This is a genomic window from Aeromonas schubertii (assembly GCF_000820105.1).
GTDB classification, from domain to species: Bacteria; Pseudomonadota; Gammaproteobacteria; order Enterobacterales; family Aeromonadaceae; genus Aeromonas; species Aeromonas schubertii.
On the sequence record NZ_CDDB01000087.1, the window covers coordinates 1 to 57,456 of the forward strand.

Sequence of the window (57,456 nt, forward strand, 5' to 3'; positions counted from 1 at the left end):
GACGGTGCTGGATGACGTGCCTGGTGTGGGCAGCAATGCCTTGGTGCAGCTCGATGACGATGCCCTGGCCGGCGGCAATGCCGGTGGGGTGGGTGACGATGCGGATGCGGCCAACGTGAGCGGTACCCTGAGCCACAGCTTAGGGGCCGATAGGGCAGGCAGCATCGCCTGGCTGACCTCGGGGGCCCCGGCCGGGTTTAGCTACGAGCTGTCGGGCAGTTCGCTGCTGGTGAAGCAGGGAGTGGTGACGGTGCTGACGGTGACGGTCAACAGCGCAACCGGCGCCTACAGCGTGACCCAGAACGCGCCGATCCAGCATGCGGCGGGCAGTGACGAAAACAACGCCGTGTTCAACCTGACCTACCGGGTCACGGATGCAGACAGCGACACGGCCGATGGTGTACTGACCATCAACGTGGATGACGACACCCCGACCGTGATCAGGCCCGATACGGCGGTGATGATGAACGCTGCAGGCAGCGCCTCTTTCCTGCTCGATCTGGATGGCTCTGTGGCCAACAACTATGGTGCTGATGGTGCCACATTGCGCTTTAGCTCGGCCCTCAATGGTGTCAACAGTGGGCTGACATCCGGTGGTTTGCCCATTACCTATGCTCTATCGGTCGATGGGCTGACGCTGACTGGGTCAACGGGGGTCGGAACCGTCTTTACCGTCGTACTGAATCCGGCCAACGGCACCTATGCCGTCAACATGGTTGGATCGGTGGATGGGGGGCATACCTCAGTCGATTTCAGTAATGCCGGGTATGACTTCGTCGGTGGTAACACGGCCTGGGCGGGTTTTGTCACTGCTGCAAACGATGACAGCAAAGACCTGCTGCTGACCCCTATGGGTGATGGCACCGTCAATACCACGGCAACGACAGGCGGGATCGGCGGTGGTGCCTCGGTCGGCAGTGGTGAGGCGATGCGCGTAGACTTCGTGATCGATTTGGCGGGTTCGCCCAGTAGTGGTGGCAGTGGCTATCTGGACTCCTCGACCCACAATCATAGTTTCGACGGTCACTATGATGTCAACGGTGGTTCTGCCCTCTTCACGGCGATCAAGGGGGCGGGCAGCACGGTCAAGGTGATCGCCCGCCAGGATAGTGATTCGTCCAGTTCGGTGGACAATGTGATTGGCGATGGGGTCATGGAATCACTGACCGCAATCGCAATCGCTTATGGCGGCGTTACACGCATCGTTAGCCTGGCCGCAGGTCTGACCCAGACTGTCTCTGTCGGAGGCCATAGCTTTACCGTGAGCTTTGTTGATGGAGACCCGGGCCCCGGAGTGACCTACGTGGCCACTGTGGCCGGGGTGGTGGATAACACCCGGCTCTCGGCCTATACGGCCGATGGCTACAACAGCCTGGAGTTTCACTATGCCAGTGGTAGTGACTTCAAGATCGGTGATTTTGGCGTCTCGGTCCCGACTCCCGGGGTTCCGGTTAACGTTGATCTCGGTGTGACATTGACTGACGGGGATGGTGATACGGCTAATTCCAGCCTCAATATCAACCTGATGCCTGATGCTCCTTTTACCGTCGATATGCACGCAGCGGCCAGTGATACTGTGATTACTCTGGGGGGAAGCCAGCTCGACGCGATAGGCTCTGCCCATCATGACACCATCACAGGCAACAGCCTTGACAACATACTGTTTGGGGGGGATGGCAACGATATCCTCAGTGGTATGGGCGGTGTTGACAAGCTGATTGGCGGTACAGGAAACGACACGCTGATCGGTGGTCTTGGGGCTGACATTCTGGTTGGTGACAGCGGCAGCGACACCTTCAAGTGGGGCAGCGGTGATGCCAGTGCCGGAGTGGATGTAATTAAGGACTTCCAGGTGGGGGTCGGTGGTGATGTGCTGGATCTGAGCGAGCTGCTCAGTGGTGAGCACGCCAATGCCACCTCACTGGATCAATTCCTGACCTTCAGCTCTGGGCCTGGTAGCGGTAAAACGACCCTGGTGATCGACCTGGATGGTAGCGGTGCCGGTACCACTACCCAGACGATTCAGTTCGATAACATCGACCTGACCATGGGGGGCACCCGTAGTGACCAGCAGATCATCGATGAGATGCTGCTTAACGGCAATCTCAAGGTTGATCCATAAATGGGGTGGCCATCTTCTGATGGCCGCCACATCTGGTAATATGACGCCACTATTGAGATGAGGAGTGAGGTATGGCTGCATTATCGTGGGTGGACATCGATGGGGTTCGTTACAGTTGTAGCGGTGACCAGATCGATTGCCATGGCCAGTTTGGCTACCATACCCGATTCGATGGTCATACCCTCTCACAGCTCGAGATTGAGAACCGTGAAGGTGAGCCGGCCGGTTGTCTGAATGTGGATTTTTCCACTGGGCAGCTCACCTTTACCCCCCTTCCCGGTGCCGACATTGAAGGGCTTAGCCTGCTGATCGGTGGGGAGGAGGGACAAAGTGAGCTCAGCCTCTTTTCTCTGATGAGCAACGAGTGGGGCGACTTGTTGGCGCAGGGAGATGAGGCACTACTCTGGGAGCAACCCCTTGAACCGGGCCAGGAGAGCCTCTCTGCCGAGACGGGTCAGATCCTGACGTGGGACTCTTTTGCCTTCCAGGATGATCAACCCGAATGGTTGGGTACTTCGGAAGGAACGGTGACGCCCCTGCCCGGGTTGGATGAGGGGCTGCTCTTTAGCGAGGTCGATATCCACAGCGTGCTCGATATTCCGCCCCATCACCCCATCTAGTTCGTTCCCCGCTTCGTGGCATAATCCCTCGTGTGTTCGTATCCCCATGAGGTGAGTGTGATGTTCAAATCGATTCTTCCCCTTTCCGTATTGTTCCTGCTCTCGCCAGCCTGGGCCATCGAGGCGCCGACGGCGGCGCATGTGAGCGTCAGCGGAGTGGCCGAGCGCAAGGTGGAGCCCGATATGGCGACCCTTTCTGTCTCGGTGACGGCCCTGCAAAAGGATGGTCTCAAGGCCAAACAACAGGTGGATGCCAAGGTGGCCGCCTTTTTCGGCAAGCTTGAGGGGTTGGGGATCAAGCGCAGCGATGTGGACGCGGGCAATCTGGTGGTCTCTCCCGAGTATCAATATGCCCCCGAGAAGAAGCCGCAGCTGCTGGGTTATCGTGCCCAACGCCAGCTCTCGGTCAGGCTCTATCAGCTTGAAAAGCTTAGCCAGTTGATGGAAACGGCACTGGGGGCAGGCCTTGAGACCGTCTCCCAGATCGAGTACGGGCTTAAAGATGCCAAAGAGGAGAAGGAGAAGGTTCGCCTCGCCGCCGTGGAGGATGCCAAGGCCAAGGCCCAAAGCCTGGCAAACGGCTTTGGCGCCAAGCTGGGCAAGATCTATGCGGTGGAGTATGACGCGCAGCAGCCCGCCCCGGTCTATGGGCGCAACTACAAGATGATGGCGATGGCGGCGCCCGATGCCCAGGAAAACACCTATCAGCAGCAGAGCATAGTGCTCAGCGACAGGGTTGAGGCCGTTTTCCTTCTGGAGTAAATGCCGGGGGCAGCCTGGCTGCCCCGCTTTGCTTCGGGCCTGTGTTAACCGGCCAGCAGAACCTCATGGCGTCTACCCTGATGGTACCTGCGAGCCTGCACCGCCTCTGCCAGCACGCCGACAAGCGCCACGGACGCTTCCCAGCCGAGGCAGGCATCGGTCACTGACTGGCCATAGTGCAGACTTGCCAGTGGGGCGGGGGCTTGGCTCCCCTCTTTTAAAAAACTCTCGACCATGACGGCGGCGACATACTCGCTCCCGTTACCCATCTGTCTTGCCAGTTCGGCCGCCACCCGGCTCTGATTGCTGTGCTGTTTCTGGCTGTTACCGTGACTACAGTCGACCATCAGCCGCGCGGCCAGCCCTTCCCGTTGTAACCGTGCGGCTGCCGCCTCCACATCATTCTGGTGATAATTGGGGGTCTGGCCGCCACGCAAGATGATATGAGCGCTCTCGTTGCCCTCGCTGCTCACCACCATCATGCCCCCCTGATGACCCGGGGCGGTGAAGAGGTGAGGGGCCTGGCTCGCCAGAATGGCGTCGATAGCGACTCTGATATTGCCGTCGGTGCCATTCTTGAAGCCTACCGGGCAGGGGAGCGCCGAGGCGAGTTGACGGTGTACCTGGGATTCGGTAGTGCGTGCACCGATGGCGCCCCAGCTGACCAGGTCGGCCAGGTAGAGGAAACTGGTGGTGTCGAGAAACTCGGTAGCCGTCGCCAGCCCTATCTCATTGATCGCAAGCAGCAGTTCCCGAGCCAGTTGCAGCCCATGATTGATATCGTGGCTGCCATCGAGATGAGGGTCAAAAATGAGTCCCTTCCACCCTATGGTGGTGCGTGGTTTCTCGAAATAGGCGCGCATGACAATGCACAGATCCTCTTGATGTTCATCGGCCAGCCCTTTAAGGCGCCGCGCATATTCCAGCGCTGCCTTGGGATCGTGCAGGGAGCAGGGGCCTATCACCACCAGCAGGCGGTCGTCCTGACCACTCAGGATCTGCCGGATCTGATGGCGAGCACCCTGGATCATCCCGTGAGTGGTGGCAGGACAGGGGAGTCGAGCCAGCAGTTGGGCCGGAGTAGGGAGGGCCTCTACGGGGAGGGCGCGCATGACCGAGTTGTGCAGTGACATCCGTATTACCTTGTGAAGCGTGGCATCACGAGCGCTGCCTGGGGGCATGCTCGCTTAGCAATAAATGATAGTGATTCGCATTATCGATCTTTGGCTCCCATATGCAACCCCTGCTAATGGGGGGATATTTTATTGATTTCAAAGTCAATTAAGTGAGTTGCTCCGGGATCACTCCCTTGAGCCTCATGCCTCGCTCTCCATGGCCTCATGGCGATCCTGATGATAGGCATCCTCGCTCTTGCCAAGTCGCCAATAGGGCACAGCGTAAACTTGCCGGCGATCCACATCCAGGATGCGCCGCGTGTGCCGTCGTAGTGGCAGCACCAGCCCCTCCTCGCCCCCAAACCAGAAATAGCTCTTCTCGCGCTCCATGGGGAGTGCGGTGAGATGCGCGATCAGGGCCTGAGCCTGCTCGGCTCCACCGACAAACCAGCTTAGATTGACCCCGGATGGCAGCGCCAGGGGGTGGATCTCCTCTTCATCCGGTACCAGCAAGGCGATCTCCCCCCTGGCCCCGGGTCTCATCACCTCGGCCATGGCACAAATGGCGGGCAGGGCGGTGAGATCGCCGGCCATGTAGTAGAAGTCGGCCTCCTGCAGCATGGGGTTTGGGCCGCCAGGTCCAGAGATGGCCAGTCTGTCGCCGGGGACGGCATGCAGGGCAAAGTGGCTGGCAGGGCCCAGCTCCCCGTGCAGGGCGAAGTCGATATCGAGCTCCAGCCGTTCACGGCGAAAGGCGCGAAGGGTGAAGGTGCGGATGATGGGGCGCGTCGCCGGATCGTCCCAGCGAGGCCCCTGGGGAGTGGGTATCGGCAGCACTATCTCGCTCTGCCCGGGGCGCGGCAGCATGATCTTGATATGGGCCCCACCACAGGTGAAGGGGTAGTCGGCCAGATCGGGGCTGCTCAGGGTGAGGCGGCGTAGCCCCTTGGAGAGGTCGGTGATGCGTTTGACCGTGAGCAGTCGTGGACGGTTGACTGGCAGGGAGTGAGGCATGGGGAGGGCTCCATCAGAAAGTGGGGCCCATTCTTGTTTAAATGAAAATAATTATCAATATACGACGCCCAGTTGGGTAGAAAGTGAGCGCCAATGGTTGATGTTGTCAATAAGCGGAGCCTTATTGAGAGGACAAATTCCATTGACCGGGCGATTTCAGTGCGAGTATTTTAGCGACCCTAATCTGATATCAATAATCATTATCATTAGTGTTTATGTTGATTGGGTCTGATATGGATACTCACATGATGGAAACCCGTACCCCGGAGCAGGCACTCATGCCCGATCTGCTCTTCTCATCCGAGCAGGGGGAGATCCGGGCCTACGAGCTCGGCGAGCCTATGGTGACGCCGGCGGGGGAGTGGGCTCGTTTAGAGCGCCAGATTGCCGATGCGCTGGAGCAGGCCCGGCGTGCCGGTCAGGAGAACCCCCTGCTGATGGGAGCCTTTGCCTTCGATCCGGCCGAGGCGTCTTGCCTCTATGTGCCGGGCAGGACCGAGCGGGGGCCGAGGCCGCAGCCCAGGGCAAGCGAGCCCCTCACCAATCAGGCTATCTCGGTGCAGAGCCTGCCTGCAGCCGGGGAGTTCAAGGCCTCGGTGAGCGCGGCCCTCGACTCGTTTGCTTCTGGCACCCTGGCCAAGGTGGTGCTGTCGAGAAAGCTTGCCCTCGAGCTGCGCCAGCCCGTCGAGCCTGCGCGCGTGCTCGAGCGTCTGGTCAGCCAAAACCCTCACGCGTTTCACTTCTCCCTTCCCCTGGGCGGCGGTCGCTGCCTGCTTGGGGCCAGCCCCGAGCTGCTGCTGCGGGTGCGCGACGGCGAGATCTTTACCCATCCCCTGGCCGGCTCGGCCAAGCGGGGCAGCGCCCCCGAGCAAGACCGTGCGGTGGCCAGCGCGCTGCTCGCCTCGGGTAAGGATCAGCATGAGCACCGGCTGGTGATCGACGAGATCCGCCGCGTGCTTGCCCCTCACTGCCGGGCGCTGGCGATCCCGGCGAGCCCCACCCTGATGAGCACCGACACCCTCTGGCACCTGGGCACCCCGATCCGGGGCGAGCTTCATTCTGATGAGGTGGGCGTGCTGCCCCTGGCCTGTCGCCTTCATCCCACACCGGCCCTGTGCGGTTATCCCACCGAGCTGGCGCGCCAGTTTATCCGGGAGCGAGAGCCATTTCGTCGTGCCCTCTTTAGCGGCATCGTCGGCTGGTGTGACAGCCGGGGCAACGGCGAGTGGGCCGTGGTGATCCGCTGCGGCGTGCTCGATGGCCACAGGGTCGAGCTCTTTGCTGGGGCCGGCATAGTCGCAGGCTCCGATCCCGCCATGGAGTGGGCCGAGACCGGCACCAAGCTCGGCACCATGTTAAGAGCCCTGGGCGTGGACTGTGAGGTGGCCCTGTGAGTCGCCCCATTCCCTACAGCCGCTGGCCCGATGATCTGGCCGAGCATTACCGCCGCCTGGGGTACTGGCGCGGTGAGCCGCTCACGGCGATCCTGCGCCGTCAATGGGAGCGCGACCCGAGTGCACCGGCCATCTTCTGCGGCGAGCGCGTCTTTACCTACCGTGAGCTCGATGCCGCCTCGAGTCTGCTGGCAGGCAAGCTGGCCCGGCGGGGGCTGGGGCACGGTGACACCGCCCTGGTGCAGCTACCCAACGTGGCCGAGTTTTACATCGTCCTCTTCGCCCTGCTCAAAGTCGGGGTGGCGCCGGTCAACGCCCTCTTCAGCCACAGTCGCCTCGAGCTGCTGGCCTATGCCGGGCAGATTCATCCACGCCTCTTCATCGGTGCCGTTGCTCATCCCCTCTTTGCCGGCAGTGACGGGGGAGAGGCGCTGCTGGCCGACATCGGGGCCGAGCTGACCCTGCTCGACGGCGTCGAAGGGAGCCAGGGTCTCGCCCACTGGCTGGCGCCAGGGGAGGTGAGCGGTTTTGCCCCGACGCCGGCCGACGAGGTGGCCTTCTTCCAGCTCTCCGGGGGGAGCACGGGCACCCCCAAGCTCATTCCGCGCACCCACGACGACTACTACTACAGCGTCCGGCGCAGTGCGGAGATCTGCCGGCTGAGTCCGAAAACCCGTTATCTGTGCGCCCTGCCGGCCCCGCACAACTTCCCCTTGAGCTCCCCCGGGGCTCTGGGGGTGTTCGAGGCTGGCGGGGCCCTGGTATTGGCCCCCAACCCGAGCCCCGATGGCTGCTTCCCCCTCATCGAGCGTCACGGCGTCACCATGACGGCCCTGGTGCCACCGGCGCTCTCTCTCTGGCTCGAGGCGGCGGCATTGGACTCGGCCGCCCGGGCCAGACTCTCGTCGCTCACCCTGCTGCAGGTCGGCGGCGCCAAGCTGCCCGAGGCGGTGGCCAGGCGGGTGGAGCCCGAGCTCGGCTGCGCCCTGCAGCAGGTGTTTGGCATGGCCGAAGGCCTGGTCAACTACACCCGGCTGGGGGATCCCGAGGCAAAAGTACTGCACACCCAGGGGCGCCCCATGTGCCCGGATGACGAGATCCGCATCCTTGATGACGCCGGGCTGCCGGTTCCCCCCGGTCAGAGCGGCGCCCTCCACACCCGGGGGCCCTACACCTTTCGCGGCTACTTCCAGAGCCCCGAGCACAACGCCCGGGTCTTCGATGCCGAGGGCTTCTACTGCTCCGGGGATCTGGTGGTGCAGGACGCCGACGGCTACCTCACCGTGGTCGGCCGTCTCAAGGATCAGATCAACCGGGGCGGGGAGAAGATCGCCGCCGAAGAGGTCGAGAACCAGCTGCTCCACCACCCGGCCATCAGCCAGGCGGCCCTGGTCTCCATGCCCGACAGCGTCATGGGGGAGAAAAGCTGCGCCTTCATCGTCACCTCTGACCCCTCCCTCAAGCCCCTGGCCCTGCGCAAGTTCCTGCGCGGGCGCGGCGTGGCCGAATTCAAGCTGCCCGATCGCGTCGAGCGGCTCGATGCCCTGCCCATGACGGCGGTGGGCAAGATTGACAAACAGGGGCTGCGCGCCCGCATCGCGCGGCTTCTCGACACGAACTGATACAAGGAATCGATATTCATGGCTATCCCAACCCTGACCTCCTACCCCATGCCGACCCAGTGGAAGAGCAACAAGGTGAGCTGGCGCCTCGACCCCAAGCGCGCCGCCCTGCTCATTCACGACATGCAGGAGTACTTCACCGCCTTCTACGGCGAGCAGAGCCCCATGGTCGTGGCCCTCATCGAGCGTCTGGCCACAGTGCGCCGCCACTGCAAGGCCCTCGGCATCCCGGTCTACTACACGGCCCAGCCCAAGGCGCAGAGCGCCGAGGAGAGAGCGCTGCTCAATGATATGTGGGGTGCCGGGCTCACCAAGCGCCCCGAGCAGCAGGCCATCGTCGCGGCGCTCACCCCCGAGGACGACGACACTGTGCTGGTCAAGTGGCGCTACAGCGCCTTTCATCGCTCTCCCCTCGAGGAGATGCTGCGTGAGCAGGGGCGCGATCAGCTCATCATCGGCGGCATCTATGGCCACATCGGCTGCATGATGACCGCCTGTGATGCCTTCATGCGCGACATTCAGCCCTTCTTCCTGGCCGACGGCATCGCCGACTTCTCTCAAGAAGAGCATCAAATGGCCCTCGATTACGTGGCGACCCGCTGCGGCAAGGTGATCCCCTGCGCCGAGGCGCTGGCCATGGAGCCTGCCGCCATGCCTCTGCTCACCTATGAGGGGCTCAAGACGCGCCTGCTCAGCCACATCGATGATGAGGAGGAGGCGTTCGACCCCGACGAGAGCCTGATCGACTATGGTCTCGACTCGGTGCGCATCATGGGGCTGCTCACCGAGTGGCGCGCCGCCGGGGTGGAGCTGAGCTTTGTGGATCTGGCGCGCGTGCCCACCCTCAACGCCTGGTGGCGCCTGGTCGAGCAAAGACGCAGCGCCCTGGAGGTGACAGCGTGAGCCGTTTCCCCCTCACCATTCCCCAGCAGGGGCTCTGGTCTGCCCATCTGCTCAACGACGACAAGGCCATGTTTAACACGGCCGAGTGCATCGCCTTCGACGGCCGGGTAGACGCTGTCCTGCTGCAGCAGGCGCTGTGGCAAGCGGTGCGCGAGTGTCAGGCGCTGCAGGGACATGTCGAGACCGATGGGGACGCCGTCTGCTTCGTGGCCGACGAGGCCCCCCTGGCCTGGCAGGTGCTCACCCTGAGTGGTGGCGAAGAGGCTGTCCGCGCCTGGGCCTGGGGCGATCTGCGCCGTCCGTTCGATCTCACCGGCGAGCCTCCCTGCCGCTTTGCCCTGCTGCGCGCAGAGGCCTGGGATTACCTCTACAGCTGCGTGCACCATATCGCCCTCGATGGCTTTGGCACCACCTTGCTGTTCCAGCGCGTCGCCGCCCTCTATGAGGCGGCCCTGGCGGGGGAGGAGGGGCCTGCCTCGCCCTTCGGCCGCCTCGATGAGGTGCTGGCCGAGGAGCGCCAGCGTGAAGAGAGTGGCAAGAACGCCGCCGCCCGCGACTTCTGGCTGAGCCAGTTGCAAGCCTGGCCTGCGGTGCGCAGCTTCAGTGCTACCCGCGCCCCCATCGCCGCCGAGTTTATTCGCGAGAGTCGCGCCTTCCCCCCGGCCCTGTGGCAGGCCTTGGTGCGGGTGGCCGACCAGCATCGCCTCGGCTGGCCCGATCTGCTGCTGGCCACCCTGGCCGGCCAGCTCTCCCTCGGAAGTCGCGAGCCCCATGCCCTGCTTGGCCTGATGATGATGAACCGCATCGGCTCGGCGTCGCTGACCGTGCCCTGCATGCAGATGAACATCACCCCCCTGGCGCTGACTTTGGAGGAGACGGGCGATCTGCCCGGCACCGCTCGCCAGGTGGCCGCCGCCAAGCGCGCGGTGCGCAAGCACCAGCACTACCGTTACGAGAGCCTGCGCCGGGATCTGGGGTTGGTGGGGGGGGATAAGCGCCTGTTCGGCCCCCTGGTCAATATCATGCCCTTCGATCATGCCCGCCGCTTCGGCCCCCTGAGCGCCCGTACCCTCAGCATCAGTGCCGGACCGGTCGAGGATCTCACCATCGAGGTGCAGATGGGGGCTGACGGGGTGCCGACGCTGGATCTCGACGCCAACCCTGCCTGCTACTCCACCGCCGCGCTGGCCACCATCGCCGACACCCTGCTGACGCTGCTGGGGCGCTGGCTGGCACAGCCCGAGTTGAGCCTTGCGGCCCTCAAGGGCGCCTGGCTGGCCGAGGCGCGCGCGCATGCCCTCATCGCGGGGCCTGCAGAGGAGGCGCTCGTGGTGCGCCCTGTGCTCGATGCCCTGGCCCAGGTTGCCCGGGAGCACCCCGAGCGGGTGGCCCTCGAGCAGGGGGAGCGGCGCATCGGTTACGGGGCGCTGCAGCGCCGCTGCGAGCAGATGGCGGCCGCCCTGCAAGAGGTCGGGGTCCTGCCCGGTGAGCGGGTGGGGGTCATGCTCTCGCGCAGCCCCGAGGCGGTCATGGTCCAGCTCGCCATCCTGATGGCCGGCGCCGTCTATGTACCCCTCGACCCCGATCAGCCCGGCGAGCGCCAGGGGCACATAGTGCGTCTGGGGGAGATCGCCACCCTCATCACCGAAGAGGCCTATCGCCATACCCTGGCGCCCATCTTTGGCGGCCGTGTGCTGCCGGTGAGCGAACTGGTGAGCGAAGACCGCCTCTGGCTGGCACCGAGTGAGGCGACGCCCGCCTACCTGATGTTTACCTCGGGCAGCACGGGCCTGCCCAAGGGGGTGGCGGTGGGGCACGGGGCCCTCAACCACTTCGCGGCGGCGGCGCGGTGCCGCTATCGACTGCAGGCGGGGGCGCGGGTGCTGCAGTTTGCCCCCTTCAACTTCGACGCCAGCATCGAGGAGGTGTTTGCCACCCTGAGTGCCGGCGCCACCCTGGTACTGCGCACCGACGCCCTGCTCGACTCCATACCTGCCTTCGCCCAGGGGATTGAGACCCTGGCCATCAGCCACCTGGATCTTCCCACCGCCTTCTGGAACGAGTGGGTGGTTGCTCTGGGGGCCGGGCTGGTCGGGATTCCGGCTCCGCTCGAGGTGGTGATCATCGGGGGGGAGGCCGTCTATCCGGAGCAACTCGCCCAGTGGCAACGCCAGGGGCGGCGCGACGTGCGCCTCATCAACACCTATGGCCCCACCGAGACGACCGTGGTGGTGACCAGCCAGGATCTGCAAGAGGAAGATCCCGCCCAGGTCCAGCTGCCCATCGGTCTGCCCCTGCCGGGGATGCAGGCCCTGATCCTGAGTGAGGGGGATCTCCCCGCCGAGGAGGGGGAGCTGGTGCTGCTCGGCCCCCAACTGGCCGACGGCTATGTGGGCGGAGTCAGCGGCAGCTTCGACTCGCTTCGGGTCGGCAATGAGGAGCGCCGCGTCTATCGCACCGGGGATCGGGTGCGTTGGGAGGGGCGCCTCGTCTATCTGGGACGGCGCGACAACGAGTTCAAAATAAGCGGTTATCGCATCCAGCCCGGCGAGGTGGAGGCGAGGCTGCTGGCCCTGCCCGGCATCGATGAGGCCTGTGTGCAGGGGGTGAGCGAGGGGAGCGTACGCCGTTTGGTGGCCTTCGTGGCCGGCAGCGAGCGAGACAGCCGCGCCATCAAGGGGCAGCTGGCCCGGGTGCTGCCCGCCGCCATGATCCCGACCGACTATCGCCACTACGACAGGTTGCCGCGCACCGGCTCGAACAAGATTGACCGCAAGGGGCTGCTGGCCGACTACCTGAGTAGCGAGACCCGGGTGACGATGGAGAGCGAGACCCAGGGGAAGGTGGCGGCCATCTGGCAGCAGATCCTGGGCATTGGCGCCATCACCCCCACCGACAACTTCTTCGAGCTGGGGGGGCAATCCCTGCAGACCATTCAGATAGTGAACCGCTTGGCGGCCGAGTTTGGCCTGCAGGTCAAGGTGTCGGATCTCTTCGATCACCCCTGTCTAGACGATTTTTGTCGTTTCCTCGACGGCCAGCAGGTCGCAAAGGAGGAGAGTGTGGAGATGGTGTGGTGAGGGAGCACAGCGAGATGAGATGGCACTTTGACGGCAAGCGGGTCTGGGTGACGGGAGCGGGGCGCGGCATAGGTCGCGCCGTGGCCGAACAGTTTGTGGCGGCGGGGGCCACTGTGGTGGGGCTCGATCTCCACTTCCCCGAGCCCCCTTACGCCTACGGGGTGCGCGAGCTCGATCTGCGTGACGGGGCTGCGGTCAGCCGCTGCGCCGCCGAGCTCCTCGAGGAGGGGCTCGATGTGCTGGTTAACGCCGCCGGCGTGCTGCGCCTGGGGAGTCTCGAGCACCTCAGCGATGAGGATTGGCACGACTGCATGGGGGTCAATGCGGGGGCGGTATTCTCCCTGCTGCGCGCCGTCACCCCTCACTTCAAGGGGCAGGGGCGGGGCAGCATAGTGACGGTGAGCTCCAACGCGGCCCATGTGCCGCGCATGCAGATGGCCGCCTACTGCGCCTCCAAGGCGGCGGTAAGCAGCCTGACCCGGACCGCCGGGCTGGAGCTCGCCCCCTTCGGGGTGCGGGTCAACCTGGTCTCACCGGGGTCGACCGATACCCCCATGCTGCGGGGCATGCTGCCCGATGAGGGGGCGCTGAGCCGCACCATCGCCGGCTTGCCGGAGCAGTTCAAGCTGGGGATCCCCTTGGCCAAGCTGGCGAACACGGCGGAAGTCGCCGCCGCCGTCCTCTTCCTGGCCTCGGATCTGGCCAGCCATATCACACTACAAGACCTGGTGGTCGACGGTGGCGCCACCCTCGGCGCCTGACCCCGGAGAGACACGATGAACAACATGATAGGGCTGCTCAAGCAGCTGGAACGTCAGGGGGTGAAGCTGGCCCTCAACGAGAAGGGGCAACTGGTCTCCCAGTCGAGCAAGGAGGCACTCACCCCTGCCATCGGCGCCCTCATCCGCGAGCACAAGGAGGCGCTGGTGCGCTGCCTGAGTGCCCGTGCGGCCTTTGAGGCCCCCATCGAGGCGCAGGGGTTGGCGGTGGGGCCGCTCTCCTCCTCCCAGAGCGGGCTCTGGTTTATCGAGCAGTACGAGGAGAGCTCGCACCTTTACAACATGCCGGTCTACTTCCGGGTGCGCGGTGAGCTCGACACGGCGGCGCTGGAGTTTGCCTTCGACAGCCTGTTTGCCCGTCACCCCAGCCTGCGTACCCGCTTCGTGCGTGACGAGGCGGGGCGGGGCCGTCAGGAGATCCTGCCCCACACCCCCTTCACCCTGACCATAGAGGAGGTGAGCGAGCGTCCCGTGGCCGAGCGCGAGGCCTATGTGGCGCGGCGGGTGCGCGAGGAGATAGAGCGTCCCTTCTCCCTCACCCGGGGGGATCTGACCCGGGTGCACCTGATCCGGGTGCAGCCCCGGGAGCATGTGCTGCTTATCACCCAGCATCACATCATCTCCGACGGCTGGTCGGTCAAAAACCTCTTTGCCGACCTCAAGCCGGCCTTCCTCGCCTTCCAGGCCGGGCAGGCCCATGCCCCGGCGCCGCTGGCCCTCAACTACCTCGATTATGCCCACTGGTTTAACTCCCCCCGCTTTCTCGACTACCACGCCGAGTTTCGCCCCTTCTGGGTCGAGCGGCTGCAGGGAAGCCCCGAGGTGCACGGGCTGCCTCTGGATAAGCCCAGGCCCGCCCATCAGGAGAGCGGCGGCGAGCTGGTCTTCTCGACCATAGACAACGGGCTCTGGGCCCGCTTCAAGCGTCTGTGTCAGCGTCACAACACCTCCAGCTTCATCGGCCTGCACGCCCTCTTCGCCCTGCTGATGGTGCGCCAGAGCGCCGAGCGGGAGCTGGTGATCGGCACCCCGCTCGCCTATCGGGAGCGCCACGAGATAGAGTCTCTGGTGGGCTTTTTCGTCAACACCCTGGTGCTGCGGACCCGCATCGAGGGGAACCCGAGCTTTATCGACTACCTGCAGCAGTGCCGGGAGGAGGATCTGGCGGCCTTCGATCACCAGCTCTACCGCTTCGAGGCGCTGGCCGAGGCGATCGGCGCCGATCGCACCACCGCTATCAACCCCATCTTCCAGATCATGCTGGTCTATCAGGCCAAGGTGGATTTTGACGATCTCATCCCGGGCTGCCGCATGGTGGAGGAGACCTCCCCCGTGCTCCCCGCCAAGACCGACATCTCGGTCAAGGTGACCGAGCTGATGGAGTCGGTCAGGGTGGACTGGCTGTTTGCCACCGCCCTGTTCGAGCGCGAGACCATAGAGGCCTATGCCGACCGCCTGCTGCACCTGATGGGGGCGGTGCTCGAGGCGCCGGAGTGCCCGGTGTGGCAGTTACCGCTGGAGGAGGGGCTAGAGGCGCGCGTTGGCGCCGAGCTGGCCACCCTGCCCACGGAATACCCGAGCCGCGACACCCTGCTCTGCCACATAGAGCAGGGGGCGCGCCGGCGACCCCTGGGGGTGGCGGTGTGCGATAACGATGGCGCCCTGACCTATGCCGAGCTGGAGCACAGGGCCAACCGGCTGGCCCACTGGCTGCAAGCCCACGGGGTGAACACGGGGGCGGCCGTCGGCATTCAGGCCCGGCGCGAGTCGGCCTTCGTGGTGGCCCTGCTCGCCTGCTGGAAGGCCGGCGCCGCCTATGTGCCGCTCGATCCCGCCTATCCTGCCGAGCGCCTCGCCCATCTCATCTCGGATGCGGCCATTCCCCTGGTGCTGGGGGGCGCTCCCGACCCGCGCCTTGGCGCGGCGTGCGAGCGTCGGGGCATCGCCTACCAGCCGCTGGGCGAGCTGGCGTTGCACGAGCCGAGCCCGCAGGGTGCCGAGCCCCCGCACTGCCCCCGCGACGCTGGCATGCTGGCCCAGATCATCTACACCTCGGGCACCACTGGCCTGCCCAAGGGGGTCATGGTGGAGCAGGGGGCCCTGCTCAATCTGATGAGGGATCACCAGGCGCGCCTCGAGTTGGCGCCGGAGGGGGCCATGCTCAACTGCATGTCTCTCTCGTTCGATGCGGGCAACATGACCACCCTGCTTCCCCTCTATTGCGGCGCCGCCCTGCACTTCGCCGAGCCCGGTGAAGGGGTGATCGAAGAGGCCATTGCCCGGGGCGTCAGCCACCTGATCCTGCCCACGGCCCTGCTGGCCAACCTGGCTCCCCCCGCGAGTCTCGGCGCTGTCCGTGCCATTGGTGTGGGGGGCGAGGCGTGCCCCGAGCGCCTGGTCGAGCGCTGGGGCGACCGGGTGGCCCTGCACAACATGTATGGTCCGACCGAGTGCACGGTGACGGCCCTCTCGACCCGGCTTCGCCCCGGTGAACCCATCACCATAGGGCGTCCGGTGCAGGGGATCCGGGCTGTGGTCCTCGATGAAACGGGCCACCCCGTGCCTGCCGGCGTGCCGGGAGAGCTCTGTCTGGCGGGCCTTGGGCTGGCCCGGGGCTACCTCAACCTGCCCGAGCGCACTAAGGAGGCCTTCATCACCAGCACCCTGGCGGGGAGCGAGGTGCGCCTCTATCGCACCGGGGATCGGGCGCGGCTGCGCCGGGATGGGCAGTATGAGTACCTGGGGCGCCTCGATGAGCAGATCAAGCTAAGAGGCTATCGCATCGAGCCCGGCGAGATAGAGAGTCGTCTGGCCGAGCTCTGCCCGGCCATCGGCCAGATCAAGGTGGTGGTGATGCAGGGGCGCCTGGTGGCCTATGCCACGCAGCAAGGGGGCGAGAGCCCCGACCCCGAGGCCCTGCTGCAACAGGCGGGCACTTTGCTGCCCGAGTACATGGTGCCGGCGCGTCTGTGTTGGCTGGAGAGCATGCCTCTGACCCCCAACGGCAAGCTGGATCTGCGCCGCCTGCCCCCCATCGAGTGGCAAGAGAGCCGCGCCGAGCCGGACTCGGCGCTCGAGCGTCAGGTGCTCGGGATCTGGCAGGCGGTGCTCAAGCAACCGCTCGGGGTGGAGGATGACTTCTTCCGCCTGGGGGGCGACTCCATCCTGAGCATTGCCCTTACCACCCGGCTGCGGGAGGCGGGGCTGCACTGCAGCGTCAAGGAGGTGTTCGAGGCCAAGACGGTGCGCCGCCTCTGCCGCCTGCTCGGTACCTCCCGGGCCCAGGCTCGCAGCGAGCAGGGGCTGCTCGAGGGGGCCTTCCCCCTGCATCCGATTCAGCACTGGTTCTTCGAGCAGGGGTATGAGCGCGCCGAGCACTGGAACCAGGGGGTGATAGTGCGCCTGCCGGCCGGCATCGAGGATGACCGGCTCATGGGGCTGCTTCGTGCCCTGCGCGATCACCACGATGCCCTGCGCCTGGCGGTGACGCCCCGGGGGCAGAACTACCTCAAGGTGCTGCCCCTGCCACCCCTGCACCGCATCGATGCCGCCGGGCTCGATGACGCGGCCCTGCAGGGACGGCTCACCGCCCTGCAACAGGGGTTCGATCCCGCCAGCGGTCACACCCTGGCCTGGGCGCGCGTGCACAACCTGCTCGTGGAAGGAGAGCGGGTCGAGGGGCTCTTCATGGCCCTGCACCACCTGGTGACTGACGCCGTCTCCTGGCGCATCCTGGTCGACGATCTGGCCCGCCTCGGCCGTGACGAGCCGCTGGGGGAGAAGGGGAGCAGCTATCGCCAGTGGGGCGAGGGGCTTACCGCCTACACGGCGCAGGCGGCAGAGCAGCTCCCCTTCTGGCGTGCCCAGCTGCTGCCCGCCTCGGCCCCCCTGTTGGCGGCGCGCGCCGTGGACGGGCGAGCGGCCGCCGCCTTGCTGCGGCTGGACAGGCAGACCACGGCTCGTCTCATCGACGAGGCAAATCGCCCCTTCGAGAGCCGGGTGGCCGAGCTGCTGCTCGCCGCCCTGATGCGCACCCTGCGCGAGCTGGGATACGGGGAGCGCCACACCCTGATGCTCGAGGGGCACGGGCGTGAGGCGATCGCCCCGGATCTCGATGTCAGCCGCACCGTGGGCTGGTTTACCAGCACCTATCCCCTGGCCTTGCAGGATAGGTGCGACTGGGGGGCGTCGCTGCAGGCCATCAAGGGGCTGCTAAGGTCGGTGCCAGACAAGGGGGTGGGCTTTAACGTGCTGCGAAGCCACCATCCCGAAGGGAAAATGCTGCCCCTGGCCCCCATCCTCTTTAACTACCTGGGGGTCTCCCATCGGGAGGCGGCCAGCCCCTGGCAGCCGTTGCCGGTGGCGCCGGGTCGCCCGTCCGATCCCGATAACCTGCCCCCCGAGCTCATCAGCCTGCACGGCGGCGTCTTCGATGGCGAGCTGACCCTGCGTCAGGTGGGCTCGCTCAACGGGGCCGCGAGCGAGGCGCTGATGGCGCGCTTCGAGGGCAACCTCAGGGCCCTGGTAGCCTATTGCTGCGAGCAGGCCCAGAGCCCGGTAGAGGTGATGGCATGAGCGCCGTGAGCGGGGCCCAGGCCTCTGCCGATCTGGCCGGCAGCCTGCGGGCTCGCCTCGCGGCAAACCCCGACGCCCCGGCCATCACCATGGGAGGGCAAACCCTGAGCTATGGGGCGCTCATTGAGCGGGTCGGCCAGATAGCGGGGCTGCTCGAGGGGCTGGCGGTCGGCGAGCGGGTGGGCCTCTATCTCACCCGCTCACCGGATCTGGTGGCAAGCCTTCTTGCCTGTTTGCGCCTGGGGCTGACCTTTGTGCCTCTGGATCCCGCCTTCCCGGCGGCGCGTCTCGAGACGATTGCCCGGCGGGCCCGTCTCTCGGCCCTGTTGTGCGACGGCGAGGGGGGGCCGGATGTGGGTCTCCCCAGGCTGGCGCTAAGTGGCGCCGGCTTGGGCAGTGCGGATCACTGGCCCCGGGTCGACGACGGGGTGGCGGCCTACATGATGTTCACCTCGGGCTCCACCGGCGAGCCCAAGGGGGTGGTGATAAGCCGCCGGGCCCTGCACCGTTTCCTGAGTGCGATTGCCGAGCGCCTCGGTCTCACCCCTGAGTGTCACTGGCTCTTTATCACCACGTCGGCCTTTGATATCTCCCTGCTCGAGATGCTGGGCCCCCTCTGGGGCGGGGGGCGACTGACGGTGGCCAGCGGCGAGGAGCACAAGGATCCCACGAAGATCCTGGCCCTGCTCGAGGGGGACGCCAGTCTCAACTGGCTGCAGGCGACCCCCGCCAGTTGGCGCATGCTGCTCAAGGCGGGTTGGCAAGGCACTGAGAACCTCACCGCCCTGTGTGGAGGGGAGGCTCTGGACCCCGGGCTTGCCGCCGAGCTGTGCCGGCGCACCCGGCGCCTGTGGCACTGCTACGGTCCGACCGAGGCCACCGTCTGGTCGATGGTCGGTGAGGTGACGAGCGCCGCGGGAGAGGTGACCCTGACCAATAGCCTGTCCGGCTATCGCCACTGGGTCATCGACGAAAGCGGGGCGGCTATCGAGCGGGGGGAGGGGGAGCTCTGTATCGAGAGCGAGGCCCTCTTCGACGGCTACTGGGAGCGGCCCGACCTTGGGGAGGCGGCCCAGCTGACCCACGCCGGCCGTCGCCTCTATCGCACCGGGGACCGGGTCCGCCGGCTGGGGGCGGATCGTTTTCTCTATCTCGGACGCCGTGACGATCAGGTCAAGCTGCGCGGCTTTCGTATCGAGCTGGGAGAGGTAGAGGCGGCCCTGCGGCGCCAGAGCGGGGTGCAGGAGGCGGCGGTGCGTCTCTGGGGGGAGGGGGACGAGGCCATGTTGGTGGGGTATGTGGAGGCCAAAGCCGGCGTCTCGTTGAGCCGCCCCGCCTTGCGCCGGGGGCTGCAGGCCATCTTGCCCTACTACATGGTGCCGGCCCGCCTCATGCTGCTGCCTACCCTGCCCAAGGGCGGCAGCGGCAAGATAGACAGAAAGGCCCTGCCCCTTCCTTAAAACAAAAAAGCCCGCGGCAGCGGGCTTTCTCTTTTGGGGGCGGGCTTAGCGGGTGAGGGGGGCTGCATCGGGTTTGGTCAGCAGTCGCTCCACGTCTTCTATCACCCGCAGGGCTGCCTGAGGGCCACCGACCGAGGTCCACAGGGAGCCATCGACCGCCGTGAAGCGCTTGCTGCGGATGGCGGTCAGCTGCTGGAAGGCGGGGGTCTGCTCGGCCTGACGCATGGCATCGACCGCATCGCCACTGGTGCTCAGGGTGCCGATCACCAGCCAGTCACCGTCGAGCAGGTTGAGGGACTCGAGGCTCAGGGCTGCAGAGTGAGGCGTCCTGTCACCTATCTGGTGGGGAGGACGGGTCAGCCCCATCTCGGTGACCACGCTGCTGGCAAAGGTCGAGCCGTGCATATAGCTCGGCCCCTTGGGGTTCCAGCGCACTATGCTCAGGCGCTCACCCTGGTGGGCGGCGAGGCGGGTATGGGACTCCTGGAGGCGCTCGGCATAGCGTTTGAGGAAGGCTTCAGCCTCGGCCTCGCGGCCCAGGGCCCTGGCGCCGCGCGCGAACACCGTTTTCCAGGGCTCGCCCCACTTGCCGGTGACCACGGTCGGGGCGATCTCGTTGAGCAGCTGCAGCAGCTCTGGCTTGGTCTGGCCGGTCAGGATCAGATCCGGCTCCAGATCGATGAGGCGCTCCAGATTGGGGTTATCCAGATCCCCGACGATGGCGATCCCCGTGCCCGCTTTGGGGAGCAGATAGCGGGGCAAGGTGTTCTGTCCGCGACCGTTGCTGGTGCCGACCGGCTGCACGCCCAGGGTGAGCGCCGTGTCGAGATCGATCTCGCTCAGGACCACCACCCGGGTCGGGTGAGCGGGTACGCTCAGGGTGTTGCCATCGGCATCGGTAACCCGGCGGCTGTCGGTTGCCTGGGTCGGCAGGGCACACAGGAGCATCACCAGGGCTGCCAGAGGGGGGGGAAACTTCATCGCTATGTCCTTATGGTGGCAAAACAGGGGTCAAACGGGCGGCTCACTATAGCACAAACGCAAATGGTAATGGTTTGTATTTGTGGTGGCGCCTGTACCAGGCTGTTACACTCCTCTCCCCAGACTCAGGAGCCCCGGGAGCAGGAGAGAGTGACAGTGCAGAGGCAGGCGGTGAGTGGCTTTATCGGTGAGCGAGACCGGGTATTGCTGGCCCCCGGGGTGTGGGGCCACAGGGTCTGCTTCGATCCCTCACGCTTTACCCAGTCGGTCTGGGACCAGGTCAGAATGACGTCGCCCGAGGCACTGCGTCGGGCCACCCCCAAGCGGCAGGGGGAGTTTCTGGCGGGCCGGCTCGCGGCGCATCAGGCCCTGCTCGAGCAAGGGGTCGTGGGCCATGAGGTAGGGATCGGTGCGGATCGCGCCCCCGTCTGGCCTGTTGGGTTTGAGGGGAGCATCAGCCACACCGTGCTCGGCTCGGTCGGCGTAGCCCTGTGCGCGGTACGCCCGGGGGCGGCCGGCATTGGCCTCGACATGGAGGCCTGGCTCGATGAGGGAGAGGCCCCGCGCCTGTGGCCGGTGATCGCCGATGAGGGCGAGTGGGGGCGCCTGGCGCGCTCATCCCTGGGGGAGGCCCGCGCCCTGACCCTGCTCTTCTCGGCCAAGGAGAGCCTCTTCAAGGCCCTCTACCCCAGGGTGGGGCGCTACTTCGACTTTCTCGATGCCAGTTGCCTTTGCCTGAGGGAGGGGGAGATCACCCTCGCTCTGAATACCCCCCTCAGCGGCAGCCTGCCCGCCGGTTGGCATTGCACCTTGCGCTGGCGCCCCCTGGAGGGGGGCGTGCTCACCTGGTTGCTGCTCTCGGAATAAGAAACCGCCATCACGGCGGTGTCTTATTACCCGGCCTGACGCCGGGGGGATGCATCCCGGCGGCGCGGCACTATGACGGGGGCGCCGTCTCCCGGGGCATGCAGTATATCCACATCGGTTTGGTAGAGGCGGTCGACAAGGCCCTTGGTGATCACCTCACGGGCGGGGCCCATGGCCTGAATCGTCCCGCCCCCCAGAGCAATCAACTCGTCGCAGTAGCGGGCGGCGGTGGCCAGATCGTGAATGACGATGAGCACCGTCTTGCCCTCGGCGGTGATCCGGGCGATCGCCTCCATCACCTCGGTCTGATGGCCGATGTCCAGGGCGCTGGTGGGCTCGTCGAGCAAGATGAGATCTGCATTCTGCGCCAATACCATGGCGAGCCATACCCGCTGGGCCTGGCCGCCGGAGAGGGAGGCGACGCTCTGGCGCAAGATGGGCGCCAGCTGCATCTGATTGCAGGCCCAGCGTACCCTGCGCGCATCCTCCTCGCTCCATTGATTGAACCACCCCTGGTGGGGGTGGCGGCCATATTGCACCAGCTGCTCCACCTCGATACCGGCGGGCACCAGGGGGCGTTGGGGCAGGTAGGCGAGCTCCCTGGCCAGGGCCTTGCTGCCGTAGTGGGCCAGGGATTTACCCTTGAGGGTCACCTCTCCGGCATCGGGACGGATCTGGCCGGCCAGCAGTTTGAGCAGGGTGGATTTCCCTCCTCCGTTGGGGCCGACCACCCCCACCAGCTTGCCCCGGGGCAGGGTGAAGGAGAGATCGCGGAACAGGGGGGTCTTCTCATAACCAAAGTGAAGGTGAGTCGCGGAGAGGGTCATCAGTCGGCCCCTTGTCGGTCTTTAAGCAAGGTGATCAGCAGCAGCAGGCCGCCGAGAATACGGGTCATGATGCCGGTGGCGACCTCATGGGGGTCGGCCAGCACCCGCACCAGGGTGTCGCTGGCGAGCAGCAGCAGGGCGCCACACAGGGCGGCAATCCAGAGGGGAACCACGCGATCGCGGGTCAGCCAGGAGGCGAGAATGGGGGCCGCCATGGCGATGAAGACCACAGGGCCCCCGATGGCGGTGCCGAGCGCCGCCACCATGATGGCTTGCACCAGCACGGCCAGCTGGACCCGGTTCACCCGCACCCCCAGGCTTCGGGCCGTGACGGGGCCAAGGCGCAGCACCGCCAGATCCCGGGAGAGGGCAAGGATCCAGGGACAGAAGATGAGGATCAGCAGGGCCACCGGCACTACTGTGCTATAGCCCTGCCCCACGAAGCTCCCCATGTTCCACAGATAGAGGCTGGTGAGGTGCACCAGGGGCTGGGTGGACATGATAAATTCGCCCAGGGCGTTCATCAGCTCGGAGACACCGATGCCGATCACCACAAACAGATAAGCCTGCTCCCCCGGCTTGTTGCACAGGGCATAGAGCACCAGGGCGGCAAACAGGGCGCCGAGGGGGGCGGCCCACCAGGGCCAGCTGCCCAGGGTGAGGTAGAGAGAGAAGATGATGATGGCCAGCGACGCCCCCTCGTTGACCCCGATCATGTCCGGGGTGGCGAGACGGTTGCGCACCAGGGTCTGCACCAGGCAGCCGGAGAGCCCCATCGCCATGCCTGCCACCAGCACCGCCAGGATGCGCGGCAGGCGGATCTTGAAGACGGTGATCTCATCGAGGCGGCTACCCTGACCCAGCAGGGTCTGAACGACCCCTCCCATGGTGAGTCGCCCCGAGCCCAGGCTCAGTGCCAGGGCGCAGAGCAGGACGAGCAGCAGCAAGAGGCCGAGGGTGACAAGCCAGGCGCGGCGGTTGAGCAGGAGTGAGCCGGTGCCAAGGCGCAGCCGCAGGGTGCCGGCAGGGGAAACGGTGTGCATGAGTGCGCCCTTATTTCACTGTCATCATGGAGCGAAAGCCGCCGCTGCGCACCACCAGGATGAGCACGGGGGCGCCGATAAGGGCCAGGATCACCCCACTCGGCAGCTCGAAGGGTTGAACAAGCCAGCGCGCCAGAATGTCGGCCGAGAGCAGAAACAGCACGCCGAACAGGGCCGAGAAGCGGATCTGCAGCGCCAGGTGCACCGGCGCCGCCCGGCGTGCACAGTAGGCGGCCAGAAAACCGATAAAGCCGATGGGTCCGGCGATGGCGATGGCGCAGGCGGTGAAGAGGGTGGTGGCCAGCAGCACCCCAAGGCGTACCCGGGTTGGCCGTATGCCCAGTGCCTGGGCCTGGCCATCCCCCATCTGCATCAGGGTGAGGGGCCGGCACAATAGCAGGGTCAGCAGCAAGGCGGCGAGAGCGAAGGGGGCGACGGTGAGCACCCCCTCCAGGGTCGAGGCGCTGAGCGAGCCCAGATTCCAGAAGCGAAACTGCTCCAGCACGACCTTGCTGGAGAGCAGCAGATAGTTGGAGAGGCCGCCGAAGGTGGCCGAGAGGGCCACCCCGACCAGAATAAGCTTGAGGGGGTGGGCGCGACCCACCATGAGGCCCAGACCCAACACAATCAGGTTGCCCGCGAGGGCCCCCATGCCGGACCAGAGCAGGTAGCCATAGGCTGATTCGACCCCAAACCAGGTGAGGCCGATGACCAGCGCGAGAACGGCACCGGCATTGACCCCGAGCAGGCCGGGCTCGGCCAGGGGGTTGCGGGTGGCGCTTTGTAGCAAAGAGGCGGCCAGCGCGAGGCACAGCCCCACCACCAGGGCGCTGAGGGTCCGCGGCAGGCGCAGGGTGTCGATGATCATGGCCAGCTTCTCGTCGGCCACGAAGAGAGGGTCTCCCAGCAGATAGCCGGCGACCTCACGGGGACCATAGAGGCCGGCACCGGTGGCCAGGGAGAGGCCACAGAGCAGCAGAGCGAGCGCCAGTCCCAGCCAGAGCAGGCGAGCGTGATGGCTAAGCACCCGAAGACTCCTTCATTTGTCGATAGCAAGAGAGGGGCCCGGTTGCCCGGGCCCTCGGGGTTACAGCTTGTAGTCGATGCCGGCGTAGACGGTACGGCCTTCCAGGATGAAGTCCGCATCGGTGGCCACCTGATCCCGCTTGGTGTTGGTCAGGTTGGTGATGCCGAGTTTGAAGTCCAGCGCCTTGGTGACCTTCCAGTTGGTGTTGACGTCCACCGTCTGATAGCTGTCGGACTTGAAGGACTGGGCGTTGCGCATGGGCACCTTGATGTACTGGCTACCCACGTACTGCCAGGCCAGCTGGGTGCTGACCACATCGCTCGCCTGCCACGCCAGGATGAGGTTGCCTGTGTAGTCCGGAGTCTTGATGAGATCCTGACCCGTGCTGCGATCCTCGGAGTCGAGCAGGGTCCAGTTGGTGCTGACCTTGACACTCTCGACGGGATCAAACCAGCCGTTGAGCTCCAGGCCCTTGATGCGGGCCTTCTTCACGTTGAGGTAGGTCATCACGGAGGGGCGGTAGCCCGGGCCCCACTGATCGCTCTGGATCAGATCCTCGATCTCGTTGTGGAAGGCGGTGACACCGGCACCGAAGCGATCCGCCTCATAGGCGGTACCCAGTTCATAGCTGACGGCCGTCTCGGGCTTGAGGTTGGGGTTGCCCACCACCTTGCAGGCGCCACGACAGGCGGTGGTGGCAAAGCCTTCACTGGACTGGGCCAGGGTCGGTGCCTTGAACGCCTTGCCGGCGCCCCCCTTGATCACCCACTGATCGTTCAGGCTGTAGAGGGCATAGGCTCGGGGGCTGAACTCGGTGCCATAGGTGTCGTGATGGTCGAGGCGACCGCTCAGGGTCAGGGCCAGATCGCCCAGGGCGAACTCATCTTGCAGATAGATGGCGCTCTGGCTGGCATCGACGCTGCCGCTGGTGATGTTACGGCTATGCTCGAGCTCGGTCTTGCGCAGTTCGGCACCGCCGGTGAGCAGGTGATCACCCAGATAGCCACTCAGTTGTCCGTCGACCGTGTTGTTGCTCTGGGTAATGTCGGCGGCACCCCCGTTGAGCTGGGAGTCGTCCATCAGATCGGTCTGCTCGACGTAGTAGCGCAGGCGGCTGTCAAACTGCTCCCAGCGACCCGTGTGGGAGAGGCCCAGGCTCAGGCGATCGAGCTTTTGAACGTTGTGGGGAGTGGCCGGCGCCGTCGGGGCCCGCGGCACGTTGTTGAAGTAGCTGTCCATGTCGTTCTTGTTGTAACCAAGATCCAGGTCGATGTCCTGGTTGGGGGTCACCAGCCACTTCAGGTTGGAGAGCAGGTTGACCACCTCGCGCTTCTCCAGGGCATCCGCATCCGGGTTATTGGATTGATCGCTGTGCCAGCGATCCCGCTGGTACCCTTCCACCACCAGGTTGCCGAGCAGTTTGTCCTCGATGAGAGCACCGGATACATAAGCGCTACCGCGATTGCCGTTGCCGCCATCACCCTTGGTCGGCATGGTGTGGGTGTAACCGAGGGCGGCCTCGGGCGTCTCTTTGGCCTGACGCAGGATGACGTTGACCACGCCACCCAGGGCATCGGCACCATAGAGGGAGGAGACGGGGCCACGGATCACCTCGATACGTTCGATGGCGGCCATGGGGATGGAGCTCAAATCGAAGTCGTTACCATAGGCGCTGCCCAGCGTCTCGCGGGCATTGACCCGCTTGCCGTTGACCAGCAGCAGGGTGTAGTCGCCTCCCATGCCGCGGATCTTGATCTCGTTGCGGCCGGTGGGGTTGGTCGCGACCACGTTCACCCCGGTCACGTGCTTGAGGGCATCCCCTATGGTGTTGGCATTCATCTGATCCAGATCGGCGCGGGTGATCACAGAGACGCTGGCCGGAGCGGAGAGCTCGGTATGCTTGGTCTGGGTCGCGGTGATAATCATGGTTTCATCGCTGTTTTGCTGCGCTGCCATGGCGGGCAGGGAGGCGAGTCCAAAGGCGATAAGGATCGGATTGAGACGGAAAATGGCTGGCTGCATTGTCAAAAACTCCATGAACAAAAGGGGTGGCCGAGTCGGCCAATGGCTCACTGACTTCCTTGTCTGGCACGGCCAGACTCGGGTTTGTTGTTATCTTGGGTGGGTGTCAGCCCCCGAATGAGGAGCCAGACACCGCTGCAGGCCATGAGGCCGCAGGCAATATTGATCCAGGCCAGCTCGGCAAAGCCTTGCAGGGTGCCATCGGGTTGCGAGACCAGATAGCGGGCCGAGAGCAGGCTGCCCAGAGCGGCCGCCACATTGGTGACCGTCCCCTGCAGGGAGAGGAAGGCGGCGCGCTGATGGGGGGCCGGAATGGCCGCCGTGATGGCCAGGGTGGTGCTCGAGCGTGCCGAGCTCAGCGCCATGAAGAGGGTAAAGAGCAGGATCACCGGCACGCCTACCGGCGCGGCAAATCCAGCCCAGGTCAGGGTGAGCAGCAGCAGGCTGGTGACAAGGCTGGTGGCCAGGGCCTGGCCTTTGTCTATCCAGCGGCCGCACAGGCGCATGGTGGCCATGCTGGCCAGCCCGCCGCAGAGATAGAGGGTCGGGATCCCGGTGCGGGGGAAGGCAAGATTGAACTGGAAATAGGCGGCAAAGTGGGGGATCAGCAGGAAGTGACCAAACATCTGCAGACTCAGCACCAGCAATGTTCCTTGACAGAGCGGGGCCTTGAGCAGATCACCGATCCGATTTCCGGCAACTTGCTTGACCGGCAGGGAGGGAAAGCAGAGGGCCGCGAGCAGGGCGAGCAGGAGGCCGCAGCCCCCCAGCAGCAGGAACGGGCTCTGCCAGCCCCACCACTGGGCCAGGGTCAGGGCCACGGGCACGATCAAGATTGCGGCCAGGGAGAAGGCCATGGCCACATAGGCCAGGCGGCGACCCCGTTCGGCGGGGGGGACCAAGTCCAGCACGGCGGCCATCACCACGGCACCGAGGGGGCCGGCGACGCAGCCGGAGAGAACAAAGAGAGGCAGCAGCCAGTCACGGCTCGAGGTCAGTGCGCAGGCCATCAGCAGGGTGAAGCGCAGGCTCAGTAGCAGCAGCAGGGCGCTGCGCCGGTTGAAGCGATCCAGCCAGGGCGCGGCCACGAGCCCTGTCAGGGCGGCCCCCAGGGTGGCTCCACCACTGAAGTAACCGGTCTGCTCAGCCGGCATTCCCAGCGCCGTGGCCAGGTCTGGCCCAAGCGGCATCACCATCATCATGCTACCCATGGATAACATATTGATTAATAAAGCCAGGTGAATGGGAGCCGCCGGGTTGACGCGGGTATGGGCTGGGATCACAAGAGTCTTCTCGAAGCAAAGAGCCGGCATTGTAGCCGAGCCTTTTTTTTATGACAACAAATGATAATTGTTTTCATTGTTGTTTGTGTTGCTTTGTTTTTCCCCATATTGGGCATCATCGAGCGGATCGTTTGGCCCTATCGCCCGGGGGCGGTTGGTGTGTGAACGGGGGGAAGGCATAATGGCGGCGCAATAAGGAGAGATCATGAAATATATCGGAGCCCACGTCAGCGCCGCCGGCGGCGTGGAGAACACCCTAGCCCGCGCCGAGGCCATCGGCGCCAACGCCTTCGCCCTCTTTACCAAGAATCAGCGTCAGTGGCAGGCCGCGCCGCTCACGACCAAGTCTATCGATGCCTTCAAGCGCGGCATGGAGCGGGCCGGTTTCCTGCCCGAGCAGGTGCTGCCCCACGACAGCTACCTCATCAATTTGGGCCACCCCGAGCCCGAGGGACTGGCCAAGTCCCGGGATGCCTTTTTGGACGAGATGCGCCGCTGTGAGCAGCTGGGGCTCTGTTACCTCAACTTCCACCCCGGCAGCCACCTCGGCAAGTTACCCGAGTCGGTCAGCCTCAAGCTGGTGAGCGAGTCCATCAACTGGACCCTGGAGCAGACCCAGGGCGTCACGGCCGTGATCGAGAACACGGCGGGCCAGGGAACCAATCTCGGCTGGTCGTTCGAGCAGTTGGCGGCCATCATCGAGGGCGTCGAGGACAAGTCGCGGGTCGGCATCTGCTTTGACACCTGCCACGCCTTCGCCGCTGGCTATGACCTGCGCACTCCCGAGGGGTGCGAGCAGGTGTTTGGCGACTTCGAGCGCATGGTGGGCTTTTCGTACCTTAAGGGGATGCACATCAACGGCGCCAAGTGCACCTTCGGCAGCCGGGTCGATCGCCACCACAGCCTGCGCGAGGGAAATCTCGGTGAGGCGGTGTTCCACTATGTGATGAACGACGCCCGCTTCGATCGCATTCCCCTCATCCTCGAGACCATCGACGAGACCATCTGGGGCGAAGAGATCGCCTGGCTGCGTAGCCTGGCGGTTTGAGGGCGGGTTCGCCTGGCGATAGCAAGAGGGCAGCCATCCGGCTGCCCTCTTGCTATCGACTCACGCCATCTTGTGGCGGGAGAGTTCGGCGAGCAGATCGCCGACCACCCTCAGGCGGCTCTCGCGATCGCCGGTCACCACGTTAAAGCGCAGCCGGCTCGGCCCCTCCATCTTGTAGATGCGTGGCTGCTCGGTGAGCAGGCGCACCAGGAAGGTGGGGTCGACCGTGGTCTTCTCGGAAAAGTCCAGATAGCCGCCGCGCTCGCTCATCTCCAGGCGCTTGATCCCGAGGCGGGTTGCCCCAAGGCGCATGGCCGCGATCTCGAGCAGGGTCTTGGTCGCCTCGGGCAGCAGGCCGAAGCGATCGATAAGCTCCACTTTCAGCTCATCGAGCTCCTCTTGCGAGGTACAGCTGGCGATCCGCTTGTAGGTGGACAGACGCATGTTAACGTCCGGCAGGTAGTCGTCGGGCAACAGGGCCGGCAGGCGCAGCTCCACCTCGGTGTGATCCGAGAGCAGGGTGTCGAGGGAGGGCTCCTTGCCACTCTTGAGCGCCTCGACCGCCTGCTCCAGCATCTCCATGTAGAGGGTGAAGCCCACCGACTCGATCTGACCGCTCTGATCGTCGCCGAGTAGCTCACCGGCGCCGCGGATCTCCAGATCGTGGGTGGCCAGGGCAAAGCCCGCACCGAGATCTTCGAGCGACGCGATCGCCTCGAGCCGCTTGGCCGCATCCTTGGTCATCAGCTTGGGATGAGGGGTGAGCAGATAGGCATAGGCCTGGTGGTGGGAGCGCCCGACCCGACCGCGCAGCTGGTGCAACTGGGCCAACCCCAGATGATCGGCCCGGTCCATGATGATGGTGTTGGCGCTCGGCACGTCGATGCCGGTCTCTATGATAGTGGTGCACACCAGCAGGTTGAAACGCTGGTGGTAGAAATCCGACATGATCCGCTCGAGCTCACGCTCGCGCATCTGGCCGTGGGCCACCGAGATACGGGCCTCGGGGATCAGCTCGGCCAGATCGCCGGCGCACTTGTCGATGCTCTCCACGTCGTTGTGCAGGTAGTAGACCTGACCGCCACGCTTCAACTCCCGCAGCACCGCCTCGCGCACCACGGCCGGGTCGTGCTGGCGCACGAAGGTCTTGATGGCCAGTCGCTTGGCGGGTGGTGTGGCGATGATGGAGAGATCGCGCATCCCCGACATGGCCATGTTGAGGGTGCGCGGGATCGGGGTGGCGGTCAGGGTCAAGATGTCCACATCGGCCCGCAGGGCCTTGATTTTCTCCTTCTGGCGCACCCCGAACCTGTGCTCCTCATCGACGATGAGCAGGCCCAGATCCTTGAAGGTGAGATCCGAGCCCAAGAGCTTGTGGGTGCCGATGATGATGTCGACCTTGCCCTCTTTGAGATCGGCCAGCACGGCGCTCTGCTCCCTGGCGGAGCGAAAGCGGCTCAATACCTCGACCCGCACCGGCCAGTTGGCGAAGCGGTCGCGGAAGTTGTCATAGTGCTGCTGGGCGAGCAAGGTGGTGGGCACCAGCACCGCCACCTGCTTGCCCCCGTGCACGGCCACAAAGGCGGCGCGCATGGCCACCTCTGTCTTGCCAAAACCCACGTCGCCACACACCAGACGGTCCATGCTCTTGCCCTGGCACATGTCGCCGAGCACGGCGTTGATGGCATTGAGCTGATCCTCGGTCTCCTCAAACGGGAAGCCGGCCGCAAACTGGCGGTAGGCATCCTTGTCGTGGCGGAAGGCAAAGCCGCTGCGTGCCGCCCGGTGGGCGTAGATGTCGAGCAGCTCGGCCGCCACATCGCGCACCTTTTCGGCGGCCTTGCGTTTGGCGCGAGCCCAGGTCTCACCGCCGAGCTTGTGACAGGGGGGATTGTCCGAGCCCGTGTAGCGGCTGATGAGATGGAGGCTGGTGACCGGCACGAAGAGTTTGTCGCCACCGGCATACTCCAGAGTCAGGAATTCGGTGGGCAGGCCGCCGGCGGTGAGGGTCTCGAGTCCCAGATAACGACCGATACCGTGATCCAGATGCACCACGCTCTGACCCTGAGTGAGCTCGCCGAGGTTACGGATCACCGCATCCGAGCTCAGTTGCTTGGCGCGCTCTCGCTTGCGCTGGCTGCGCACCCGACCACCGAGCAGCTCGCTCTCGGTGATGATGGCAAGCTCTCCCCCCGGCAGGATCAGACCCCCCTCGAGGGGGCAGACCAGGATGGCGAGGGGATCGCTACCGGCAAAGAAGTGATCCAGCGTGGGCACGGTGGCGGGTCTGAGATCGATACGGGCCAACAGATCCTTTAACGCCTCGCGCCGTCCTTCACTGGGCACCGTAAACAGGACGCGACCGGCAAAGCCTTGCAAAAAGTGCTGCAGGGCGGCCAGGGGTTGCTCCTGGCTGTGATCCAGGGTGAGTTCGGGCAGGCGGGTCAGTCCCAGATCGTGGGGGGTATCGCTCCCCTCCTGCAGCGCCACCCAGCCATACTGGCCCAGGCTGGCAAAGAGCTGCTCAACCGGCAGATAGAGGGCCATGGGGGGGAGCAGGGGTCGGCTCTGATCCCAACGGCGCTCTTCGTAACGCTGCTGAATATCTCCCCAGAAGCGCCCGGCGGCGGCATAGGTATCGCCGACCGTGATGAGCAGACTGTCGGCGGGGAGATAATCAAACAGGTGCGCCGTCTCGTCGAAAAAGAGCGGCAGATAGTACTCGATACCGGCCGGCCAGCGACCCTTGCTCACCTCCTGATAGATGGCCCCGTCGGCGCGGGAGATCTCGAAATGCTCCCGATAGTGGCCACGGAAACGCTCGATGGCCGCCTCGTCGGTGGGAAACTCCCGGGCCGGCAGCAGATTGACCCGCTCGATGGGCTCCCGTGAGCGCTGGGTCTCGGGGTCGAAGGGGCGGATGGAGTCCACCTCGTCGTCGAAGAAGTCGATGCGATAGGGGCTCTGGCTCCCCATGGGGAAGAGATCGAGCAGGGAGCCGCGGGCGGCAAACTCCCCGTGCTCGAGCACCTGCTCTACCGCCACGTAACCCGCCTCGGCAAGGCGTGAACGCAGCCCCTGCAGGGAGAGGCGCTGCCCCTGTTTGAGCTGCAGGCTGAAGCGGTCCAGATAGCTGCGAGGAGGGCAGCGCAGCATCAGGGTGGTCACCGGGACTATGATGATGCCCCGTGCCATGGTCGGGAGACGATAGAGGGTCTCGAGACGCTGGGAGAGGATGTCCTGGTGGGGCGAGAAGGTGTCGTAGGGCAGCGTTTCCCAGTCCGGGAAGAGCAGCACGGGACAGTCGCTCCCCTCGAGCAGGAAGGCAAGTTCCTGTTCGAGACGCAGGGCGCTCGGGGTATCGGCGGTGACCAGCAGCAGGGGGCGGTCATGCTGGTGGGCCAGCTCACCGATGGTCAGGGCAAGGGCACAACCGGTGAGGTTGCCTATGGTCAGTTTGAGACCGGCCTTGCGGGGCAAGGCCGGTAGAGAGAGTCGAGTCATGGGGCTGGATCAGGTATTGCGATGGCGCTCTGAGGCGCGCTGTTTAAGCTGACGGGACTGGATATGCAGGCTGGCGCGAACCAGCAGCTCCCGATCCTCGTCACGGATACAGGCATAGTCGAGTTCCACATGGTGGCCATGCTCCCCCCTGGTGACCCCCTTGACACGACCATAGCAATAGACGGCCGAGGCCTCCTCGCGCAGGAAGATCTTGAGGCGGACCAGCTGGCCGCTCTTGGGGGGCTCACCGTGGCCCTCGAAGGGGAAGAGATAGTGCAGCTCACCGCCACCCAGGCGCAGGGTGTGGAAGCGATGCTCAGGGTGATCCTGCACCGCCAGCACATAGCCCATGATGAGGTCTATCTTGCGCGACTGCTGGTTGATCACCTCGATAAGATCTTGCAGGTGCTCGCTCCCCTGGGCTCGCATCAGTCGGCTGGTACCCAGATCGATCGCCGAGATCGCCGATGCGATGCGAAACGGCTCCGGCATCTCGGCTTCCAGCTCGGCGATGGAGGGAAGGTAATCCCCCTGAACCGGAATCACATTGACCGGCAGCGAGTGGACGACACTGAAGAACTCTTCGTGCATGGCGGCTATCCCTTGTTGTCATGGACGGTTTCCCATTATTATCCGGTATCTTATTTTCTTGGCAACGGCAGATCCTTGAAGACCGGACTTTTTCAGCCACTTGCGCTGGCCATCGGCCTGCGATACGCAGGGTCACGACGCAGTAACCGTTTCGTCTCCTTCATCTCCCTCTTCTCTACCTTCGGCATCGCCATCGGGGTCGCCGCCCTGATGGTGGTGATTTCGGTCATGAATGGCTTCGAAGGGCAGCTCAAGGGACGCATCCTGGGGGTTATTCCCCAGGTGGTCGTGACCGGTAGCGAGGGGCGTCTGGTGCCCCCGGCGGGATTGGCCGATACCCTGTCGGCCCTGCCTCATGTGCAGGCGGTGGCCCCCATGCTGGCCACCGAGGGAATGCTGCAGAGCCCGGGAGAGCTGACCGGCGTCAGCGTGCAGGGGATCGACCCGAAGCGCTGGCCCGCCGATGACCTGCTCCATCGCCAGATGCAGACCGGCACTCTGGATACCCTGACACCGGGCAGCTATCACATCGTGCTGGGGCAAGGGGTCGCCCGAACCCTGGGAGTGAGCCTGGGTGACCAGGTGCGACTGCTGCTGACCGAGGGGAGCCGCTATACCCCCTTTGGCCGAGTGCCCGCCCAGCGCCTCTTTACCGTCTCCGGTATTTTCGGGGTGGGTGCCGATGTGGATAACCAGATAGCCCTGATCAATTTGAGCGATGCCAAGCGCCTGCTGCGCCTGCCCGCCGAGGAGGTGGGCGGTCTGCGCCTGTGGCTCGACGATGCCTTCGCCGTCGATAGTGTGGTGAGCCAGCCGCTGCCCGAGAAGCTGGCCTGGCAGGACTGGCGCCGGGAGCGAGGTGAGCTGTTCCAGGCGGTGGCCATGGAGAAGCGCATGATGGGGCTGATGCTGGTGCTCATCATCGCCGTGGCCACCTTTAACATCCTCTCGGCCCTGGTCATGGTGGTCGGCGATAAAGAGAGCGAGGTCGCCATCCTGCGTACCATGGGGATGACAGAATCGGCCGTGGTGCACATCTTCATGGTGCTCGGCGCCTCGAGCGGGGTCGTCGGTGCCCTGGCGGGGGGATTGGCCGGACTGGCCCTGACCCTGGGTCTCAACCCCCTGCTCAGCGCCATCGGTCTCAACCTCTATATGGCCGCAGGGGGGGCAGGCTTGCCGGTCATCGTCGAACCCCTGCAGGTGGCGGTAATTCTGCTCGGTGCCGTGCTCCTGAGCTTTAGCGCCACCCTCTATCCTGCCGCCCGTGCCGCTCGTGTGCGTCCGGCCCAGGCCCTTCGTTATGAATAAATTGGAAGTTGCAAGCATGTCGATGAACAAGCCGTTGCTGGAGTGCCTGGCCATTAACCATGTCTATCGGGAGGGAACGCTTGAGACTCCGGTGCTCAAGGGGATCGATCTCAGCGTGGCACAGGGGGAGATGCTGGCGGTGGTCGGCAGCTCGGGTTCGGGCAAGAGTACCCTGCTGCACCTGCTCGGAGCCCTGGATACCCCTACCTCTGGGAAGGTGCTGTTTCGCGGCCAGGATATCCACGGCTGGAGCAGCGGCGAGCAGGCCCGTTTCCGTAACCGGGAGCTGGGGTTTGTCTACCAGTTCCATCACCTGCTCTCGGAGTTCAGCGCCCTGGAGAACGCCGCCATGCCCCTGCTCATCGGCGGCGCCAGCGTCAAGGAGGCGAGCGACAAGGCGGCGGCCATGCTGGCACGGGTCGGTCTCTCCCATCGACTCCATCACAGGCCCTCCGAACTCTCCGGTGGTGAGCGCCAGCGAGTGGCCATCGCCCGCGCCCTGGTCGGGGAGCCGAGCCTGGTGCTGGCCGACGAGCCGACCGGTAACCTGGATCACGCCAGCGCCACCGCCGTCTACGAGCTCTTGTGCGAGCTTAACCGTGAGCTGGGCACCGCCTTCGTGGTGGTGACCCACGATCTGGGCCTGGCGGCCAAGCTGCATCGCCGGGTCACCCTGGTGAGCGGCGTGATGGCGGAGGTTGCCTGATGTTCAAGCCGCTGCCCCTCTTTCTGGGCCTGCGCTACAGCCGTTCACGCCAGCGTAACGGTTTCATCTCGTTTATCTCGGCCTCGTCGCTTATCGGCATTGCCCTCGGGGTGATGGCGCTCATCCTCGGTCTCTCGGCCATGAACGGTTTCGAGCGTGAGCTCAAAAACCGGGTGCTGACCGTGATCCCCCAGGGGGAGCTCGATGCGGTCGAATCGCCCATCGCCGACTGGCCCGGGCTAAGAGAGTATCTGCTGGCCCAGCCCGGGGTGGCGGCGGTGAGCCCCGTCATCCGCATCAACGGCCTGCTCGAGAGCGGCAACCACCTCAAGGGGGTGCAGCTGCGCGCCATCCTGCCCGAGTATGAGGAGCAGATCTCCGATGCCGACGAGTACATGACCGGCAAGGGATTCGCCGAGCTTGAGGAGGGGGAGAACGGGGTCATTCTGGGCGCCGCCATCGCCCGCAAGCTGGGCCTCAAGGTGGGCGATACGGTGGGGCTGCTGATGCCCGAGGGCGGTGAGGGGATCAAGCAACCCAGACGCCAGCTGCTCAAGGTGGTGGGGCTGCTCGAAATAGGTGGCCAGCTCGATGGCCTGCTTGGCTTCATGCACCTGGCCGATGCCCAGAGCATCACGGGAATGGGGAGCGCGGTCACGGGCTTTAGCCTCAAGGTGGATGACGTATTCAAGGCGCAATCCATCACCGTGGCCGCCGCCAGCAAGTTTCCCCACCACGTCTATATCCGCAGCTGGATGAACAGCCAGGGCTATCTCTATCAGGATATCCAGATGGTGCGTACCGTCATGGTGGTGGTGATGCTGATGGTGGTGGCGGTGGCTTGCTTTAACATCGTCTCGACCCTGGTGATGTCGGTCAATGAGAAGCGCGGGGAGATCGCTATCCTCAAGACCATGGGGGCGAGCGCGGCCCAGATCCGCCAGACCTTCGTCATCCAGGGGATGGTCAATGGTGTGCTCGGTGCCCTGCTCGGCGCCCTGCTCGGCGGAGTGCTCTCCGAGTATCTCACCCCCATCATGGGAGGGCTGGAGCGTCTCATCGGCCATCGCTTCCTCAACCCCGAGATCTATTTCATCGACTTTTTACCCACCGAGCTGCACTGGCTCGATCTGGGGCTGGTCACGGGAGCCGCTATCCTGATGAGTTTTATCGCCACCCTCTACCCGGCGTGGCGGGCCAGCGGCCTGGTACCGGCCAGGGAGCTGGGGCGCTAGGGGCGCACAGGGTGATGAGGAGGGAGGCCACTGGCCTCCCTCTTTTCATGGGTGCTCAGTGGGCGTTGAGCTCGTCCAGGGGCAGGGAGAAACTCGGCACGAAGGTGTCGATAAAGTAGCGCATCTCCGGACTCATGCGCTGATCCAGCATCTCCTCGAGGCGTCGACGGGCCGGCTCAAACTCCCGGTTGCCCGCCGCCAGCTCCTCCAGGCACTTGGTATAGGCGCACAGGGTGTCTGCATCCTTGACCAGACGGGCGAGCTCGGCATCGAGGCAGGCCGAGTCGAGCAAGGGGCGGTAGGCCTGGTGCAGGGCCGGGGGCAGCATGTCCAGCAGGCGCTGCTCGGCGGCGAGCTCAATCTTCTTGTACTCCCGGGCTATCTCGGGGTTGTAGTACTTGACCGGCGTAGGGAGATCGCCGGTCAGTACCTCGGTGGCGTCGTGAAACAGGGCGATGACGGCGGCCCGCTCGGCATCCACCTCGCCTTCGAACAGGGTGTTGCGTATGGTGCCGAGGGCATGGGCCACCATGGCCACCTGCAGGCTGTGCTCGGCGATATTTTCAGACTGGATGTTGCGCATCAGAGGCCAGCGATAGATGAGCTTCATGCGCGAGAGGTTGGCAAAAAAGTGACTGGGCAGCATGCTTGGTTTCCGTTAACGAGCCTGTGGTCAGGGTATACCCATCAGTGGATACCAGAAAAGAGAGAGGGCAGGTTAAACCTGCCCTCCGGTATCAGCGAATGTATTGGCCGGTCTCGGCCTCGTGTTTGGTGACCACCGTCTGGCCGATGGGGGCCAGGCTGGCCACCGCCAGCTTGAGGTGCTGGATGCCAAACGGGATGCCGATGATGGTGATAAAGCAGGCCAGGGCCGAGGTGATGTGGCCGATGGCGAGCCAGACGCCGATCAGCACAAACCAGAGGATGTTGCCGATCAGCCCCAGGGTGCCGGTGCCGATGTCGTCGCGACCCGTGATGAAGCGGCGATTGATGGTGGTCTTGCCAAAGGGGAAGAAGGTGAAGGTGCCAATCATGAAGCAGGCGCGCCCCCACGGAATGCCGACCAGAGAGATGAAGCAGAGCAACCCGGCCAACCACCAGGCAAGCCCCATCAGGACACCGCCCAGCAGGAACCACAGCAGGTTGAACAGAAAACGCAGGACACTCATGGATTGCTCCTCAGATAAATGGTGCTACACCATACCACTCCCCGCCCAGCAGGCAATCAAAAGCGTGCGAGAGGCGACATGGACTGCCAGATAAAGGATGACCGGAGGCGAGGCTCCGGTCATGGGGGGGAGATCAGGACCATGATAAGGCGTGGTTACTTCTTGTCGTCCGAGAAGGTGATGTTGAGCTCGAGCACCGAGAGCTCATCGCTCTTCTTGTCGAGTTGCACCGAGACCCGGTCCGGATCGATGGCGACATATTTGCGGATCACGTCCAGAATGTCCTGCTTGAGTTGGGGCAGGTAATCCGGCCCCCCTCTGCTGGTGCGCTCGTGGGCGACGATGATCTGCAGACGCTCCTTGGCCAGCTGTGCGGTGTTCTGTTTCTTGTTGGAGCGGAAATAATCCAATAATGACATGCTTAACTCCCGAACAATCGGCTAAAGAAGCCTTTCTTCTCTTCCTGAAGGAACCGAAACTCCTTGCTCTCTCCCAGCAGACGGGAGACAGCGTCGTCATAGGCCATGCCGGCGTCGGACTCTTTGTCGAGAATGACCGGCTCACCGGAGTTGGAGGCGCGCAGCACCGCCTGGGACTCGGGGATCACCCCGAGCAGGGGGATGGCCAGGATCTCCTGCACATCCTGCACGCTCAGCATGTCACCACGGTTAACGCGGGTCGGGCAGTAGCGGGTCAGCAGCAGGTGCTCCTTGATGGGATCTTCGCCACGCTCGGCACGGCGAGACTTGGAGGCCAGGATGCCGAGGATACGGTCTGAGTCACGTACCGAGGAGACCTCGGGGTTGGTGGTGACGATCGCCTCGTCGGCGAAGTAGAGCGCCATCAGGGCGCCGGCTTCGATACCGGCCGGTGAGTCGCAGACGATATAGTCAAACCCCATCTCGTGGAGCTGGTTCAATACCTTCTCGACACCCTCCTTGGTCAGGGCATCCTTGTCACGGGTCTGGGAGGCCGGCAGGATGGAGAGATTCTCGACCCGCTTGTCCTTGATAAGCGCCTGATTGAGGTTGGCCTCACCGTTGATGACGTTGACGAAGTCATAGACCACACGGCGCTCGCAGCCCATGATGAGGTCGAGATTACGAAGACCAATATCGAAATCGATGACGACGGTCTTATGACCACGCTGTGCCAGACCGGTACTGAGCGCCGCACTGGTGGTGGTTTTGCCGACGCCGCCCTTACCTGACGTTACGACTATGATTCGCGCCATTATCGCTTCCTTGTAGCTCTATTTGATGCTGTCTATACGAAGTTGTTCTTTATCGAGGCGGACGTGGACCGGCCTCTGAATCAAGCCTGCCGGCAGGGCGTCACTGAGCTGGAAAGTTCCAGCGATAGAGAGCAGCTCTGCCGCCAGTTGCTGGCAATAGATGCGGGCCTGGGTATTACCCCGTGCGCCGGCGATGGCGCGGCCACGCAAGGTGCCATAAATATGGATGCTGTCATCGGCGATGACCTCTGCCCCCGGGCTGACCGAGCCCAAAACCACCAGAGAGGTCCCTGCCGCATAGATCTGCTGCCCCGAACGAACCGGTCCCACATGCACACGAGTCGGGATCACGGTCGGCGGCTCGGGCTTGGGGGCGACGGGAGCCACCGGCTCCGGTCGTTTCTTGCCCGAACTCATGACGGCAATGCCGGCCGCCTTGGCGGCAGTCTTCATCGCCTCGCTGCGCGCCCCAGTGATACCGACGAGGATAAACTCTTCGGACTCTACCAAATCCTTGAGCGCCTCGAAATCGGGTACTGCATCGAGCATCTCGACGTTGAGTACCAGAGGAGCGCAGTTGAAGAAATGGGGGGCCTGGGCCACCTTGCTCTCGAGCAAGGAACGGATCTTGTCCGGGTTGGCATCGGTGATGTGAAGAACCGAGAGGGTAAAAGTAGCGCCTTTTATTTCATTATCCCGTTCGACCATGAATCATCCCCGATCCGCAAGGCAATCCGTTATTGTTATTGACATTCCGATGGTATAGTTTGCCCCCACAAGAGGCAATCAATCGCACGGATTATATCAAGTTACATGTTGTGTGCAGTCTATAAAAGTCGCAAAAAAGCCGACACATATCTCTTTATCGAGCGTCGTGATGATTTTTCCCGGGTACCGGATGCGCTCAGAAGCACCTTTGGCCCCGGTCAGCTGGTGATGGTGACCAAGCTGGACCCGGCCAAGCCCCTGAGTATCTCCAATGTCGAGAAGGTGATGGCGGCGCTGGTTGCACAGGGGTTCTATCTGCAGCTTCCTCCTCCCCAGGAGAACCTGCTCGCACAGCATAAGGCCTCGCTCAAGGGGGCAACACCGCAGCCATGAACAGGGGCTGTGCCTTGATTTTATCCCCGGCTGCCGGTATAACCCTGCCGCTTTGGTTGTGAGTGAGACGAGATGATGCAAACCCCGTTTTGGCAGGTGAAACGCCTCGATGAGATGAGTCCCGGCGAGTGGGAGTCGCTTTGCGACGGCTGCGGCAAGTGTTGTCTCAACAAGCTCATCGACGAAGAGACCGATGAGCTGGTGTTCACCAACGTCGCCTGTAATCTGCTCAATACCAAGAGCTGTCAGTGTTCCGATTATGCCAACCGCTTCACCCGTGAACCCGATTGTCTGCAGATCACTGCCGACAAGATCGACGAGTATCACTGGCTTCCCTCAACCTGCGCCTATCGTCTGCTGGCCGAGGGGGCACAACTCCCCGAGTGGCACCCTCTGCTGACCGGCAGTGCCTCTGCCATGCACAGGGCCGGCCAATCGGTGCGCGGCAAGGTGGTACACGAAGCCTTCGCCGGTGACTGGGAAGATCACATCATCTTCTGGGCCAGCTAAGCTTTCCCCATATAAAAAACGGAGCCACTGGCTCCGTTTTTTATTGTCCGATTCACTGACAGCAGCGTCCTTTGGCCAGGTTGCCCACCGCCACCACGATGAAGACCAGCAGGTAGGCGGCGAAGATGCCGACCAGCCACTGAGGCATGGAGAGGGTCAGAAACTGCCAGGTGATCTCGGAACAATCCCCGCTCGGCATAAAGAGCCAGGGGATCCACTGATCCAGCGGCATCCAGCTCGGGAAGTCTGCATAGGGGCTACAGACGTTGAAAGGGGAGGGATTGACCTGGTAATCCACGTGGCGCAAGGCCAACTGCAGACCATGGAAGGCGCTGTATCCCCACAACACCATGGCGCTCCAGCGCAGCCACAGGCGCTCTGGGTTCAGGGTACCGAGCAGGCCTGCCGCGACGATACCCAGGACGGCAATACGCTCATAGATGCACATGACGCAAGGGTGCAGCCCGAGCACATGCTGAAAGAAAAGTGCGCAGAGCTCAAGAGAGAGCGCCGTGCCGGCCAAGAGGGCCCAGGGCCAGCGTTTGGCCGCCAGCGTGCGTAAGAATTCAACCATAAGAACCGCCTGAATGGGAGTCGAGGGGGCATTAGAGCAGAGCAGAAAGGGAAAGAAAAGGGGCCCAGGGCCCCTTGCATATCAGTGTCCGGTTGCGGCGCCGACGGCGCTGGCGGCATGGTGAGTGAGCCAGCCCCAGTCATAAAATTGCTGGGTCATACCCGGCAGCACCCACTCGATGCAGAGGAAACCGACCCCCGCCAGTACGAGTGTATAGGGGAGGGCCATCCAGACCATGCGACCATAAGAGAGGCGCAGCAGCGGGGCCAGGGTCGAGGTGAGCAGGAAGAGGAAGGCGGCCTGTCCATTCGGGGTCGCCACCGACGGCAGGTTGGTCCCTGTGTTGATGGCCACCGCCAGCAGGTCGAAGTGATCCCGGGTGATGGCCTTATTCAACAGGGCGGTTTTAACCTCATTGATATAGACAGTACCGACGAAGACGTTGTCACTGACCATGGAGAGAACCCCGTTGGCCAGGTAGAAAAGCGCCAACTGATTCTCGGGTTTGGCGGCCAGCACCAGCTCTATCACAGGACGGAACAGCTGCTGATCGATGATCACGGCCACGACGGAGAAGAACACGGCCAGCAGGGCGGTGAAGGGGAGGGCCTCCTGGAACGCTTTGCCGATGGCGTGCTCATCGGTGACGCCGGTCAGTGAGGTGGCCAGCACGATGACGGAGAGACCGATCAGGCCGACGGCCGCCAGATGCAGCGCCAGGCCGATGACCAGCCAGACGGCGATAAGGGACTGGGCCAGCAGCTTGAGCTGATCGTGGCGGGTACGGCGGGCATCTTCATGGGCGTCGTAGTCGAGCATGATTTGACGCACGCGTTCGGGCAGTTTGGCGCCATAGCCGAACCAGCCCATCTTCTCGACCAGCAGGCAGGTGAGCAGGCCGAAGATGAAGACAGGGACGCTTACCGGTGCCATGCGAACGGCAAACTCGGCAAACTGCCAGCCGGCCTGTTCACCGATGATGAGGTTCTGGGGTTCACCGACCAGAGTGCAGACGCCGCCCAATGCCGTGCCGATGGCTGCGTGCATCATCAGGCTGCGCAGGAAGGCGCGAAACCCTTCGAGGTCGTCGTGGCTTATCTCGTTGAGGGCGCTGTCATCCTGATGATCGTGCTCGTGATGAAACCCCTTGCCAGAGGCTACCTTGTGGTAGATGGCGTAGAAGCCGGTGGCGACGCTGATCACCACGGCGATGACGGTCAGAGCATCGAGGAAGGCGGACAGAAAGGCGGCCACCAGGCAGAAGGCCATGGAGAGGGCGCTCTTGGAGCGGATGCGGATGAGCAGCTTGGTAAAGACATAGAGCAGCAGGTTCTTCATGAAGTAGATGCCCGCGACCATGAACACCAGCAGCAGCAAGACCTCCATGTTGGCGGCCAGCTCATGCTTGACCTGGGAGGGAGTCGTCATGCCGATGGCGACCGCCTCGATGGCGAGCAGCCCCCCGGGTTGCAAGGGGTAGCACTTGAGCGCCATGGCCAGGGTGAAGATAAACTCCACCACCAACAGCCAGCCGGCGATGAAGGGATCGATGTAGAAGACGACCGGGTTAATAATGAGGAAGGTCAGGATGGCGGCCTTGTACCAGTTAGGCGCATGCCCCAAGAAGTTTTGTGCCAGGGCACGTCCGAAGCTTACCTGCATAGTGTTCTCTCTGGTTGGAAAACGTCCGTTTTACTACCCGTATGCACCATGCAGTACGGGACAGGGGGGTGATAGTTTCTTAGTTTGACTCAGTTCCCCATGATATTAATCAATAATTTGCCGGATGACATTTAGACTAACGTTTGCCTTGGGAATCATTTGACGATTTAGCCACGAAAAAAGTGATAAAGGGGTGCCCAGAGGACTGACCTTTTGTTTGCCATGGTCGCTGCCTTTGCTATCATTCGTGGGCCTTTAACATTGTCATCACTTGCAGAGCCCGTTCATGGTCATAAAAGCGCAGAGCCCGGCTGGGTTTGCCGAAGAGTACATCATCGAATCCATCTGGAATAATCGCTTTCCTCCCGGGTCTATCCTCCCTGCCGAGCGGGAGCTCTCCGAGCTCATCGGGGTGACTCGTACCACCCTGCGCGAGGTGCTGCAGCGTCTTGCCCGTGATGGCTGGCTGACTATACAGCATGGCAAGCCCACCAAGGTGAACAACTTCTGGGAGACCTCGGGTCTCAATATCCTCGAGACGCTGGCACGCCTGGATCAGGACAAGGTGCCCGATCTGGTGGCCCAACTGCTCTCTGCCCGTACCAACATCAGCACCATCTTCATTCGGGGCGCCGTGCGCAACAATCCGGAGCGCGCCGCAGAGATCCTGCGCTCTTTCGCCGATGTGGAAGACAGTGCCGAAGCCTATGCCGACTTCGATTACCGTCTGCTGCACCAGCTCTCCTTTGCCTCGGGCAATCCCATCTATGCCCTGATCCTCAACGGTTTCAAGGGCTTGTATGCCAGAGTCGGTCGTTACTACTTCTCCGACAAGCAGGCCCGTCAGACGGCAGCAGATTACTACCAGGCCCTGCAGAAGCTGGCGGAAAACAAAGACTATGAATCTGTTTTCCAGGCTGTGCGCCTCTACGGTGTGGAGTCTGGCAAGCACTGGGCAAGGCTGCGTGAACACATGCCCAGTAACTTCTGCGATCATTGAAGATTGCCCGATAGAAGAAGCGCGCCAACCGGCGCGCTTTTTGTTGGTCTCAACTGCTCTTTTTGTCGGGGCAGCGGGAGATGATCTCGGGACTGAGCTCGCCGTTATCCTGCTCCAGTATCACATCGAAACCCCACAGCTGATGCAGATGACGCATCACCTCGTGGCGTGAATCCCCGAGAGGGATACGGTTGTGGGGCACATAGCGCAGGGTGAGGGAGCGATCACCCTTCACCGCCACGTTGTAGACCTGGATGTTGGGCTCGAGGTTACTCAGGTTGTACTGGGCCGACAGTATGCTTCGCAGCTTGCGGTAGCCCTCTTCGTTATGGATGGCCGAGACCTTCAGATAGTTCTTCATGTCGTCGTCATCGATGGAGAAGAGCTTGAGATCACGCATCACCTTGGGGCTCAGAAACTGGCTGATGAAGCTCTCGTCCTTGAAGTTCTGCATCGCGAAATGCAGGGTGTCGACCCAATTGGTGCCGGCATAGTCGGGAAACCAGTATCTGTCCTCCTCGGTCGGGTGCTCACAAATTCGCCGCAAGTCAGTGAACATGGCAAATCCCAGGGCATAGGGATTAATCCCCGAGTAGTAGCGGCTGTTATAGGGGGGTTGATAGATGACATTGGTGTGGCTGTGCAGCACCTCCATCATGAAGCGATCGCTCAGCTTTCCCTCATCGTAGAGGTGGTTGAGGATGGTGTAGTGCCAAAAGGTCGCCCACCCCTCATTCATTACCTGAGTCTGCTTCTGGGGATAGAAGTACTGGCTTATCTTGCGCACGATGCGCACCACCTCACGCTGCCAGGGTTCGAGCAGGGGGGCATTCTTCTCGATGAAATAGAGGATGTTCTCCTGAGGCTCGGGCGGGTAGCGCCGCTCGGCGGCCCCCTCGCTGCGTGCCTGCTTGGGCAGGGTACGCCACAACTCGTTGACCTGGGTCTGCAGATAGTCTTCACGGGCTTTCTGGCGTCGTTTCTCTTCGGCCAGGGAGAGCTTTTGTGGCCGTTTATAGCGATCGACCCCGAAGTTCATCAGGGCATGACAGGCGTCGAGCAGGCTCTCGACGGCCTCGATACCGTGTTTCTCCTCACATTCGCTGATGTATTTCTTGGCAAACAGCAGGTAGTCGATGATGGACGAGGCATCGGTCCAGGTCTTGAACAGGTAGTTGTTCTTGAAAAAGGAGTTGTGTCCATAGCAGGCGTGGGCCATGACCAGGGCCTGCATTGGCATGGTGTTCTCCTCCATCAGGTAGGCGATGCAGGGATCGGAGTTGATGACGATCTCGTAGGCCAGCCCCATCTGACCACGCTTGTAGTTACGCTCGGTCTGGATGAAGTGCTTGCCATAAGACCAGTGATGGTAGCCAATCGGCATGCCAACGCTGGAGTAGGCATCCATCATCTGCTCGGCGGTGATCACCTCGATCTGGTTGGGGTAGGTGTCCAGCCTGTAGTGAGCGGCAACCCGGGCGATCTCCTTGTGGTAGATCTCCAGCAGATCGAAGTTCCAGTCCGGCCCGTCATCGAGCGGGGTATGTCTCTTGATGGCAGTCTCACTCATAACGCATCCCCTCAGGCGGCTTGTTTCTTGAACAGCTCCCGGAATACCGGGTAGATATCCTCCAGCTTGCGGATATGCTCCATGGCAAAGTTGGGGAACTGGCTGGCCACCGATTCGTACTCGTGCCACAGAGTCTGGTGGGCTCGCGTGGTGATCTCGATATAGGAGTAGTAACGAACCCTCGGCATGATCTCCTTGATGAGCAGCTCTTTGCACAGGGGAGAGTCATCGGCCCAGTTATCGCCATCTGAAGCCTGAGCGGCGTAGATGTTCCACTGGCTGGCCGGATAACGTTCGCTGACGATCTCGCTCATCATCTTGAGGGCGCTCGAGACGATGGTGCCACCGGTCTCCTGGGAGTAGAAGAACTCGTGCTCGTCCACCTCCTTGGCCTGGGTATGGTGGCGGATATAGACCACCTCTACGTTCTTGTAGGTGCGGGTCAGGAAGAGGTAGAGCAGGATATAGAAGCGCTTGGCCATATCCTTGGTGGCCTGATCCATGGAGCCCGAGACGTCCATCAGGCAGAACATCACCGCCTGGCTGGAGGGAACCGGTCGTTTCACGAAGTTGTTGAACTTCAGATCGAAGGTGTCGATAAAGGGCACGGCCTCAATCTTCTTGCGCAGCTCCCGGATCTCCCGCTCAATCTGGGCTATCTCGGCATGATGCTCGTTGGGATCTTGCATCAAGAGGGCGAGTCGCTCCTCCAGCTCGTGCACTTTACGTTTCTTGCCCGCCTGCAGGGCGACCCGCCGTGCCAGGGAGTTTTGCAGGGAGCGCACCACGTTGATGTTGGTCGGCACCCCGTTTGAGGTGTAGCCGGCCCGATAGGTTTTCACCTCCATCAATTGGTTAAGCTGGGTTTTCTGCAAATTGGGCAGCTCGAGATCCTCGAACAGCAGATCGAGGTACTCATCCTTGGAGATCTGGAACACGAAGTCATCGGCCCCCTCTCCCTGATTGGAGGCCTGGCCCTCACCGCTGCCGCCGCCACTGCCGCCTCCTTGCGGGCGATCTATCTTGTCCCCGGCCACAAACTGATCGTTGCCGGGGTGCACCATCTCCCGTTTACCACCGCGCCCCTGATGAAAATGGGGCTCGGTGATGTCACGGGTCGGTATGCTGATGCTCTCGCCCTTGTCCACATCCTGAATGCTGCGTTTTGCCACAGCATCGGAGACCGCTTGTTTTATCTGTTTTTTGTAACGGCGGATGAAGCGCTGCCGGTTGACAGCGCTCTTGTTCTTGCCGTTCAGTCTGCGATCGATGAAATGCGCCATATTCCCCCCTTGGCCATCAGGCTCAGGATGACTTACGCACCCTCAAGTACCACTCAGAGAGCAGGCGCACCTGTTTGCGGGTATACCCTTTCTCCATCATCCGCGCGACGAAGTTGTCGTGTTTCTTCTGCTCTTCAGCCGAGGTCTTGCTGTTAAACGAGATGACCGGTAACAGCTCCTCGGTATTGGAGAACATCTTCTTCTCGATCACGGTGCGCAGCTTCTCGTAACTGGTCCAGGTCGGGTTGCGGCCGGCATTGTTGGCACGGGCTCGCAGCACGAAGTTGACAATTTCGTTACGGAAATCTTTCGGGTTGCTGATCCCGGCCGGTTTCTCGATCTTCTCCAACTCGCTGTTGAGTGCGGAGCGGTCAAACAGCTGGCCGGTCTCGGGATCGCGGTACTCCTGATCCTGAATCCAGAAGTCGGCGTAGGTGACATAACGGTCGAAGATGTTCTGCCCATATTCAGAGTAGGACTCCAGATAGGCGGTCTGGATCTCCTTGCCAATAAACTCCACATAGCGGGGGATAAGATATCCCTTGATGAACTCCAGATAGCGGTCATGCAGCTCTTGGGGGAACTGCTCGCGCTCTATCTGTTGCTCGAGCACATAGAAGAGATGCACCGGGTTGGCGGCCACCTCCGAGTGGTCGAAGTTGAACACCCGGGAGAGGATCTTGAACGCGAAGCGGGTCGAGAGGCCATTCATCCCCTCGTCGACGCCGGCATAGTCGCGATACTCCTGGTGGCTCTTGGCCTTGGGGTCCGTATCTTTGAGGCTCTCACCGTCATAGACCCGCATCTTGGAGTAGAGGCTGGAGTTCTCGGGCTCCTTGAGGCGAGAGAGGACAGAGAACTGGCCGAGCAGCTCCAGGGTGCCCGGGGCACACTTGGCCTCGGTCAACTGGCTGTTTTGCAGCAACTTCTCGTAGATCTTCACCTCTTCCGAGACGCGCAGGCAGTAAGGCACCTTGACGATGTAGACCCGATCGAGGAATGCCTCGTTGTTCTTGTTGTTCTTGAACTGCTGCCATTCCGACTCGTTGGAGTGGGCGAGGATGATCCCCTCAAACGGCAGGGCAGAGATCCCCTCGGTGCCGTTGTAGTTCCCTTCCTGAGTCGCGGTCAGCAGCGGGTGCAACACCTTGATGGGCGCCTTGAACATCTCGACAAACTCCATCATCCCCTGATTGGCCTTGCACAGTGCGCCGGAGTAGGAGTAAGCATCGGCATCATCCTGGGCGAAGTGCTCCAGCATGCGGATGTCGACCTTGCCCACCAGAGAGGAGATGTCCTGGTTGTTCTCATCACCGGGCTCGGTCTTGGCGATGGCTATCTGATCCAGAATGGAGGGATTGACCTTCTCAACCCGGAACTTGGTGATGTCGCCGCCGAATTCGTGCAGACGTTTGGCTACCCAGGGAGACATAATGGGACGCAGATAGCGACGCGGAATGCCATACTCGCGCTCGAGCAGCTCGCCGTCTTCTTCCATATCAAACAGGCAGAAGGGGTGGTCGTTGACCGGGGAGCCCTTGATGCGATAGATGGGAACTTTCTGCATCAGGGACTTGAGCTTCTCGGCCAGAGAGGACTTACCGCCCCCGACAGGACCGAGCAGATAGAGGATCTGTTTACGCTCTTCGAGTCCCTGAGCGGCATGCTTGAGGTAGGAGACGATCTGCTCGATCGCCTCTTCCATGCCGTAGAAGTCCTTGAAGGCGGGGTAACGGGATATCACCCGGTTGGAGAAGATCCGGCTCAGGCGTGGATTGGTCGAGGTATCTACCATCTCCGGCTCACCGATGGCGGCCAGCAGTCGTTCGGCGGCCGAGGCGTAGCAGTTACTATCCTGCTTGCACATCTCCAGAAACTCCTGGATGGTGTACTCCTCTTCCCTGGCTTTCTCGTAGCGCTGTTGATAATGCTCGAAGATGCCCATAACCTTTTACCCCCGTAATAGATAGTCGCTTACCCTGAAAAGGCGTATCGCCGCGGCGACATGCTTCTATTAAGTTAAGCCTACTCGTTGTCTCATCGCGTATTGAAAGCAGAACAAACTCTCTTTCCTGCCCTTACCCTGATGAAGGTCCTCCCACTTTGCGGCCCGTCTCTCTATAACAGGCCCTATGTTACTGACTGTTAAATTATTTTTGCCACGTTACTCAATCCTTTGTCAAAGACATAACAGATAAATCTTTTGATTGCCAAGTGACGCCACTCCTCGGGCGTTGTGACTTCGGATCAGTTTCCCGAAGTTGGAGTTAAGACTCTATTTTTTACATTGACGCAACATTATGAGGTGGCTAGATTGAGCGGGTACCTCGCCATCAGGCTTCTCTTTTCCCATAGGACAAGCCGTGACTGCGGGTGCAAAGCTCTGTTTAAGCACGTTTCCGTTGGCTTGGCCCTCGCATCGCGAGGGCCTTATTTTTTCTTGCCCCTTATTTACTTCGTTGTTACAACCTTTGTGATGACGGTCACAAAGTGGGGCGTGCAATGAAAAGGATCCTGTTTCTGGCGCTGATCCTCGGTGCTCTCTGGCGCATTCACGATATCAGCGATTGGCAGCGTGCCCAGCAGGCCTGGCAGGAGTCGCGTTTTGTCGATGCGGTTGCAATTTGGCAACGTCTGCGCGAGCAGGGCGATCTCAGAGCCCAGGTTTTGCTCGCCCATGCCTACGAGGCCGGTGCCGGTGTCGCTCAGGATAGCCGGACGGCCATCGCCCTCTATGAGGATGCCGCCAGGCGTGGCGAGGCAAGCGGCCAATATCGTCTGGCCGAGGTTTATCTGAGAGGGGAGGGAACCAGGCAGGACCTGGGGGCAGCCTATCGATGGATGGAGATTGCCGCCAAAAGTGGGGTGGTGGCGGCGCAGCTCAAGTTTGGGGTGCTCTGCCTGCTGGGGATCGAGGGCCGGCATGAATGGGAGAAGGGGAAGCGATGGCTGGTGAGGGCAGCCTCGAGTGGCAATGAATCGGCCCTGCGCGTATTACAAGAGATGGCCAAGTACGAACTCGGGGAGGGGAGCTTCTCCTTCGATGAGTTGGAACGGCTCGTCAAATCGTGATGGAGCCTTGGCAGCATTAATGCATTGCGTTATCGAGCGTGTCATTAGATTGTCAGGAGGCACATCATGGAACCCCTTCCCGATTGGCTAGAGCCCGCCGTGGCCTCTGGTGCCTTGACTCTGGAGCAGGCTCGCATCCTGCTCGTCAGCCTCTCTCCGTTGCAAGGCACATGCTGCCGGGAGTTGTCCGCCGCCGAGGCTGATGCCTCCATGCGGCTGTTTCTCTACCGTTGTCGTTGCCAAGGGATCCAGTAGGGCAGGCACTTGGCGGCTATTTTTGTTACCCCCTTATCTATCTCATCTGTTACTATGCCCCGTCACCTGATCCGCCCTTGAGACGACACCTGTGTGTGTCTTCTCTTGGTGCCTGTTTGCAGAGTAGAGCGAACACTCGGGTGTATTCGTGTTGTCCATTCAACAGACTTAACTCTTTGCATGTGGCCTTTGGTGTGGGTCACCACTGTATAAGGATTTCAAGATGCCAATCATTACCCTGCCCGACGGCAGCCAACGTCAATTCGCTCAACCCGTCTCCGTCATGGATGTCGCCGCCGACATCGGCCCCGGTCTTGCCAAGGCGTGTATCGCCGGTCGTATCAATGGCGAGCTGGTGGATGCCTGCGAGGTGATCGCCGAGGATGTCACCCTCTCTATTATCACCGCCAAGGACGAAGAGGGGCTGGAGATCCTGCGTCACTCCTGTGCGCACCTGCTCGGCCATGCCATCAAGCAGCTGTGGCCGCAGACCAAGATGGCCATCGGTCCTGTCATCGACAACGGTTTCTACTACGACGTGGATCTCGACCGCTCCCTGACCGACGAAGATTTGGCTGCCCTGGAAGCGCGTATGCTTGAGCTGGCATCCAAAGATTACGACGTGGTCAAGAAGAAGGTCTCCTGGCAGGAGGCCCGCGATGCCTTTGAGGCCCGCGGGGAGACCTACAAGATGGAGATCCTGGATCAGAACATCGCCCGCGATGATCGTCCGGGTCTGTACCATCACGAAGAGTACATCGACATGTGCCGTGGCCCGCATGTCCCCAACATGCGCCATTGCCACCACTTCAAGCTGCAGAAAATCGCCGGCGCCTACTGGCGTGGTGACTCCAGCAACAAGATGTTGCAACGCATCTATGGCACCGCCTGGGCCGACAAGAAGCAGCTCAAGGCTTACCTGCAGCGCCTCGAAGAGGCTGCCAAACGCGATCACCGCAAGATTGGCAAGCAGCTTGACCTGTATCATATGCAGGAAGAGGCCCCGGGCATGGTGTTCTGGCACAACGACGGCTGGACCATTTTCCGCGAGCTGGAGACCTTCATCCGCGGCAAGCTCAAGGAGTACGACTATCAGGAGGTGAAAGGCCCCTTCATGATGGATCGCGTCCTGTGGGAGCGCTCTGGCCACTGGGAGAAGTATGCCCACGCCATGTTCACTACCCAGTCCGAGAACCGCGAGTACGCCATCAAGCCGATGAACTGCCCGGGTCACGTGCAGATCTTCAACCAGGGCCTCAAGTCCTACCGCGATCTGCCCCTGCGTATGGCCGAGTTTGGCTCCTGCCACCGCAACGAGCCTTCCGGTTCCCTGCATGGCCTGATGCGTGTACGCGGCTTTACCCAGGATGACGCCCACATCTTCTGTACCGAAGAGCAGGTGATGGAAGAGGTGTCGGCCTGTATCCGCATGGTGTATGACGTCTACGGTACCTTTGGCTTCGAGAATATCGTGGTCAAACTCTCCACTCGCCCCGAGCAGCGTATCGGTACCGACGAGATGTGGGATCGTGCCGAGGCCGCCCTGGCCGAAGCCCTGACCCAGAATGGTCTGAAGTACGATCTGCAGCCGGGTGAGGGTGCCTTCTACGGTCCGAAGATCGAGTTCACCCTGCACGACTGCCTGGACCGCGCCTGGCAGTGCGGCACCGTCCAGCTCGACTTTGCCCTGCCGGGTCGCCTCGGTGCCACCTATGTGGGTGAGGACAACGAGCGTCACGTGCCCGTGATGATCCACCGCGCTATTTTGGGCTCTATCGAGCGCTTCATCGGGATCCTGACCGAAGAGTACGCCGGCTTCTTCCCGACCTGGTTGGCACCGACTCAGGCCGTTGTCATGAATATCACCGACAACCAGGCCGATTATGCGGTTCAAGTGGCCAAGGCATTGAATGATGCGGGTCTGCGTGCGAAAGCAGACTTGAGAAATGAGAAGATTGGCTTTAAAATCCGCGAGCATACTTTGAAGCGAGTGCCCTATATGCTGGTTTGCGGCGACAAAGAAGTCGAATCCGGCAAAATTGCTGTTCGCACTCGCAAGGGGGCTGACCTGGGAACCTATCCGGTTGAGGAGCTGATTGCACTGCTCACTCAGGAAGTTCAGACCCGCGGACAAAAAAGAGTGGAGGAATAAGCTATAAAAGGCGGAAAAAAACTGGGCAAGCAGCCGCAAGCCCGCGCTCATCGTATCAATACCGAAATTCGTCTCAAAGAGGTTCGTCTGACTGGTGTTGACGGAGAACCCTTGGGTATCGTCACTATCCAGGAAGCCCTGAACCTGGCCGTTGAAGCCGGGGTCGATCTGGTAGAGATCAGTCCTAACGCTGAGCCGCCCGTTTGCCGGATCATGGATTACGGCAAGTTCCTCTACGAAAAGAGCAAGACTGCCAAAGAGCAGAAGAAGAAACAAAAAGTTGTCCAGGTTAAGGAGATCAAATTCCGTCCTGGTACCGATGAAGGCGACTACCAGGTAAAACTGCGCAACCTGGTTCGCTTCCTCGAGGAAGGTGACAAGGCCAAGGTGACCTTGCGCTTCCGTGGTCGTGAAATGGCTCACCAGGATCTTGGTATCAAGGTGCTGGAGCGCGTCAAGAGCGATCTGGAAGAGCTGGCCGTGGTCGAGTCCTTCCCGAAAGTCGAAGGCCGTCAAGCTGTGATGGTCCTCGCACCCAAGAAGAAATAATCAGGCCCACAAGTGACAGGCTCGTGGGGTAACCCGCGAGCCTGTTCGCCTGACTATTTTGTTGTTACTCACAATGCGGAGTTAGAAATGCCGAAACTCAAAACCAACCGGGGCGCTGCCAAGCGCTTCAAGAAGACTGGCTCTGGTGGCTTCAAGTGCAAGCACGCCCACCTGCGTCACATCCTGACCAAGAAGAGCAGCAAGCGTAAACGTCAGCTGGGCCCGAAGACCATGGTCTCTGCCTCTGACAAGAAACGTGTTGTTGCCTGCCTGCCGTACGCATAAGAGAGGGATGTGAGAAATGCCGAGAGTAAAACGTGGTGTGACCGCTCGTGCTCGTCACAAGAAAGTTCTGAAAGCAGCTAAAGGTTACTACGGTGCCCGTTCCCGCGTATATCGCGTAGCGATTCAAGCGGTAATCAAGGCCGGTCAGTACGCCTATCGTGACCGTCGTCAGAAGAAGCGTCAGTTCCGTCAGCTGTGGATTGCCCGTATCAACGCGGCTTCCCGTCAGAACGGCCTGTCTTACAGCCGTCTGATCGATGGTCTGAAGAAAGCTTCCATCGAGATCGATCGCAAGATCCTGGCTGATATCGCCGTTCACGACAAGGTTGCTTTCACCGCTCTGGTTGAAAAGGCAAAGGCTGCTCTGGCCTAATCGCCGGACTGTCATGCTAAAAGGAGGCCCTTGGCCTCCTTTTTTATTGCCCAAAATCAGCCCGGGATAGCCGGCAAGAAAAAGCCCTGCTAGTGCAGGGCTTTGGTATTGCTGCGAGCCTTAGACGATGCCCTGACTGCGCAGGTAGTCGTCGTAGCTGCCGCTAAAGTCGCGGATGCCGTTTTCGGTCAGCTCCAGAATGCGGGTCGCGAGCGACGAGACGAATTCCCGGTCGTGGGAGACGAAGATCAGGGTGCCCTTGTACATCTCCAGTGCCAGGTTCAAGGATTCGATAGATTCCATGTCCAGGTGGTTGGTCGGCTCATCCATGATGAGGATGTTGGGGCGTTGCATGATGAGCTTGCCGAAGATCATACGGCCCTGCTCGCCACCGGAAAGCACCTTGACCGGCTTTCTGATGTCATCCTGGGAGAAGAGCAGGCGACCGAGCACAGAGCGCACGGCCTGCTCGTCATCCCCTTCCTTTTTCCACTGGGCCATCCAGTCGAACACGCTGAGGTCGGTGTCGAAGTCCTCGGCATGGTCCTGAGCGTAGTAGCCGATCTGGGCGTTTTCGGACCACTTGATGGAGCCAGTGTCGGGCGCGAACTCACCCACCAGCGTCTTGATCAGGGTCGACTTACCGATACCGTTGGTTCCCAGGATGGCAACCTTCTCGCCCACTTCCAGCAGCATGCTGAGACCCTTGAACAGGGGGCCGTCGCCGTAGCCCTTGGAGACTCCCTCCATCTCGAGGATGTTGCGGTAGAGCTGCTTGTCCTGATCGAAGCGAATGAAGGGGTTCTGGCGGCTGGATGCCTTGACCTCTTCAATCTTGATCTTGTCGATCTGCTTGAGGCGCGAGGTGGCCTGACGGGATTTGGAGGCGTTGGCGCTAAAGCGTGACACGAACGACTGCAGATCGGCGATCTGGGCCTTCTTCTTGGCGTTGTCGGCCAGCAGGCGCTCACGGGCCTGGGTGGCGGCCAGCATGTAGTCGTCGTAGTTGCCGGGGTAGACGCGCAGCTCACCGTAATCCAGATCCGCCATGTGGGTGCAGACCATGTTCAGGAAGTGACGGTCGTGGGAGATGATGATCATGGTGCAGTCACGATCGTTGAGCACCTCTTCCAGCCAGCGGATGGTGTTGATGTCCAGGTTGTTGGTCGGTTCGTCGAGCAGCAGGATATCGGGGCTGGAGAAGAGGGCCTGGGCCAGCAGCACCCGCAGTTTCCAACCGGGAGCGACGGCACTCATGGGGCCGTTGTGTTGCTCGAGGGGGATACCGGCGCCGAGCAGCAGCTCGCCGGCACGGGCTTCGGCGGTGTAGCCGTCGTACTCGGCGACCTTGCCCTCGAGCTCCGCGGCACGCATATAGTCGTCGTCGGTGGCCTCGAGGTTGGCATAGATGGCATCGCGCTCGGCGATGGCCGCCCACAACTCGGCATGGCCCATCATGACCACGTCCAGCACGCGCATCTCTTCATAGGCGAACTGGTCCTGGCGCAGCTTACCGATCCGCTCGTTGACATCCAGGCTGACGTTGCCGCCGGAGGGCTCGAGATCGCCGCCGAGGATCTTCATGAAGGTGGACTTGCCACAGCCGTTGGCACCGATGAGGCCGTAACGGTTGCCTTCGCCAAACTTGATGCTGATGTTCTCGAACAGCGGCTTGGCGCCGAACTGCATGGTGATGTTGTTGCAGGAAAGCACTTGGATGTCCCGGTTAATTGCAAAGGGGCCAGATTATGCCACAAACGGGCGCCGTTTTTTAGCCAATTTGTGAGCGACCTCCTTGCATTGTCCATAAAAAAACGCCGGCACGGAGCCGGCGTTGGCATGCGGTGGTGAAACTCAGTGGGAGGCGGCCTTGGCGGCGCCGATACCGGTCTGGGAGCGCACAAATTGCGGGAAGAACTTGGCGTGCTCCTCGGCGGCATTGCTCGACTTGTCGGTGACCGAGAAGAACCAGATCCCGGCGAAGGCGATGGCCATGGAGAACAGCGCCGGATACTCGTAGGGGAAGATAGCTTGGGCGTGGCCCAACACCTTCACCCACACAGTTGGGCCCAGCACCATCAGGGTGACGGCGGAGCCCAGCCCCAGCCAGCCGCCGTAGACGGCACCGCGGGTGGTCAGGCGTGACCAGAACATGGAGAGGAACAGCACCGGGAAGTTGCAGCTGGCGGCGATGGAGAAGGCCAGCCCCACCATGAAGGCGATGTTCTGCTTCTCAAACAGGATGCCCAGACCTATGGCGACCAGACCCAGGACGAGCGTGGTCATCTTGGAGATGCGCAGCTCATCTTGCTCGTTGGCCTTGCCCTTCATCAAGACGCTGGCATAGAGGTCGTGGGAGACGGCGGAGGCACCGGCCAGGGTCAGACCGGCCACCACGGCGAGGATGGTGGCGAAGGCGACGGCAGAGATAAAGCCGAGGAACAGGCTGCCCCCCACCGCATCGGCCAGGTGGACTGCGGCCATGTTATTGCCGCCTATCAGGGCACCGGCCGCATCCTTGAAGGCCGGGTTGGTGCTCACCAGCAGGATGGCGCCAAAGCCGATGATAAAGGTGAGGATGTAGAAGTAGCCAATGAAGCCGGTGGCGTAGAAGACCGACTTGCGGGCCTCTTTGGCATCACCCACGGTGAAAAAGCGCATCAGGATATGGGGCAGGCCGGCGGTACCGAACATCAGGGCAAGGCCGAGGGAGATGGCACTGATGGGGTCGGAGACCAGACCGCCCGGGCTCATGATGGCGGTACCGTTGGCATGCACCTTGACCGCCTCGGAAAACAGGGCGCTGACGTCATAGTTGACCGACTTCATCACCATCAGAGCCATGAAGCTGGCGCCGGAGAGGAGCAGCACCGCCTTGATGATCTGCACCCAGGTGGTGGCCAGCATGCCGCCAAACAGCACGTAGAGCACCATCAGGATGCCGACCAGCACCACGGCCACATGGTAGCTCAGGCCAAACAGGAGCTCGATAAGCTTGCCGGCGCCGACCATTTGGGCGATGAGGTAGAGGGCCACCACCACCAGAGAGCCGCTGGCGGAGAGGGTGCGCACCTCGGTCTGTTTGAGGCGGTAGGAGGCGACGTCGGCGAAGGTGTACTTGCCGAGGTTGCGCAGCCGCTCTGCAATCAGGAACAGGATGATGGGCCAGCCGACCAGAAAGCCGATGGAGTAGATGAGGCCGTCATAGCCCGAGGTGTAGACCAGGGCCGAGATGCCGAGGAAGGAGGCGGCGGACATATAGTCGCCGGCGATGGCCAGGCCATTTTGAAAGCCGGTGATGCGCCCGCCGGCGGCGTAATAGTCGGCGGCGGAGCGGTTACGCTTGGCGGCCCACCAGGTAATCATCAGGGTACCGGCCACGAAGGCGAGGAACATGACGATGGCAGCCAGATTGAGGGGTTGGCGCTGAACCTCTCCCTCGATGGCGCCGGCGGCGAACAGGGTGGGGGAGGCCAGCAGGCCCGCCAGCAGGATCAGGTGACGCTTCATTGCTGTGCTCCCTTGAGAACTTTCTGGTTCAACTCGTCGAACTCGCCGTTGGCCTTCACCACATAGATGCCGGTCAGCACAAAGGCCGACAGGATGAGGCCGATCCCGACCGGGATGCCGCGAGTGATGGTCGAGCCTGCCGAGAGGGGAGTGCCCAGCCAGGAGGGGGCGAAGGCGATAAGCAGAATGAAGGCCAGATAGAGGCCGAGCATGATGGCAGAGAGCAGCCAGGCGAAGCGCTGGCGGCGGCTCACCAGGAGCTTGAAGTGCGGATCCTGCTGGATGCGCTGGTAGAGTTGTTCATCCATTTCCCTGTTCTCCATATTGTCTGTGCACCAGTCCGGCGAACGCCGCACTTGTTATCAGAATGTGAATTCAACGGGCTGTTCCCACAATTAGACTTTGGGATAATCCGGGGCGGGGCCGAGGCGCAGGCGCAGGAAGAGCAGGGCGGCGGTGAGGGCATCATTGAGGGCGTCATGGGCCTCGAGGCGTGGCAGGTCGAGGTGTCGACAGAGCGTCGACAGGCGCAGGTCCAGGTGGCTGCCAGGCAGGTGGCGGCTGACCGCATCGTAGTAGAGTCGGCTCACCTCTATGGTCTGGTGGGGCAGCGTCAGGCCCCAGAGCCGGTGACAGTGACGTGAGAGGATACGAAAGTCGTAGTCGATGTGATAGCCCACCAGGGGGGAGGAGCCGATAAAGGCGAGCAGCCGGCCCAGTGCCTCTTCGAGCGGGAGGCCATCGACCAGATCCTGATGGCGCAGGCCGTGGATCACGATGGAGCTCCCGTCCAGGCTGGTCGGGGGACGAATCTTCAGCGAGAGCGCCTCGCCCAGCAGCAGACGATCGCGCCGGATACGCACCGCACCTATGGCCACTATCTCGGCCTTGGTCGGATCCAGGCTGGTGGTCTCCAGATCCAGCGCCACCCACTCCTCGACAGGAGGCGGCTCAAACAGGGGGGCGAAGGGCCCTCCTGTAAAGGTGCGTCCCAACCAGCGGCGGCGAAGGCTCATCAACATCACTGGCGCACCCGAAAGTGCAGGGCGAGCCACTGCTGAAACTTCTTGACCAGGTGCAGGCTGTGGCGCAGCAGATCCCGCTCGGCACTGGTGAGGCTCTCCACCGTCACTCTGCTCTCCCCCCGCTCGAGCTGGCTGCGCAGGCGCAGTCTCATGAGGAGGCGAAAGGCCTCACCCAGATTGCTCCCATATTCCCGGCTCAGGCGGCCGGAATCGATCAGTGCCTCTATTCGCTCGAGGG

At 62.5% G+C, this 57,456-nt stretch carries 48 protein-coding genes and 1 pseudogene (1 of these 49 only partly in view); 24 read left to right on the top strand and 25 right to left on the bottom strand.

Annotated elements, in window-relative coordinates:
• The 3 genes from BN1133_RS16795 to BN1133_RS16805 form a co-directional block, all read left to right on the top strand.
• The coding region (locus tag BN1133_RS16795; RefSeq protein ID WP_157432354.1) for a type I secretion C-terminal target domain-containing protein at positions 1–2,122 on the top strand (2,122 nt) is incomplete at its 5' end.
• 71 nt (positions 2,123–2,193) lie between these two features.
• Positions 2,194–2,742, top strand: a complete 549-nt coding sequence (locus BN1133_RS16800; protein WP_050667610.1) for a hypothetical protein — start codon at positions 2,194–2,196, stop codon at positions 2,740–2,742.
• A gap of 60 nt (positions 2,743–2,802) precedes the next feature.
• Positions 2,803–3,504 carry an SIMPL domain-containing protein gene (locus BN1133_RS16805; protein WP_050667611.1) on the top strand — a complete coding sequence of 234 codons (702 nt, stop codon included), beginning with the start codon at positions 2,803–2,805 and terminating at the stop codon, positions 3,502–3,504.
• A 44-nt stretch (positions 3,505–3,548) separates the two neighbouring features.
• Here the strand turns inward: BN1133_RS16805 and BN1133_RS16810 are convergent, their stop codons facing one another.
• Both BN1133_RS16810 and BN1133_RS16815 read right to left on the bottom strand, forming a co-directional pair.
• Positions 3,549–4,637, bottom strand: coding sequence for a 3-deoxy-7-phosphoheptulonate synthase (locus BN1133_RS16810; RefSeq protein WP_050667612.1), 1,089 nt, complete (start codon positions 4,635–4,637; stop codon positions 3,549–3,551).
• Positions 4,638–4,820: 183 nt separating this feature from the next.
• Positions 4,821–5,633: a siderophore-interacting protein gene (locus tag BN1133_RS16815; RefSeq protein ID WP_050667613.1), complete on the bottom strand. Its 813-nt coding sequence runs from the start codon at positions 5,631–5,633 to the stop codon at positions 4,821–4,823.
• Positions 5,634–5,866: 233 nt separating this feature from the next.
• Between BN1133_RS16815 and BN1133_RS16820 the strand changes: the two genes are divergently transcribed.
• The 7 genes and pseudogenes from BN1133_RS16820 to BN1133_RS16850 all read left to right on the top strand — a co-directional run bounded on the left by BN1133_RS16820 (position 5,867) and on the right by BN1133_RS16850 (position 19,446).
• Positions 5,867–7,027, top strand: a complete 1,161-nt coding sequence (locus BN1133_RS16820; protein ID WP_050667614.1) for an isochorismate synthase — start codon at positions 5,867–5,869, stop codon at positions 7,025–7,027.
• Positions 7,024–8,649: a (2,3-dihydroxybenzoyl)adenylate synthase gene (locus BN1133_RS16825; protein ID WP_050667615.1), complete on the top strand. Its 1,626-nt coding sequence runs from the start codon at positions 7,024–7,026 to the stop codon at positions 8,647–8,649. Before BN1133_RS16820 ends, BN1133_RS16825 begins: the two co-directional genes overlap by 4 nt.
• An 18-nt stretch (positions 8,650–8,667) precedes the next feature.
• Positions 8,668–9,552, top strand: coding sequence for an isochorismatase (locus BN1133_RS16830; RefSeq protein WP_050667616.1), 885 nt, complete (start codon positions 8,668–8,670; stop codon positions 9,550–9,552).
• Positions 9,549–12,632, top strand: a complete 3,084-nt coding sequence (locus tag BN1133_RS16835) for a non-ribosomal peptide synthetase (RefSeq protein WP_050667617.1) — start codon at positions 9,549–9,551, stop codon at positions 12,630–12,632. The genes BN1133_RS16830 and BN1133_RS16835 overlap by 4 nt, the downstream gene beginning before the upstream one ends.
• A gap of 14 nt (positions 12,633–12,646) precedes the next feature.
• Complete coding sequence (gene dhbA, locus BN1133_RS16840) at positions 12,647–13,393, top strand: 2,3-dihydro-2,3-dihydroxybenzoate dehydrogenase (RefSeq protein WP_050667653.1); 747 nt, start codon at positions 12,647–12,649, stop codon at positions 13,391–13,393.
• A gap of 15 nt (positions 13,394–13,408) precedes the next feature.
• A pseudogene (locus BN1133_RS16845) lies at positions 13,409–17,950 on the top strand (amino acid adenylation domain-containing protein); the annotation flags it as partial.
• A 32-nt stretch (positions 17,951–17,982) separates the two neighbouring features.
• Entirely contained in the window at positions 17,983–19,446 is a 1,464-nt protein-coding gene (locus BN1133_RS16850; RefSeq protein ID WP_050667619.1) for an AMP-binding protein, read from the top strand.
• A 45-nt stretch (positions 19,447–19,491) separates the two neighbouring features.
• Here BN1133_RS16850 and BN1133_RS16855 read toward each other — a convergent pair whose 3' ends face one another.
• Entirely contained in the window at positions 19,492–20,427 is a 936-nt protein-coding gene (locus BN1133_RS16855) for an ABC transporter substrate-binding protein (protein WP_050667620.1), read from the bottom strand.
• A gap of 171 nt (positions 20,428–20,598) precedes the next feature.
• Between BN1133_RS16855 and BN1133_RS16860 the strand changes: the two genes are divergently transcribed.
• Positions 20,599–21,294, top strand: coding sequence for a 4'-phosphopantetheinyl transferase family protein (locus BN1133_RS16860; RefSeq protein ID WP_231686290.1), 696 nt, complete (start codon positions 20,599–20,601; stop codon positions 21,292–21,294).
• 26 nt (positions 21,295–21,320) lie between these two features.
• Here the strand turns inward: BN1133_RS16860 and BN1133_RS16865 are convergent, their stop codons facing one another.
• Genes BN1133_RS16865 through BN1133_RS16885 form a run of 5 tightly spaced genes read right to left on the bottom strand, consistent with a single transcriptional unit; the run spans position 21,321 to position 27,526 of the window.
• The gene (locus BN1133_RS16865; RefSeq protein ID WP_050667622.1) at positions 21,321–22,121 is read right to left on the bottom strand and encodes an ABC transporter ATP-binding protein; all 801 of its coding nucleotides are present in this window, start codon (positions 22,119–22,121) and stop codon (positions 21,321–21,323) included.
• Positions 22,121–23,164: a FecCD family ABC transporter permease gene (locus BN1133_RS16870; protein ID WP_050667623.1), complete on the bottom strand. Its 1,044-nt coding sequence runs from the start codon at positions 23,162–23,164 to the stop codon at positions 22,121–22,123. The genes BN1133_RS16865 and BN1133_RS16870 overlap by 1 nt, the downstream gene beginning before the upstream one ends.
• Before the next feature lie 10 nt (positions 23,165–23,174).
• Complete coding sequence (locus tag BN1133_RS16875; protein WP_050667624.1) at positions 23,175–24,191, bottom strand: FecCD family ABC transporter permease; 1,017 nt, start codon at positions 24,189–24,191, stop codon at positions 23,175–23,177.
• 60 nt (positions 24,192–24,251) lie between these two features.
• Positions 24,252–26,213, bottom strand: coding sequence for a siderophore amonabactin TonB-dependent receptor (locus BN1133_RS16880; protein WP_269429897.1), 1,962 nt, complete (start codon positions 26,211–26,213; stop codon positions 24,252–24,254).
• 47 nt (positions 26,214–26,260) lie between these two features.
• Positions 26,261–27,526, bottom strand: a complete 1,266-nt coding sequence (locus BN1133_RS16885) for an MFS transporter (RefSeq protein WP_157432355.1) — start codon at positions 27,524–27,526, stop codon at positions 26,261–26,263.
• Positions 27,527–27,701: 175 nt separating this feature from the next.
• Here BN1133_RS16885 and nfo point away from each other — a divergent pair, with 175 nt between their 5' ends.
• Positions 27,702–28,544: a deoxyribonuclease IV gene (gene nfo, locus BN1133_RS16890; RefSeq protein WP_050667625.1), complete on the top strand. Its 843-nt coding sequence runs from the start codon at positions 27,702–27,704 to the stop codon at positions 28,542–28,544.
• Between the two features lie 60 nt (positions 28,545–28,604).
• Here the strand turns inward: nfo and mfd are convergent, their stop codons facing one another.
• Both mfd and BN1133_RS16900 read right to left on the bottom strand, forming a co-directional pair.
• Positions 28,605–32,048, bottom strand: a complete 3,444-nt coding sequence (gene mfd / locus BN1133_RS16895) for a transcription-repair coupling factor (protein WP_050667626.1) — start codon at positions 32,046–32,048, stop codon at positions 28,605–28,607.
• Positions 32,049–32,057: 9 nt separating this feature from the next.
• Positions 32,058–32,639 carry a hypothetical protein gene (locus BN1133_RS16900; RefSeq protein ID WP_050667627.1) on the bottom strand — a complete coding sequence of 194 codons (582 nt, stop codon included), beginning with the start codon at positions 32,637–32,639 and terminating at the stop codon, positions 32,058–32,060.
• 75 nt (positions 32,640–32,714) lie between these two features.
• Between BN1133_RS16900 and BN1133_RS16905 the strand changes: the two genes are divergently transcribed.
• Genes BN1133_RS16905 through lolE form a run of 3 tightly spaced genes read left to right on the top strand, consistent with a single transcriptional unit; the run spans position 32,715 to position 35,891 of the window.
• On the top strand, positions 32,715–33,950 hold the full coding sequence (locus BN1133_RS16905; RefSeq protein ID WP_050667628.1) for a lipoprotein-releasing ABC transporter permease subunit: 1,236 nt from the start codon (positions 32,715–32,717) through the stop codon (positions 33,948–33,950).
• A 16-nt stretch (positions 33,951–33,966) separates the two neighbouring features.
• Positions 33,967–34,656: a lipoprotein-releasing ABC transporter ATP-binding protein LolD gene (gene lolD, locus BN1133_RS16910; protein WP_136613265.1), complete on the top strand. Its 690-nt coding sequence runs from the start codon at positions 33,967–33,969 to the stop codon at positions 34,654–34,656.
• Positions 34,656–35,891 (top strand): lipoprotein-releasing ABC transporter permease subunit LolE, encoded by a 1,236-nt coding sequence (lolE, locus tag BN1133_RS16915; RefSeq protein ID WP_050667629.1) that lies wholly within the window; start codon positions 34,656–34,658, stop codon positions 35,889–35,891. The genes lolD and lolE overlap by 1 nt, the downstream gene beginning before the upstream one ends.
• A gap of 55 nt (positions 35,892–35,946) precedes the next feature.
• Here the strand turns inward: lolE and yfbR are convergent, their stop codons facing one another.
• The 5 genes from yfbR to minC form a co-directional block, all read right to left on the bottom strand.
• Positions 35,947–36,537, bottom strand: a complete 591-nt coding sequence (gene yfbR / locus BN1133_RS16920) for a 5'-deoxynucleotidase (protein WP_050667630.1) — start codon at positions 36,535–36,537, stop codon at positions 35,947–35,949.
• Between the two features lie 91 nt (positions 36,538–36,628).
• Positions 36,629–37,063 (bottom strand): YccF domain-containing protein, encoded by a 435-nt coding sequence (locus BN1133_RS16925; RefSeq protein WP_050667631.1) that lies wholly within the window; start codon positions 37,061–37,063, stop codon positions 36,629–36,631.
• Between the two features lie 155 nt (positions 37,064–37,218).
• Entirely contained in the window at positions 37,219–37,482 is a 264-nt protein-coding gene (minE, locus tag BN1133_RS16930; RefSeq protein WP_050667632.1) for a cell division topological specificity factor MinE, read from the bottom strand.
• A 2-nt stretch (positions 37,483–37,484) separates the two neighbouring features.
• Positions 37,485–38,297: a septum site-determining protein MinD gene (gene minD, locus BN1133_RS16935; protein WP_050667633.1), complete on the bottom strand. Its 813-nt coding sequence runs from the start codon at positions 38,295–38,297 to the stop codon at positions 37,485–37,487.
• A gap of 18 nt (positions 38,298–38,315) precedes the next feature.
• Positions 38,316–39,005 carry a septum site-determining protein MinC gene (minC, locus tag BN1133_RS16940; protein ID WP_050667634.1) on the bottom strand — a complete coding sequence of 230 codons (690 nt, stop codon included), beginning with the start codon at positions 39,003–39,005 and terminating at the stop codon, positions 38,316–38,318.
• Positions 39,006–39,110: 105 nt separating this feature from the next.
• Between minC and BN1133_RS16945 the strand changes: the two genes are divergently transcribed.
• Together BN1133_RS16945 and BN1133_RS16950 are read left to right on the top strand one after the other, a co-directional pair.
• Positions 39,111–39,398, top strand: coding sequence for a YcgL domain-containing protein (locus tag BN1133_RS16945; RefSeq protein ID WP_050667635.1), 288 nt, complete (start codon positions 39,111–39,113; stop codon positions 39,396–39,398).
• A gap of 75 nt (positions 39,399–39,473) precedes the next feature.
• A complete protein-coding gene (locus BN1133_RS16950) occupies positions 39,474–39,908 on the top strand; it encodes a YcgN family cysteine cluster protein (RefSeq protein WP_050667657.1) in 435 nt (144 codons plus the stop codon).
• A 52-nt stretch (positions 39,909–39,960) separates the two neighbouring features.
• Here BN1133_RS16950 and dsbB read toward each other — a convergent pair whose 3' ends face one another.
• Positions 39,961–40,482, bottom strand: coding sequence for a disulfide bond formation protein DsbB (dsbB, locus tag BN1133_RS16955; RefSeq protein WP_050667636.1), 522 nt, complete (start codon positions 40,480–40,482; stop codon positions 39,961–39,963).
• 81 nt (positions 40,483–40,563) lie between these two features.
• On the bottom strand, positions 40,564–42,144 hold the full coding sequence (gene nhaB / locus BN1133_RS16960; protein ID WP_050667637.1) for a sodium/proton antiporter NhaB: 1,581 nt from the start codon (positions 42,142–42,144) through the stop codon (positions 40,564–40,566).
• A gap of 286 nt (positions 42,145–42,430) precedes the next feature.
• On the opposite strand from nhaB, the gene fadR reads away from it, so the two are divergent.
• Positions 42,431–43,144: a fatty acid metabolism transcriptional regulator FadR gene (fadR, locus tag BN1133_RS16965; RefSeq protein ID WP_050667638.1), complete on the top strand. Its 714-nt coding sequence runs from the start codon at positions 42,431–42,433 to the stop codon at positions 43,142–43,144.
• Positions 43,145–43,193: 49 nt separating this feature from the next.
• On the opposite strand, the gene BN1133_RS16970 is transcribed toward fadR, so the two are convergent.
• Genes BN1133_RS16970 through BN1133_RS16980 form a run of 3 tightly spaced genes read right to left on the bottom strand, consistent with a single transcriptional unit; the run spans position 43,194 to position 47,942 of the window.
• A complete protein-coding gene (locus BN1133_RS16970; protein ID WP_050667639.1) occupies positions 43,194–44,714 on the bottom strand; it encodes a SpoVR family protein in 1,521 nt (506 codons plus the stop codon).
• An 11-nt stretch (positions 44,715–44,725) separates the two neighbouring features.
• Positions 44,726–45,997 (bottom strand): YeaH/YhbH family protein, encoded by a 1,272-nt coding sequence (locus tag BN1133_RS16975; RefSeq protein WP_050667640.1) that lies wholly within the window; start codon positions 45,995–45,997, stop codon positions 44,726–44,728.
• Between the two features lie 22 nt (positions 45,998–46,019).
• Positions 46,020–47,942, bottom strand: a complete 1,923-nt coding sequence (locus BN1133_RS16980; protein WP_050667641.1) for a PrkA family serine protein kinase — start codon at positions 47,940–47,942, stop codon at positions 46,020–46,022.
• A 557-nt stretch (positions 47,943–48,499) separates the two neighbouring features.
• Between BN1133_RS16980 and BN1133_RS16985 the strand changes: the two genes are divergently transcribed.
• The 6 genes from BN1133_RS16985 to rplT all read left to right on the top strand — a co-directional run bounded on the left by BN1133_RS16985 (position 48,500) and on the right by rplT (position 52,683).
• Positions 48,500–49,069, top strand: a complete 570-nt coding sequence (locus tag BN1133_RS16985; protein WP_050667642.1) for a tetratricopeptide repeat protein — start codon at positions 48,500–48,502, stop codon at positions 49,067–49,069.
• 66 nt (positions 49,070–49,135) lie between these two features.
• Positions 49,136–49,324: a hypothetical protein gene (locus tag BN1133_RS16990; protein ID WP_050667643.1), complete on the top strand. Its 189-nt coding sequence runs from the start codon at positions 49,136–49,138 to the stop codon at positions 49,322–49,324.
• Between the two features lie 223 nt (positions 49,325–49,547).
• On the top strand, positions 49,548–51,476 hold the full coding sequence (gene thrS / locus BN1133_RS16995) for a threonine--tRNA ligase (protein WP_050667644.1): 1,929 nt from the start codon (positions 49,548–49,550) through the stop codon (positions 51,474–51,476).
• Between the two features lie 21 nt (positions 51,477–51,497).
• Positions 51,498–52,025, top strand: a complete 528-nt coding sequence (gene infC / locus BN1133_RS17000; RefSeq protein ID WP_263434471.1) for a translation initiation factor IF-3 — start codon at positions 51,498–51,500, stop codon at positions 52,023–52,025.
• A gap of 87 nt (positions 52,026–52,112) precedes the next feature.
• Positions 52,113–52,310: a 50S ribosomal protein L35 gene (rpmI, locus tag BN1133_RS17005; RefSeq protein ID WP_005355413.1), complete on the top strand. Its 198-nt coding sequence runs from the start codon at positions 52,113–52,115 to the stop codon at positions 52,308–52,310.
• A 16-nt stretch (positions 52,311–52,326) separates the two neighbouring features.
• Positions 52,327–52,683: a 50S ribosomal protein L20 gene (gene rplT / locus BN1133_RS17010; protein WP_005355412.1), complete on the top strand. Its 357-nt coding sequence runs from the start codon at positions 52,327–52,329 to the stop codon at positions 52,681–52,683.
• A gap of 120 nt (positions 52,684–52,803) precedes the next feature.
• Here rplT and BN1133_RS17015 read toward each other — a convergent pair whose 3' ends face one another.
• The 5 genes from BN1133_RS17015 to BN1133_RS17035 form a co-directional block, all read right to left on the bottom strand.
• Positions 52,804–54,396, bottom strand: coding sequence for an ABC-F family ATPase (locus tag BN1133_RS17015; RefSeq protein WP_050667645.1), 1,593 nt, complete (start codon positions 54,394–54,396; stop codon positions 52,804–52,806).
• A gap of 141 nt (positions 54,397–54,537) precedes the next feature.
• Entirely contained in the window at positions 54,538–56,193 is a 1,656-nt protein-coding gene (locus tag BN1133_RS17020; protein ID WP_050667646.1) for a cation acetate symporter, read from the bottom strand.
• Positions 56,190–56,501, bottom strand: a complete 312-nt coding sequence (locus tag BN1133_RS17025) for a DUF485 domain-containing protein (protein WP_050667647.1) — start codon at positions 56,499–56,501, stop codon at positions 56,190–56,192. The genes BN1133_RS17020 and BN1133_RS17025 overlap by 4 nt, the downstream gene beginning before the upstream one ends.
• Positions 56,502–56,588: 87 nt before the next feature.
• Positions 56,589–57,215: a 3'-5' exonuclease gene (locus BN1133_RS17030; protein ID WP_050667648.1), complete on the bottom strand. Its 627-nt coding sequence runs from the start codon at positions 57,213–57,215 to the stop codon at positions 56,589–56,591.
• On the bottom strand, positions 57,215–57,456 hold the end of the coding sequence (locus tag BN1133_RS17035; RefSeq protein ID WP_050667649.1) for a putative nucleotidyltransferase substrate binding domain-containing protein. 1,558 nt of this gene lie beyond the right edge of the window; the window shows 242 of its 1,800 coding nt (coding positions 1,559–1,800); its start codon lies beyond the right edge, outside the window; the stop codon is at positions 57,215–57,217. Before BN1133_RS17035 ends, BN1133_RS17030 begins: the two co-directional genes overlap by 1 nt.

What these genes read in the sequence shown, in the direction of transcription:
- BN1133_RS16950 (WP_050667657.1), top strand. Translation starts at nt 39,474, where the DNA reads ATGCAAACCCCGTTTTGGCAGGTGAAACGCCTCGATGAGATGAGTCCC.
- BN1133_RS16945 (WP_050667635.1), top strand. Translation starts at nt 39,111, where the DNA reads ATGTTGTGTGCAGTCTATAAAAGTCGCAAAAAAGCCGACACATATCTC.
- minD (WP_050667633.1), bottom strand. Translation starts at nt 38,297, where the DNA reads ATGGCGCGAATCATAGTCGTAACGTCAGGTAAGGGCGGCGTCGGCAAA.
- minC (WP_050667634.1), bottom strand. Translation starts at nt 39,005, where the DNA reads ATGGTCGAACGGGATAATGAAATAAAAGGCGCTACTTTTACCCTCTCG.
- fadR (WP_050667638.1), top strand. Translation starts at nt 42,431, where the DNA reads ATGGTCATAAAAGCGCAGAGCCCGGCTGGGTTTGCCGAAGAGTACATC.
- BN1133_RS16990 (WP_050667643.1), top strand. Translation starts at nt 49,136, where the DNA reads ATGGAACCCCTTCCCGATTGGCTAGAGCCCGCCGTGGCCTCTGGTGCC.
- BN1133_RS16880 (WP_269429897.1), bottom strand. Translation starts at nt 26,213, where the DNA reads ATGCAGCCAGCCATTTTCCGTCTCAATCCGATCCTTATCGCCTTTGGA.
- BN1133_RS16865 (WP_050667622.1), bottom strand. Translation starts at nt 22,121, where the DNA reads ATGACCCTCTCCGCGACTCACCTTCACTTTGGTTATGAGAAGACCCCC.
- BN1133_RS16925 (WP_050667631.1), bottom strand. Translation starts at nt 37,063, where the DNA reads ATGAGTGTCCTGCGTTTTCTGTTCAACCTGCTGTGGTTCCTGCTGGGC.
- BN1133_RS16975 (WP_050667640.1), bottom strand. Translation starts at nt 45,997, where the DNA reads ATGGCGCATTTCATCGATCGCAGACTGAACGGCAAGAACAAGAGCGCT.
- BN1133_RS17025 (WP_050667647.1), bottom strand. Translation starts at nt 56,501, where the DNA reads ATGGATGAACAACTCTACCAGCGCATCCAGCAGGATCCGCACTTCAAG.
- minE (WP_050667632.1), bottom strand. Translation starts at nt 37,482, where the DNA reads ATGTCATTATTGGATTATTTCCGCTCCAACAAGAAACAGAACACCGCA.
- yfbR (WP_050667630.1), bottom strand. Translation starts at nt 36,537, where the DNA reads ATGCTGCCCAGTCACTTTTTTGCCAACCTCTCGCGCATGAAGCTCATC.
- BN1133_RS16870 (WP_050667623.1), bottom strand. Translation starts at nt 23,164, where the DNA reads ATGCACACCGTTTCCCCTGCCGGCACCCTGCGGCTGCGCCTTGGCACC.
- BN1133_RS16855 (WP_050667620.1), bottom strand. Translation starts at nt 20,427, where the DNA reads ATGAAGTTTCCCCCCCCTCTGGCAGCCCTGGTGATGCTCCTGTGTGCC.
- lolE (WP_050667629.1), top strand. Translation starts at nt 34,656, where the DNA reads ATGTTCAAGCCGCTGCCCCTCTTTCTGGGCCTGCGCTACAGCCGTTCA.
- lolD (WP_136613265.1), top strand. Translation starts at nt 33,967, where the DNA reads ATGTCGATGAACAAGCCGTTGCTGGAGTGCCTGGCCATTAACCATGTC.
- BN1133_RS16980 (WP_050667641.1), bottom strand. Translation starts at nt 47,942, where the DNA reads ATGGGCATCTTCGAGCATTATCAACAGCGCTACGAGAAAGCCAGGGAA.
- nfo (WP_050667625.1), top strand. Translation starts at nt 27,702, where the DNA reads ATGAAATATATCGGAGCCCACGTCAGCGCCGCCGGCGGCGTGGAGAAC.
- BN1133_RS17030 (WP_050667648.1), bottom strand. Translation starts at nt 57,215, where the DNA reads ATGTTGATGAGCCTTCGCCGCCGCTGGTTGGGACGCACCTTTACAGGA.
- BN1133_RS16970 (WP_050667639.1), bottom strand. Translation starts at nt 44,714, where the DNA reads ATGAGTGAGACTGCCATCAAGAGACATACCCCGCTCGATGACGGGCCG.
- BN1133_RS16810 (WP_050667612.1), bottom strand. Translation starts at nt 4,637, where the DNA reads ATGTCACTGCACAACTCGGTCATGCGCGCCCTCCCCGTAGAGGCCCTC.
- thrS (WP_050667644.1), top strand. Translation starts at nt 49,548, where the DNA reads ATGCCAATCATTACCCTGCCCGACGGCAGCCAACGTCAATTCGCTCAA.
- nhaB (WP_050667637.1), bottom strand. Translation starts at nt 42,144, where the DNA reads ATGCAGGTAAGCTTCGGACGTGCCCTGGCACAAAACTTCTTGGGGCAT.
- BN1133_RS16885 (WP_157432355.1), bottom strand. Translation starts at nt 27,526, where the DNA reads ATGCCGGCTCTTTGCTTCGAGAAGACTCTTGTGATCCCAGCCCATACC.
- rplT (WP_005355412.1), top strand. Translation starts at nt 52,327, where the DNA reads ATGCCGAGAGTAAAACGTGGTGTGACCGCTCGTGCTCGTCACAAGAAA.
- mfd (WP_050667626.1), bottom strand. Translation starts at nt 32,048, where the DNA reads ATGACTCGACTCTCTCTACCGGCCTTGCCCCGCAAGGCCGGTCTCAAA.
- BN1133_RS16800 (WP_050667610.1), top strand. Translation starts at nt 2,194, where the DNA reads ATGGCTGCATTATCGTGGGTGGACATCGATGGGGTTCGTTACAGTTGT.
- rpmI (WP_005355413.1), top strand. Translation starts at nt 52,113, where the DNA reads ATGCCGAAACTCAAAACCAACCGGGGCGCTGCCAAGCGCTTCAAGAAG.
- dhbA (WP_050667653.1), top strand. Translation starts at nt 12,647, where the DNA reads ATGAGATGGCACTTTGACGGCAAGCGGGTCTGGGTGACGGGAGCGGGG.
- dsbB (WP_050667636.1), bottom strand. Translation starts at nt 40,482, where the DNA reads ATGGTTGAATTCTTACGCACGCTGGCGGCCAAACGCTGGCCCTGGGCC.
- BN1133_RS16900 (WP_050667627.1), bottom strand. Translation starts at nt 32,639, where the DNA reads ATGCACGAAGAGTTCTTCAGTGTCGTCCACTCGCTGCCGGTCAATGTG.
- BN1133_RS16850 (WP_050667619.1), top strand. Translation starts at nt 17,983, where the DNA reads ATGAGCGCCGTGAGCGGGGCCCAGGCCTCTGCCGATCTGGCCGGCAGC.
- BN1133_RS16805 (WP_050667611.1), top strand. Translation starts at nt 2,803, where the DNA reads ATGTTCAAATCGATTCTTCCCCTTTCCGTATTGTTCCTGCTCTCGCCA.
- BN1133_RS16820 (WP_050667614.1), top strand. Translation starts at nt 5,867, where the DNA reads ATGGATACTCACATGATGGAAACCCGTACCCCGGAGCAGGCACTCATG.
- BN1133_RS16985 (WP_050667642.1), top strand. Translation starts at nt 48,500, where the DNA reads ATGAAAAGGATCCTGTTTCTGGCGCTGATCCTCGGTGCTCTCTGGCGC.
- BN1133_RS16830 (WP_050667616.1), top strand. Translation starts at nt 8,668, where the DNA reads ATGGCTATCCCAACCCTGACCTCCTACCCCATGCCGACCCAGTGGAAG.
- BN1133_RS17020 (WP_050667646.1), bottom strand. Translation starts at nt 56,193, where the DNA reads ATGAAGCGTCACCTGATCCTGCTGGCGGGCCTGCTGGCCTCCCCCACC.
- BN1133_RS16815 (WP_050667613.1), bottom strand. Translation starts at nt 5,633, where the DNA reads ATGCCTCACTCCCTGCCAGTCAACCGTCCACGACTGCTCACGGTCAAA.